This is a genomic window from Lentzea sp. NPDC092896 (genome assembly GCF_044754905.1).
Taxonomy (GTDB): Bacteria; Actinomycetota; Actinomycetes; order Mycobacteriales; family Pseudonocardiaceae; genus Lentzea.
On the sequence record NZ_JBIVPX010000007.1, the window covers coordinates 222,591 to 277,865 of the forward strand.

Here is a 55,275-nt window from a genome sequence, read left to right on the forward strand (position 1 = left end):
ACACCGAGGGCAAGCAGTTCGTGGTGGCGAACCTGTAAGGACGGAAACAACTCGAAGGGCCCGGATTCAGTCGAATCCGGGCCCTTCGAGTTGCATTGGTGTAATTAGACGGCCTGCAATGTCAGCCACGCGCCGACGACGATGACCATCGCGGCTGTGCCGACAGGTGCGTAATGCGACAGCATGCGGGTGGCACGGCCGTCCAGGATTCTCTCGACGCGGTCGCGCGCCTTCACGAGCAGCAGGCCGACCGCGGTGAGCGTGCCGGCCATGCCGATTCCGTAGCCGACGACCAGCAGGACGCCGAACCACGTGCGGCCCAGGGCCATCGCGCCCAGCAGGACCACCAGTGCGGACGGCGAGGGGACCAGGCCGTTGGCCGCGCCCATGCCGATGAGGCTCGCGCGGCTGTACCCGTGGCCGTGCCCATGACCGTGTCCGTGGCCATGACCGTGCCCATGTCCGTGGCCGTGCCCGTGTCCCGTCAGGGCTCCGGCGAGCGCGGGTTCGCGGGTCGTCGACAGGGCCGAGCGCAGCAGCATCACGCCGATCACCGCGATCAGCAGGCCGCTGACCAGCCCGAGCCAGCGCAGCACCTGTTCACCGGCGAGCGCGCTCGACGCGCTGATGATCAAACCGAGGATCAGCACGCCACCGGTGTGCGTGGCCGTGACCGACGCACCGACGATGAACGCGTCCTTCGGCGTGCCCTGGCGACCGGCCAGATAGGCCGCGATGAGCGTCTTGCCGTGACCGGGCAACGCCGCGTGCGACGCGCCGAGCACCAACGACAGCAACAACGCCAAAAACCCGAGCCACGGCGTGAGGTCGTCGCTGCCCAGGATGTCGTTGAGCTTGGCCGCCGTGACGCTGAACGACTGGATGGGGGAGCCGGTGGCCTTCTTCGGCTCGGACCCGCTGCCCGGTTCGGCGCTGAACGCGACGGAGCGGACGTCCATCGGACTGCTGAGCAGGTCCTCCGGGTACGTCCGCAGTTCGTCGCTGATGCTCTCGGTCGGCACCGGCGAGTCCGCGATTCTGATGCCGGTGCCGGCGGCGGTGATCTCACGCCAGCCGACCCGGTCGACGTTCGACTCGTCGCGGAACTCGAGCCTGGCCGGCCGGTCCAGGTCCACCCTGGCGGTGAACTCGCAGACCAGCCGGGTCGTGCTGAGATCGGCCTGGCCGACCGGGTGCTCCTTCGTGGAGCTGGAGAGCGTCCAGGAGATCTGCCGGCCGTCCACAGTGGAGCGATCGGTCCTGGAGACCTCGTCGCACCACTGCTTCGCGTCGCGCGTCTTCAGGTTCTCCTGCAGCGTCGGGATCTCCGCCACGTCGACCACGGATCTGAGGTCGATCCGGTCGGGGTGCAGGTGCAGCCCGTGGTAGTGGTTGACGCTGAAGTTGCCCAACGGGTGGGCGGACGCCTCGCCGTTGATGAAGAAGATGCCGGCGAGCAGCAACGCCGCCACCAGGACGGGCCGCACCACCCAGTTGGACAGGCTCACCGGCCGCCTCGAAGCTCCGCGAGCTTGCGGCCGGCCTTGAGCGCCTGCAACGGGGAGAAGTTCGCGTTCAGCCGCAGCGCCTGCACCAGCGACTCCTGGGCCTCGGCGACGCGGCCGAGCGCGGCCAGGATCATGCCGCGGTGATAGGAGAACGTGGCGTTCTGCCAGCCCAGCGCCACCGCGCGGTCGGAGTAGCCCAACGCCTCGGCGTCCCTTCCGTTCACGTGCAACGCCCAGGCCATCGCGTCGGCCACGAAAACGCTCTGCCGGCGACTCCACTCGGCTTCCGCACGGCGCAGTGCCTGCATGCCATCACCTCGGTCCGCGGCGACGAGGGCCGCGGCCAGATCGTCGGAAGCACCCTGGGACTCCATCAGCCGTTGCTGCTCGGACAGGACGTCGTACTGCCGCGCGGCCTCGTCGGTGCGGCCGTTGGCCTCCAGCAGTTCCGCGTACTCCTGCAGGTACTGGGGCAGGGGAGCGCGTGCGACGAGCCTGCGGTACGCGTCGAGCGCCACCGGGACGTCACCTCGCGCCGCGTCGATCTTGGCCATGCCCTGAGTGAGAGTCATGTCGTCTCCTCTCGCCGCCAGTCCCTGCTCGTAGTGCTGAGCGGCTTCGTCGAGCCGGTTGTGGTCGAACGCGAGTTCGCCCAGCCGGTAACGGCAGAACGCGATCTCCTCTGGCGTCGTGGAGGACTTCAGCGCGCGCTGCATCGCGTCGCGGGCACCGTCGACGTCACCGTGGAGTTCGAAGTGGAAGGAAGCGCGGGCGAACGACGCCGTGTTGGGCTTGAGATCCAGCATCTTCTGCACCGCGTCCTGCGCGCCCGCGTCGTCGCCCAGTTGCGTCAACGCGTCCGCCAGCACGCCGTACGCCTCCGAGGAGGACGGCAGTGCGGTGATGGCCTTCTGAGCCCAGTCGCTGGCCGTGTGGAAGTCGTGGCGGGAGTTGGCCAGCGTGCCCATGCCGATCGCGGCCAGGCCCGTGTCACCCGCGTTCTTCAAAGCGCCTTCGGCCTTCGCGTAGTACGCCGGATCGGCCGTGACCCGAGCCAGTTCCACATAGGACGACCCGAGCCTGGCCCAGGAGTCCTTGTCCTGCGGAAGCTCGTGCAGCCGCTGCTGAAGCTGGTGCACCACGCGGTGCATCTGGTTCTGCTGCGCCACCGCCGGAACCGGGGGCGCAGGGGGCGCGCCCCCGGCCCTGCTGTCGGCAGGACCGGAGGCGGCGAGGTAGGCAAGCGCCGCGGTGACCAGGAGAACCACCGCGACGGCCTGCCGTTGTTGGTACTTCACTTCGAGTGCGACCCGTACTTGCGGATCGATGCCTGGCGCTTGCGCCACAGGAAGAAACCGGCGCCGAACACGAACGCCGAGCCCACCGCGGTGGTCATGGCCATCGGGTCGATGTTGCCGATCTTGCCGACCGGGTTGACCGCGACCTCGGCCGTGGTGCCGGAGGCGTTGACGGCGGTGCCGTTGCGCGGCAGGCCGACGTACGGGAAGTTCGCCTCGAACGGCTGGTCGTTGGCGTCGACCTTGTCACCGGTGGCGAGCGCGTCGACGAGCTTGCCGGACGCCGCGGCACCCTCCATCGCCTGCACGGCGATGTCCACCACGTCGTCGGTGAGGCGCCGGCCGTTCGGGAAGCCCTGCGTGTCACCCGCGAGCAGGCCCAGGCGGTTCGGGTTGGCGTTCGGGTCGATCATCATGTTCAGCCGCAGCATCTCGGACGGGCGGAACTTCCGCGCGTCCACGTCCGCGTTGTTGACCTGCGAGTTCAGGTCGGCGTTGATCTGCGCGCCGAGCTTCTTCGTGATGCCGGTCAGGAAGATCTCGGCCAGGTCGTCGCGCTGACCCTGCGGTGCCGGGATCTTGTAGATCGCCTCGACGAGCTTCGGCAGCTCCGGGTTCACCACCCGGTCGACGAGCTCCTTCACACCGGCGTCCTGGTCGGGGCGCAGGCCGTTGAACGCGTCCTTGAGACCCGCGGGGGCCACGACCTCGTTCACCAGCGGGTTGCCCAGGCGGGAGACCTGCACGAAGTCACCGGTCGCCTCCGCCTTGCCCGGCGAGAGCTTCAGGCTGCGCTTCTGGGTGGTGCTCCAGATGCCGATGTTCGGGTTGCGGTGCACGTCGTTGCGCAGCGCCAGCGCGTGCTTGGGCAGCTGGATCGCGATGGTGTTGACGTTGTAGCCGCGCAGCGTGTCCTGGCCGACCTCGCTCAGGTTGCCGCCGTAGAGCAGGTCGAACACCCGCAGGTCGGCGAAGAACGCGTCCTCGGACGGGCCCACGTAGACCTTGCCGCCACCGGCGATCTGCGTGATCGCCTGGTCGCGCAGCTTCTTGAAGTCCGGCATCGACGCCGGGCCGTTCGGGGACGGCGCCACCGGGGCGTTGTCGGCGAGCTTGACCTTCTGGCCGTTCTGGTAGATCGCCTCGAGGTCGTAGCGCTGCCGGAACAGCAGGTTCTCGTCGTCGAGCGAGTCCACGACACCGTTGGAGTACAGGAACGTGTCGTTCTTGCGCCGGTCGTCGTTCTCGAACGTGAACCGCAGCGTGACGTCGGGCTTGGCGTCGCCGTCGCTGTCGACGTTGAAGTCGTACTGCGCGTCCTCGGCCCACGGGAAGAAGTTGGGGCCACCGTTGGGTTCCTGGAACCCGGACCAGTTGCCGACCAGCGTCACGGTGTCCTTGTGGTCCGGACTCACGAACGCGTACAGGTCGGTGTTGTCCACTGCCGGGTCGCCCGCGATGAGCGGAGCCTCACGGTGAGACGACGCCGTGGCATTCGTACCGCCGAACATGGCCGCGTTCAGCAGTGTGGCGGCCACCAGCGCGGCCGCAGCCACCTGGCCGCGCCGACCGCTGAGGGCGTGCGGTGATGACATCTGTGGGCAACCTTTCGGAGAATGAGAATGCAGGGTGCTGTTGTGTTCAGGCGCTGTGCATGAGCAGCGACGGTTCGCTGGAGTGGTTGGAATGAACGGCGTGGCTGGTCCACCTCGCCTGGGTGAAGTCGCGGATGCCCTCGACGAGCCGTTCCACGTCCTGTTCGGGACGGACGACCAGCCGGGCGAACTTGCTGGTCATACCGAGCTTGTTGCCGCATTCGCGGATGAAGACCTGGTGCTTGGCCAGCAGGTGGTCGCGCAGTTCGCGGCCGTCCATGCCCCCGCCGAGCTTCACGAACAGGAAGTTCGCCTGCGACGAGTAGACGGTCAGGTCGGGAATGCGCGAGAGCTCCATGCCCATGCGGTACCGGTCGCGGCTGAGCAGCCGCAGGCTCTCGGCGTACTCCGCCTCGTGCTCGGCCAGCATGAACACGACGGTCTCCGCGAGGGAATTGAGGTTCCACTTCGGCAGCGTCTTGCGCATCTTCCCGGCCAGTCCCGGGTTCGCGATCAGGTAGCCGAACCGGATGCCGTGCAGGCCGAAGTTCTTGCCGAGGCTCTTCAGCACGACCACGTTGGGCCGGATGGACGCCTCGGCGGCGACCGACGGATTGCGCTCGACCTCGACGAAGTCGATGAACGACTCGTCGATCACGATCAGGTCGAGGTCGGACAGCTCGTCCATGAACCGGATGATCTCCCGGCGCGGCAGGTAGCCGCCGTCGGGATTGTTCGGGTTGCAGATGACCGCGACCCTGCTGCCCCGCGTGCGGATGAACTTGATGTACTCGTCGATGTCGAGCTCGAAGTTGTTGCTCTCCTGGAGCAGGAACATGTCGACGCGCTTGTTGCTCTCCATCGGCTGGTCCGTCCAGCGCCCGAAGGTGGGGATCGGGATGGCGATGCTCTCGTGGATCCACAGGTGGTCCATCCACGTGATGAGCTCGGTCGAGCCGTTCGACATCGCGAGCGTCGCCGGGTTCAGCCCCAGCACCTTGGAGAGCTGGTCCGCGATCTTGCTGGAATCGCTCGGGTAGAACTTGAGCACCGACTCCAGGTTCTTGGACAGCTCCTCGAACATCTCCGGGGTCGGGAAGTACGGATTGCACGGGATGCAGAAGTCGACGAGCTCACCCGCACCCGTCCGCGACAGCTCGAAATAGGACGGGCTGTGCGCGGTCTGCTGGAAGAGACCCGAGTCCACACCATGCCGCACGCGACCACTCCGTCCTTCGATCCGTTTCCGACACCGGGGCATACGTGCCGATGTTCATCCCGGTTCACGGGTCGGTTCCGGGAAGGTCTCGGAACGGTCTCGTGCGCAACCTCGGCCCGTGCCGTCGCCGACCTGCCCCGGCGGAGCGGTTTGGTCCACTTAGGACAGAGGGATCGTCCTGATCCGGACTCTGGATTGACCGCGCACGCGCCTGGGTACCCGGCCTCGAGCCCCGCTCGCGCGCGCGAAACAAGCCAACCGTTCGGTCTGCCGATCTCGTTTGGGCCTGGCTCCCCGGATTTCGCAGGTCAGCAGGGCTGTGCAGGGGTCGGTGGCAGAGGTGTGACGCACCATTCAGGGCGCTTTCCACTTCCGTGACGGGCGTCCTGCGAAAAATTGTCGGTCGGGCCGGATACCCTGCTGGCAGTCCGCACACAATCAGGGAGCAGTACCCGTGACCGCAGAGACCCTGTACGGGGCCGACGACCTCACCCATCTGGAAGGTCTGGAGGCCGTCCGCAAACGGCCAGGCATGTACATCGGGTCGACCGACAGCCGGGGCATCAACCACCTCTTCAGCGAGATCGTCGACAACTCCACCGACGAGGGCGTCGCGGGTCACGCGACGAAGATCGTGGTCACCCTGCACGCGGACGGCAGCGTCCAGGTCGACGACGACGGCCGGGGCATCCCCACCGACGTGCACGCGAAGTCCGGTCTGTCCGGTGTGGAACTCGTGCTGACGAAGCTGCACGCCGGCGGCAAGTTCGGCGGCTCCGGCTACAAGACCTCCGGCGGCCTGCACGGCGTCGGCGCCTCCGCGGTCAACGCCCTCTCCCACCGCTACGACGTCACGGTGCGGCGCGGCGGCAAGGTCCACGAGATGTCGTTCGCCCACGGCGTTCCCGGCGTCTTCGACGGCCCCGGCCCCAAGGCCAAGTTCACCCGCCAGAACGGGTTGAGCGTCGTCGGCAAGATGAAGCGCAACGAGTCGACCGGCACCTCGACCCGTTACTGGTACGACACCCGGTACTTCGAAAACGGCGCCTCCCTGGACGTGGACACCGTCCGCACCAAGCTGCGCAACACCGCGTTCCTCGTCCCCGGCGTGACCTACGTCCTCCGTTCGGCACTGGAAGAGACCATCTCCGAAGAGGTCTTCCACTACCCGCACGGCCTCACGGACATGGTCGACTTCCTGGCCCCCAACGGCGACCGCGCGGTCTCCGGCACCCTGGTGATCACCGGCTCCGGCACCTACTTCGAGAACGCCGCCGACGAGAACGGCGTGATGCGGTCCAAAGTGGAGCGTCAGGCCGAGATCGAAGTGGCCTTGCGGTGGGGCACCGGCTACGAGCGCACCGTCGAGTGCTTCACCAACACCATCCGCAACGTGCACGGCGGCACCCACCGGCGAGGCTTCGACCGGGCCGTCGTGAAGTCCGTCCAGGACGCCATCTCCAAGACCCGCGGGCTCCTGAAGCCCAAGGAGGAGATGCCGACCCTCGACGACGTGCTCGAGGGCATGACGGCCGTCATCCACGTCCGCATCCCCGAACCGCAGTTCACCTCGCAGACCAAGGACGAACTCTCCACCGCCGGCATCACCAAGGTGCTGCAGGGCATCGTCGACCAGCAGGTCCGCGCGTGGACCGAAGACCGCAAGACCAAGATGGAGGCCAAGACCGTCCTGCAGAAGGTCGTCGACGCCTCCCGCGTCCGGCTCACGCAGAAGCAGCAGAAGGACGCGGCCCGCCGCAAGACGGCGCTCGAGGGCGCGGCGATGCCCGCGAAGCTCGTCGACTGCCGCACCACCGGGGTGGCTCGTTCCGAGCTGTTCCTCGTCGAGGGCGACAGCGCGTTGGGTTCGGCTCGCATGGCGCGCGTCTCGGAGTACCAGGCGCTGCTCCCCTTGCGCGGCAAGATCCTCAACGTCCAGAAGGCCTCGCTCGCCGACACGTTGCGCAACGCCGAGATCGCCTCCATCGTCCAGGTCCTGGGCGCCGGCACCGGCCGCACGTTCGACCTCCCGCAGATGCGGTACGGCCGTGTGATCCTGATGGCCGACGCGGACGTCGACGGCAGCCACATCCGGACGTTGCTGATCACGTTGTTCGCCAAGTACATGCGCCCGGTGATCGAGGACGGCCGCCTGTACGCGGCGATGCCCCCGTTGCACAAGGTCATGACGCGCGGCCGCAACGCCGAAACGCACTTCACCTTCACCCAGCGTCAGATGGAGCAGAAGGTCGCCTCGCTGGAGAAGGCCGGCAAGCAGGTCGTCACGCCGGTGCCGCGGTTCAAGGGCCTGGGCGAGATGGACGCGGACGAGTTGTGGGAGACCACGATGAACCCGTCCACCCGCTCCGTCCGGCGCATCACGATGGACGACGTCGAAGCCGCCGAGGAAGCCCTCGAACTGCTGATGGGCGAGAAGGTCGAGCCGCGCCGCAACTGGCTCGTCGAGTCCGCCGCACGGGTCGACCAGTCGGCCATCGACCTCTAAGCCTCAAGAGACAGACGGAGTCACGAAGTCATGGCACGCCGCAAGGGACCCACGACCAAGGTCGACCCAGCCGCGTTCGACCGGGCGGGCGCCAAGGTGCTCGACAACTCGCTGAAGACGGAGATCGAGGACTCGTACCTGGAGTACGCGTACTCGGTCATCCACTCGCGGGCACTGCCGGACGCGCGGGACGGCCTCAAGCCGGTGCACCGCCGCATCCTCTACTCGATGCACGAGCAGGGGTACCGGCCGAACCACGCGTACGTGAAGTCGTCGCGCGTCGTCGGCGACACAATGGGCAAGTTCCACCCGCACGGCGACACGGCGATCTACGACGCGTTGGTCCGCCTCGCCCAGGACTTCAGCCTGAACGAGCCCTTGATCGACGGGCACGGAAATTTTGGGTCTCCAGACGATGGACCGGCGGCATCGCGATACACCGAGTGCCGCATGTCCCCGGTCGCCATGCAGCTCGTCGGCGAGCTGAACGAGGACACGGTCGACTTCCGGCCCAACTACGACGGCTCGCTGCAGGAGCCGGTCGTGCTGCCGGCGGCGTTCCCGAACCTGCTGGTCAACGGCACGTCGGGCATCGCGGTCGGCATGGCCACGAACATGATCCCGCACAACCTCCGCGAGGTCGTGGGGGCGGCGCGGTGGCTGATCACGCATCCGGACGCGAGTCTCGACAAGCTCATGGAGTTCATCCCGGGGCCCGACCTGCCGACCGGCGGCATCCTGCTCGGGCTCGACGAGGTCCGGAAGGCCTACGAGACCGGGCGCGGCGTGGTCAGGATGCGTGCCAAGGTCGAGATCGGGCCGCTGGAGGGTTCCAGGGGCCGGCAGGCCATCACGGTCACCGAGCTGCCGTACGGCGTGGGTTCCGAGCGGATCGTCGAGAAGATCACCGACGAGGTCAACAAGTCCAAGCGGCTCACCGGCATCGCGGACGTCAAGGACCTCACGGACCGCGAGAACGGCATCCGGCTCGTCATCGAGTGCAAGGTCGGTGTGAACCCGCAGGCTCTGCTCGCGGACCTGTACCGGCTGACGCCGATGGAGCAGTCGTTCGGCATCAACAACCTGGTGCTGGTCGACGGGCAGCCGCAGACGCTCGGGCTCAAGCAGTTGCTGGAGGTCTTCCTCAAGCACCGCTACGAGGTCGTCACGCGGCGCACGAAGTTCCGTCGCCGCAAGCGCGAGGAACGGCTGCACCTGGTCGAGGGTCTTCTCCTCGCCCTGCTCGACATCGACAAGGTCATCAAGCTGATCCGGGGCAGCGAGAACGCGGCTGCCGCCAAGGACGGCCTGATGAAGCAGTTCAAGCTGTCGGAGATCCAGGCCACCTACATCCTCGACACGCCGCTGCGCCGCCTCACCCGGTACGACAAGCTCGAGCTCGAGAACGAGCAGGACAAGCTCCGTCAGGAGATCGCCGAGCTGTCGGCGATCCTGGACGACGAGAGCGTGCTCCGCAAGCTCGTGTCGACCGAGCTCGCGGCCGTGGCGAAGGAACTGGGCGGCGAGCGCAGGACGAGCCTCATCGACGGCGACCTCAAGGAGGTGCTGGCGGCGTCCAAGCCCGCCGGGCCGCTGGAGGTGGCGGACGACCCGTGTCAGGTGATCCTGAGCGCGGCCGGTCTCGTCGCGCGCACCGCGGCGGAGTCGGAGGAGGCGTCCGAGGGCAAGCGGCGGGCGGGGCGGGTGAAGCACGACGCCGTGCTGGCCGTTGTGCACTCCACGGCGCGTGGTCAGGTCATCCTGATCACGAACCTGGGGCGTGCGTTCAAGACGGACGTGCTGCCACTGCCCGTGCTGCCGGAACAAAGCGGCACAGTCAGTCTGCGGGGTGGCATGGCGGCGAGTGAGCTGGTGCCGCTGGAGAAGGGCGAGAAGGTCGTCGGCATCGCGCCGCTCGACCCGAAGGACTCACCCGGCATGGCGCTGGGCACGAAGCTCGGCACGGTCAAGGTGTGCGTGCCGGAGTGGCCGGTCCGTTCGGACGAGTTCGAGGTCATCTCGCTCAAGGACGGCGACGAGATCGTCGGCTGCACCTGGCTCACCGACGGCAGCGAGACGATCGCGTTCGTCAGCTCCGACTCGTCACTGCTGCGCTACGACGCGAAGCTCGTGCGGCCGCAGGGCCTCAAGGGCGGCGGCATGGCGGGCATCAACCTGAGCGGTGACGCGTACGTGGTGTTCTTCGGTGCGATCCGCACGGACGACGACGAGCACGGTGAGCCGATGGTCGTCACCTCGTCCGGGCAGAGCGTCAAGGTCACACCGTTCAGCGAGTACCCGGCCAAGGGGCGCGCGACGGGTGGCGTGCGGTCGCAGCGCTTCCTCAAGGGCGAGGACCACCTGGTGCTCGCGTGGATCGGCGCGCGTCCGGCGGGTGCGGACGACAAGGGCACGCCGGTGGAGTTGCCGGAGGTGGATCCGCGCCGGGACGGCTCCGGCCACGCGCATCCCGGTCCGGACGTCATCGGGCACCTGATCGAACGGGACTAGGGCCTGTATCGAAGTCTGGTTCGATGAGAGCTGCGCTTGAGGTGGTTCCTGGTGGTGCGGCCGAATGGCCCGCGTACCGGTGTTGTACGTGGGTCGTCCGGCCGTGCCGCCAGGGGCCGCCTCGGGCCCGGCTGTCGCGGATCAGACTTCGATACAGGCCCTGGTTCCGCGCTGGTGAGGACGAGGCGGGAGCCACGTCCTCACCAGAGTCACTTCGAGATGCTGCCGGACAGCTGGGCGGTGCTGTCGCTGCCCGGCGAACTGCTGCCGGCGGTCTGCGTCAACAGCTCTCCGTTCGCCTTGCAGGTCGCCAGCACGCTGCCGCCGCTGTGCCGCAGGACGAGCTTCCACTCGTGGCTGCCGCTCTCCGCGGGGAACTCGAGGGTCCTGGTCCAGGGGAGCGCGACCGACGTCTCCTCGCTGGACGTCCCGTCGACGACGAGCGTCAGCGACGAGATGGTGGCCGTTCCCGTCGCCTCCAGCACGATCACGTTCGGCGCGGCCTTCTCGGCGGTGGTGGAGGACGACGGTGGCACGGTCGTGGGCGAATCCGGCGTTCTGGCGCCGGTGCACCCGCCGAGCAGTCCCAGGACCAGCACCGCGGAGGCGAACCGTCTGCTCATCCGCAGAGCCTGGCAGAACGGGACCGGTACCGGTCCCGGCTAGCGGGCGTGCTTCTCGAACAGCGCCTCGAACGCGTCGAGCACGGCAGGGACGCTGAACTTCGCCGCGGCCGTGCCGTCCGAGACGGGCGGTTCGTCGCGCAGGGATCGCAGTCCCGTGGTGATGGCCGCCGCGTCGCCGGGCGGCACGATGATCCCGAAACCCGTCTCCCGCACCGGGATGCGCACGCCGGGCAGGTCGCTCGCCAGCACCGGTACGCCCGCGAGCATCGCGACGACCTGGACGATGCCGAAGGCCTCGAACGCGTTCACCGACGGCAGGGCGAACACGTCCAGGGAGGCGTAGAAGTCGCCGAGGTCCTCGTCGGGCACGAACCCGAGCAGCTTGATCCGCGGGTCGCCCGCGATGCGTTCGCGCACGCGGGAGATGACGCTGCCGCCGGCGACGTTGCCGAAGTCGCCGCCGATCAGCAGCCGTGCCGACGGGTCTTCCAGTGCGCGGAATCCGTCGACCAGGTGCTCGACGCCCTTCTCCTCGACGATGCGGCCGAGGAACCCGACGTGCGGGCCGTCGCCGTCGCGGAACCGCGGCGTGCCAGGGGGAACCGGGCGGCAGGGCGGGGGTACGGCGGCCATGTGCGGCTGGATGGACGGCCACAGCCTGCTTTCCCGCGCGTAGTCCTCGCTCGTCACCGCGACGGCGGCCGCGCGGCGCATCGCGAGGCGGCTGGAGGCGTCGATCACCTTGCCCTGCACCGCGTTCACCAGGCCGGGCGGCAGGCTGACGTCGCAGTGGTAGGTCACGACGACCGGGCACTTCGCCAGCGCGGCCACCGGGCCTGCCTCGAGCATCGGCAGGTGGAGGTTGAGCACTCGGGCGTTCGCCGACGCCTCGCGCACCATCGTGGCGAACGCCGGGCTGATCACTCCCTTGCCGAACCGGGCGAGCACGGGTGCGCGGCTCACGCGCACGCCGTTGATCGTCTCCTCGTGCGGCAGCGAGGGGTCGTGGCGGGTGGTGACCACGCGGACGCGTTTGCCGCGCTCGGCGAGCCCTTCCGCGACGTCCCGCGCGAAGTTGGTCAGGCCTGACACGTACGGCGAGTAGTAGGTCAGGGCGATGACGAGGTCGTCGAGCACAGTTCGCTCTCCTGTCGTGGGGAAGTGAGCAGCCGGAGCCCGACGAGCAGTCCGGCGAGTGATCCGGTGAGGAACGCGATCTCGGCGCGCAGCAACAGGTCCGGGATGAGGGCGAAGGTCGCGGCGGCGGTCAGGACGCCCGCGATCCAGCTCCAGGCGACGCGGCTGTGCAGGGCGTCCGCGACCAGGGCCTGGGTGGTGACGATCAACCCGAGGTGGGCGACGACGCCGAGCGCGACGAGCGCCAGATCCGTGGCGGACACGACGTAGAGGGGACCGAACACCAGCCGCACCAGCCACGGTCCGATCGTGAACGCCACGGCGGCGCCGGCGACCGCCGCTACCGCGAGCACGGCCGCGAGACGGGTCACGACGGTGCGCTTCTGCTTGCCCGCGAGCACGGGCAACAGCGCTGTCTGCAACGGAACCGCGACGAAGAGCGGGACCCTGGCGAGCAGGAAGGCCGCGAGGAACACCCCGGCCTGAGCCCGTTCGGCCGGCGTCGCGATCGCGGTCACCAGCACGGGGATGCCGTTGAGCAGCAGTTGCGCGCACAGGGAGCCGACGAGCAACGGGGAGACCGCGCGGGCGAACTCGCGCACGGGCACTTCGCCGTCTCCCTGCCACCAGATGGCGGCCAGCACGGGCAGGTGCGCCACCGCGACCGCCGCCACGAGCGTCCATTCGAACTGCGCGCTCGTCGTGGCCCCGAGCCACCCGGCGAGCAGCGCGAACACCACGCGCAGGGTGGTGTCGGCGACCAGCAGGCCGCCGTGCCACGCCAGCTTCCCGTTGCCGATCAACGCGCCCCGCACCAGGAACTGCGCCGCGGACAGGAAGCACAGCACGACGACGGCGGGGGAGACGAACACGGCCAGTGCGCACTCGACGACCGCCATGCCCGCTGCGACGACGGCGGCCGAACGCAGCGCGCGGGGGCCGAGGCGGGCCAGTTCCTGTTCCACGGGAAGGAAAGCGCCGAACCCGACCAGCAGCGCGATCGACCAGAACGCGCCGAAGTCGCTGTACTCGGCGGGTGAGACGTTGCGCGCGACGATCGCGAGGTAAGCGTTCACCAGCAGTCCGGACAGGACGATGCACACCCCGACGAAACCGAGCGCACGAACCATGGGCGGACCATATCCGTCGCGGTGTGGCGATTTTCCCCTCCGTAACACGATTCCGGGGTATGGCAACGCAGACGTAGCAATGTGAGGGTTGGTCGGGCTTCTCGCGTAACGGGCGGTCGCTAGCTTCTGACGCCTCGCCCTTCCGAACCCCCTTAGGACATCGGCGCGTGACGACAGAAACGATTTCGCTCGCTCCCGAAACGCCTGCCACGACCACTCGCCCCGGACAGGGCAGGAGACGACGGCTGCTGGCCGTCGCCGTGGTGTCGGGCGCGCTCACGGTGCTGTTGTCGGCGTTGATGCCGCTCGCACCCGTGACCATCAACGATCCCACCGTCACGTGGCCGGAGAACGCGTCGGCGCCCAGATCCACGATGCTCGCGCTGAGCGCCTACCGTCCATTTGAGATGGACGCGCGCTTCGGCTGCGCAACCGTCCGTGCCGCGCAGGCCGGCGGTGGTGTGGTGGTCTCGACCATCACCCCGTCGGCCCCGGCGCGCGGTCTCGTCGTGAAGGCGGAGAACGACCGCCTGCTGGTGAGCGGTGTGGCCACGCTGGACGAGCCGGTTCCCTCTGGCGACTGTTCGTATCAGATCGTCGGCGACCGCGACGGGCTGAGCATTCTGCGCGACGGCAAGGAGATCGGCCGGTCCGCGACCATGCCGGACGTGCACGTGCTGGCGACCTCGATCACCACGACCGCCGACCTGTCCGTGCGGATCAGGGTGGACGACCAGTTCAGCACCAGCCCGTCGCCGTTCAAGATCGTGCTGATGGTGCTTCTCGCGCTGTGCGCGGCGACCGCGTTCGCCTGTCTGGTGCTGCTGGATCGGCGCGTGTCCCGCGAGCCGGCCCGGTTCCGGTGGCGGCTGAGCCTCGTGGACCTGGTCGTCCCCGCGATCATGATCGTCTGGTTGTTCCTCGCGCCGATGTCCGACGACGACGGCTACTACAGCGCGATGGCCAGGAACGTGCCGTTCGAGGGTTATGTCGGGAACTACTACCAGATCCTCAACCAGGGCTTCACGCCGTTCTCCTGGTTCTACTACTTCCTCGCCAAATGGCAGGTCTTCGGCTTCGCCCCGGTGGTTCTGCGCATTCCCGCGCTGTTGTTCGGTCTGGTGACGTGGTTCGCCGCACGTCGTTACGTGTCGGGCAAGTTCAGCGGGGTCGTGCTCGGCGCGGCGTTCCTGGCGTGGTGGCTGCCGCTCGACATGGGGGTGCGGCCGGAGGGTGTCGTGACCATGTGCGGCATGCTCACGCTGCTGGCGGTGACGGCCGCGGTCGAACGCGGGCGGCTGGCGTTGCTGGGCGCGGCCGTGGGAGTCGCGGGCATCGGTTTCTTCGCGCACCCCACGGGTTTCACGACTCTCGCGCCACTGCTGGCCGGCCTGCCGTTCGCGTGGAAGCTGCTCACGAAGGACGCGGGCTGGCGCACGGTCGTGGCGAGGACGCTCGCCGTGCTCTCGCCCGGCGCGATCGCGATGATCATGGCGTTCAGCGACGGGACCCTGCGTGATTTCCTGTACGCACAGGAGATCTTCAAGAAGATGGCCGGGTCGGAGTCCTGGTACACGGAGTTCGCGCGGTGGATGTTCCTGCTGAACCAGGGCGACGCCATGGCGAACTACGCCAAACGCGCGCCGGTGCTGGTGTGCGTCGTCGCGCTGGTCTGGTTCGTCGTGCTCGTCACGGCCGCGCGGGCGCGCCGGATCGACGTGCCACCACGGCTCGTGTTGGCGGGCTGGTCGACGTTGTTCGCGTTCTTCCTGCTGTGGCTGACACCCAGCAAGTGGACGCACCACTTCGGCAGCCTGGCGGGGATCGGCTCGGTGTTCCTCGCGTTGATGCTGCTGGGTTCCGTGCCGTTGATCCGTGAGCTGACCAACGATCGGCGCATGCCGGTTCCGGTGCTGCTGGGTGGCATCGTCAGCGTCGTCGCGATGCTCGGCCTCGCGGGGCACGGCGCCAACCTGTGGCCGTACTCGTGGCACCTCGGGCTGCCGGCCACGGGCGTTCCGCCGCACGTGTCGGTCCTCAAGTTCGACAAGCCGTACTGGTGGCTCGTGCTGATCGCGATCGTGGCGGTCGTGTTGTACCGGCGGGGCAAGGGTTCTCTCGCGCCGGTCATCGCGATACCGGTCGTGGTGGTGATGTTCTTCGTCGCCAACATCGCTTATCTGGTGGGCGGTTTCGCCGTCGCGACCGTGAACACGCTCGACACCTGGTCACCGTGGGCCGCGAACGTCCAGGACCCGCTCGCGCAACGGTGCGTCGCGGCGGACGCGGTCGAGGTCGCGACACCGCAGCCGCTGGTCCCGTTGCCGGACAGCTGGTTCGCGATCCAGGCCGACCCGATCGCGACCGTCGTCACCGGCAGACCGGTGCCCGTCACCTACGAGTACGCGACCTCGGACGCGAAGGTGCTCGGTACCGGCAAGATCACCGACAACGTTGACAGCACGTGGCGGCGCACCCTCCTGCTGCCACCGGCGCCCGCGGGCGCCACGCAGGTGCGGCTCACCGGCGAGGGCGAGTTCAGCCAGCCGGCCGCGCAGAAGTACGTGCGGCTGCGGGAGTTCCTGCCCCGCGAACCGGCGGTCGCGGTGGCGTGGCAGATCGCGTTCCTGTTCCCCTGCCAGCGTCAGCCGCGCGTCCAGGACGGCGTGATCGAACCGGTCTCGTACGCCGTGCAGTGGGGCGACACGCAGGCGCTCGGACTGTCCGACGCGACCTGGCAACCCGTGCGCGGCGCGCTGTTCGGGGACGTCCTCACCACGCACGAGGTCACCGCACTTCCGGCACGGCTGCGGGACTCCTCCCGCCCGTACCCGATCCAGGTCTACCGGGCCACCCCGCTCTACGAGGCAGGTCGGTACACCACCACCCGCGACACCCAGACCCGCATGGGTTGGGAAGGCGTTCGATGAGCGATCGTGAAGCGGAGGCGCTGGTGGCCGTGCAGACGGCGCTGGCGAGACCACCCGTGGTGCACGCGGCCCGGCTGCTGTCGTGGTTCGGCGAGCACAGCGCGGGATGGCTGTTGTTAGGTGTGGCCGGCGCCGCGGTGGACCGCCGGCGCCGTCCTGAGTGGACGGTCGCGGCCGGCTCGGTCGTCGCCGCGCACGCCGTGTCGATCGTGGTGAAACGCGTGGTGCGGCGGCGGCGTCCGCATCACGCGGAGGTGCAGGTGCTGGCGGGAACCCCGAGCAAGCTGAGTTTCCCGTCGTCGCACGCGTCCTCCACCACGGCCGCCGCGGTCGCCTACGGCGCGCTGACGAACCAGCCGCTGGTGCCGCTGCTGGTGCCACCGATGATGGTCAGCAGACTGGTGCTGGGCGTGCACTACCCGACGGACGTGCTGGCCGGCGCCGTGCTGGGTGCCGTGGTGGCACGCGGCGTGCGGCGCGTGGTGTGGGGTCGTCGATGACCGTGGCGACCGAGACACGGCCATCGATCGTTCGTGGGCTGATCAGGACCGCCCGGCCACACCAGTGGGTGAAGAACGTCCTGGTGCTGGCGGCGCCCTTCGCGTCGAGCAGGATCGCGGAACCCGTCGTGCTGCGGTCGGCGGCGCTGGCGTTCGCGGCGTTCTGCTGCGCGGCCTCGGCGGTGTACCTGGTCAACGACGCGAAGGACGCGGAAGCCGACCGGGCCCACCCGAAGAAGCGCCTCCGCCCGATCGCGGCGGGCATCGTGCCGGTGCCTCTCGCGTTCGGCACCGCCGGTGTGCTGATGGCCGCGTCGTTGTCGATCGGCGCGGTGGCGGGCTGGAAGCTGCTCGTGCTCATGGCCGTCTACCTGGCGGTCCAGCTCGGCTACTGCTTCGGCCTGAAGCACCAGCCCGTCCTCGAACTGTGCGTGGTCGCCTCCGGGTTCCTGCTGCGCGCCATCGCGGGCGGCATGGGCGCGGACATCGAGCCCAGCCAGTGGTTCCTGCTCGTCACGGCGTTCGGGTCGCTGTTCATCGTGGCGGGCAAGCGGTACGCCGAGATCAAGCTCTTCCACGAGACCGGCGCCGCGATCCGCCACTCGCTGACCAGGTACTCGGAGACCTACCTCCGGTTCGTCTGGGCCACGTCGGCCGCGGTCATGAACATGACCTACGGCCTGTGGGCGTTCGAACTCGGTCAGCGCACCGGCAGCCCGTGGGCCGCGCTCTCCATGGTCCCGTTCGTCATCGCCGTACTCCGCTACGCCGTCGACGTGGACAGCGGCAAGGCGGGCGCCCCGGACGACCTGGCCCGCTCCGACCGGGTCCTGCAGTCGCTGGGACTCGCCTGGGTGGTGACCGTCGCCCTGGCGATCTACCTCTGAGCCGCCACTACGATCCCGCCATGGTCCGCACCACTCCGCCGCGCCCGGCCGACCTCGTGGCGCACCTGCCCGCCATGGCCCCGCTGGCCCGCACCGCGGTCCGGCTGCACCCGCGGCCCGGCGAGCCGACCGCGGCGGACAGTTCGATCGGCGGCCCGTTGCTGTGGCCGGCGCGGGAACCGTGGCCGACGTGCGCCGAGCACGCCGGCCCGTTTCTCGAAGGCGCCGGCGTGCCCGACGTGATGGCACGGCGGCGGATCCTGACACAGGCGTGGGCCAGACCGCGGGAGCCTGGTGTGAACCTGCTGACCGAGGACGAGAAGGCCGTCGTCGACCGCGTGGACGACGGCGCGGAGATCGCGCAGGACGGGCCGGCGCCGATGGTGCCGGTGGCCCAGCTGTACGCACGGGACGTCCCTGGCCTTCCCGGCCCGGACGGCGCGGATCTGGTGCAGGTGCTGTGGTGCCCGTTCGACCACGAGGACGACGGCTACGTGCCGAGCGTGGTGCTGCGCTGGCGGGTCGCCGCCGAGGTGACCGACCCGCTGACGGACCCGCCGCTGCCGGCCGCCGTCGAGGACAACTACCTGCCGCGGCCGTGCGTGCTGCACCCGGAGGAGGTCACGGAGTACCCGGCTCCGCACTGCCTGCCCGAGGAGCTGGCCGGGCAGGTGCGCGAGTGGGAGGACCGCGAGGGGCAGAAGTACCAGTACGAGCTGTCCGTCGCCTCGGGTTGCAAGGCCGGCGGGCACGCGCCGTGGAGCTTCTCCGCCCCGTTCCCGATGTCCTGCCCCGACTGCGGCGCGGACGTCGAGCCGTTGCTCACCATCGCCAGCTCGGAGTGGGACGGCAACACGAGCTGGCGGCCGGTCGAGGACGCCGACGCGGACCACCCGCCGTTCCCGGCTCCGCACGAGCCGACGATGCTGATGATCGGGCGCGGCTACCACCTGCAGCTCTACACGTGCGTCGCGTTCCCCGAGCACCAGCACGTCACGAACATGCAGTGACACACCCCTAGAGCCCGAATCCGCCGGACACCTCGACGTTCTGCGCGGTGATCCACCGGCCGTCCTCGCCGGCGAGCGCCGCGATCGCCACCGCCACGTCGTCCGGCTCGCCGACGCGGCCCAGTGCGGTCTTCGCGGCCAGGGCCGGGATGAACTCCGGGAACTTCTCGAACGCGTCGTCGCCCAGCCTGGTCCGGGTGGCGCCGGGGGAGACGGAGTTGACGCGGATGCGGCGCGGGCTCAGTTCCTTGGCCAGGTAGCGCGTCAGCACGACCAGGGCGCCCTTCATGGTGGCGTAACCGGAGTAGCCGGGCTCGGCCTGCTCGGTGGAACTGCTCGTCGTGTTGACCACGGCGCCGCCGTCCGCGAGGAGCGGGAGCAGGGTCTGGGTGAGGAAGAACGGGCCCTTGAGCAGGACGCGGTAGAACCTGTCGAAGAGTTCTTCCGTCGTGTCCGGGAACAGGGCGGTCTGGGCGAAGCCCGCGTTGTTGACGAGGACGTCGACCGTGTCGCGGCCCCAGCCGCCGAGCACTTGCGCGACCTGGTCGCGGAACGTCTCGAAGGTGTCGCTGCGGCCCAGGTCCAGGTGGAGGGCGACGGCTTTGCCGCCGTTCTGCTCGATGGCGGAGACGGCCTGCTTGGCGCCGGTCTCGTTGGAGCCGTAGGTGAGGATCACGGCGGAGCCTCGCCGGGCGAGTTCGACGGCCGTGCTCCAGCCGATGCCCGAGCTGCCACCGGTCACGATCGCTACTGACATGTTCCTACCGCCCGTTCTGGTCTGCTTGGTTTTGTATGAACCAATAAGACCAGTGGAGACCGGGTTAGCAGGAGACCGAAGCTCTCGTCCTCTTGCCTGATTCTCCCGACGTACGCGGCGTTGGGACAGGTCCCGGATCGGCCGGCGCAAGGTTGCGGACGGCGGAAGGCCCGGCCTGGGACTCTCGGGGTGTCCCAGGCCGGGCCTTCCGCGAGATCTCGCGACCTACGTGATGTGCAGGTTCTGCACCTTCGCCTCCGCCACGATGCGCTCGGCCTCGTCGCGGGCCACGTTGCGCAGTTCGGCCAGGGCGCGCATCGCCTCGGCGCGGCGGGCCGACATCGCGAGCCGGAAGTCCTCGCGGATCCCGTCGCGTTTCGCGGCCGCCTCCTCGTCCAGGCGGCGGGCTCGTTGCTCGGCCTCGCCCACGATCATCAACGCCTTGAGCTGCGCGTCCCTGACGACGTCACGGCGTTCTTCCTCGGCCAGGGCGACCATGCGGGCGAGCCGTTCTGGCAGGCCCTTCGGGTCGATCGGGGTCAGGCAGATGCGGTGCAGGCCGTCCTGCAGGGCGGCGTTCTCCTCCTGGACCGAGACCAGTCTGCTCGCCAGGGCCTCCGCGCGGGCCTCCGAGGCGTCGCGGTCGGCTGTGACCAGGCGAAGCTCGGCTTCCAGCTCGGCGACGTAGTCGTCCACCTCGTCGCGGTCGTAGCCGCGCCATCGGAGCCCGAACCACGTTCGCAGCGGTACGAGCTCAGTCCTGCTGTCGACACTCACTGCCGTCTCCTCTGCCTCCCGCGAGTCAGTCTTGACAAGGGGTACGTACGGGGTGCGGCATCGGTTCTAATGGGTTTACCAGGCACAATGTGGACGTGAACAACAAACTGTGCCCCTGTGGTACCGGTCAGTCCTATGTGGACTGTTGCGGTGCGCTGCACTCCGGAGCCCGCAAAGCGGCCACGGCCGAGCAGCTGATGCGTTCGCGTTACAGCGCTTTCGCGGTGTCCGATGAGGACTACCTGCTGCGCACGTGGGCCGCGCGGAACCGCCCCAAGAGCGCCGGGATCGACTCGACGGACCGGTGGCTGAAGCTCGAAATTCTGGCGACCGAGAACGGCGGTCTGCTGCAGAGCGAGGGTGTGGTGGAGTTCCGGGCGCACTACGTCGGGGGCGTGGTGCACGAGCGGAGCAAGTTCATCAGGGAGAACGGCCAGTGGGTGTACGCGGAGGGCCTCGAATGAGCACTGTGACGGTCGCGAGCAGGTTCAACGGGCCTCCCGGCATGGGCAACGGCGGGTACTCGGCCGGTCTGCTCGCCGCGCAGGTCGACGCGGAAACGGTGAGCGTCCGGCTGCGCAGGCCGGTGCCGCTGGACCGCGCGATGGAGGTCCGCGACGGGCAGCTGTTCGACGGCGAGACGGTGATCGCCTCGGCCGAGCCCGCCGCGCTCGACCTGGAGATTCCTGAAACGCCGACGCTGGACGAGGCGCTGAAGGCGTCCGCGAAGGTGCCGTGGCGTGACCGGCACCCGTTCCCGACGTGCTTCGGATGCGGTCCCAACAGGGAAGACGGCATCGCGGCGCTGCTCGGCCCGCTCGACGGCCGCGCGGAGTGGGCCGGGGTCTGGACGCCGACCGAGACGCTGCCCAACGACGGTGTCAGCGTGCTGCCGGAGATCGTCTGGGCCGCGCTCGACTGTCCGTCCGCGCAGCCCGTCGCACCGGACGGGGGACCGGCGTTCGTGCTCGGCACCTTCGTCGCACGGACGGAGCTGCCGGTGAAACTGGGCGTGGACCACGTGCTCCTGGCGTGGGAACTCGGCCGGGACGGACGCAAGGCCTACTCCGCGTCCGCGATCATCGGCCCTGACGGAGTGTGCGGGCGAGCACGCGCCGTGTGGGTCTCGATCGGATGACGCCAAATAACCCGACTGGGTGACAAGTGTGCGGTGCGTCTTGATAGCGTGCACGCTCGTTGCCCGATTAAGCCGAAAGGGCGAGTGACCGGGATGGCACGGAGGTGATCAGGCGCTTGATGGGCCGACGTGCCGCCGCCCATGGCGACCAGCAACCACAGACCCAGAGTTCTGCTCAGAGCGTTTTCGGGGTTCAGACGATCACGAGCACCGAGCAGGACATGGATCTGTATCCCGTCGAGCAGCCCCCGGCAGCAGCGCCGCCGCCGGAGCCAGTATCCCAGAGGACGCCCTTCGCGGCGAACCTCGTCGGGTCGACGCTCGTAGTTTCCGCACCTGAGGGCCCGAGTCAGGGCGCCACGGGTCTCGCACGCGCCCTTCCCGCCGACACCGGCCGGACCGTGGTCGTGGTCGACTTCCCAGGCGGGGACCAAAGCACTTTCTGGCCGCACGTCGTCACGGCGCTGCACGGCCGTGGGCCCGTCCGGCTCGCGGTGTCGCACGCCGGGACGATGCGCCCGACCGCACCCGCGCAATGGCTCTCCGAGCAGCTCCAGACCGAGGTCGTGGCGCCGGACGGCGTGCTGACCACGGTGCCCGGTGCCGCGTTCGTCGTCGGCACGCAGGGCTACGGCAGCTGGGTGAAGTTCCAGCCGAACGCGTCCCCGATGCCGTTCGGCCGCCGCTTCCCGGTGCCGCAGTGGGAGGCGATGGACCCGAACTCGCCGTGGCCGACGGGCGAGATCGGCATCTCCGAGCCGATTCCGAGCGGACTGTGGCTGCGCGCGCAGCAGCCGCCGTTCGAACCGGCCGCCCAGGACTCGCGGCCGATCGTGGCGCTGCCGTGCCGCGACAACGTGCTGACGGTCGTCGTCGGCGGTCCCGGCCAGTCGTCGATCCCGATCGACGAGGTCTGCCGCCTGCTCACCGCACTGCCCCAGGCGGCCCGGTCGCGCGTGCGGCTCGTCCCGTACGGCATCGACGCGAGCATCGGCAGCCTGGTCGCGGACCAGATCGGCGAGCCGATCGCCATGTTCACCGGCCTGCCGGTGGGCAAGCTGCACACCGGCGGTCCCGCGGTCATCGCGGTCGACCCGCGCGGGCAGCAGACGTGGCGGCCGTTCGTCACCGAGGTGCTGTGCGTGCCGAACGAGTCCGTGCCCGTCGTGTCGGGCTACCGGACGCCGGTGCAGGGCCTGACCGAGGTCACCCCAGGGGTGTTCTCCCTCGGCGACGGCGTCGTGCTCGAAGTCGTGCCCTCCGGTCTGTGGGTGCGTGAGCAGGAAGAGCCCTACAACGCCGCCGAGGTGCGCACTCAGCCCCTCGACCCGGAGTGGGCACGTCTGACCGTGGGCACGCCTGGGCGCACGACGCCTGGCGCCGTCGCGGTGCACGGCGCCGCTCTCGTCGAACGCCTGGAGCCCGAGGTGCGCAAGCTCCTGCGGCTGGTGTTCTGCGACTCCAAGGTGACCGCACCACCGCCTCCTCCGCCCTCTCAGCCACCCGCGACGGTGGCGGCACACGCGTTGTCGACGCGGGACTCGTCGGACAACGGCGTCGGCTTCTTCACCGCCGTCACGCCGGCCGAGCCCGAAACGGAACGGTCCGCGTACGCGAGCATCGGCGCCGGACCGGCGATGGCGACCGTGACGTCGCACGCGCTGGCCGACCCGGACGAGGCCGCGTTCCCGTCGGACGACCCGGACTCCGCTCCGGTGAGGTTCCGCGTGGACGGCCCGCTGCCGTTGCAGCCGCTGGCCATGTGGGAGATCCCACCGGAGAACAACGGCGAGCGCGAGACGGTCTCCGTGGACCACAACAGTTCGGACGCCGAACGCGACACGGTCCGCCGTGCGCTCGGCGAACGCTACGGCGTGCACGCGGCGACAGTCGTCCGCCTGCTCTCCCAGCGTCCGGACGCGGAGGAGGACCCGGCCGCGTTCGAGGCCATGGTCACCGACCTGACGGCGTTGCTGGCGTGCGTGTCGCAGGACGAGGAGATGGTCGTCGAAACGCTCCGCATGGGACGGCTGGGCCGCTTGCGCCCGTATGTCGCGTGCATCGTCTCCGGTCTGAACCGCCTGCCCGTGCACAACGGCATCGCGGCGGTGTGGGGCATGAGCGGTCCCACGGGGCCGCGGCGCTACCGCCACGGCGAGGTTCTGGTGGAGCACGGCCTGCTGGACGCCGTCGCGAACCCGTCCCAGCGCATCGAGGGCGTCACCGAGTACCTGATCTGGTCGGTCACCGGCCGCGTGGTCGAGGTGACCGACCGCGTCGCCGTGTCCACCGAGGAACGCGTGCTCTTCGCTCCCGGCACGCCGTTCCGCGTGCTCGCGGTCGCCGAGGCCGAGGGTGATCACCCGCAGCAGGTGCTGTTGCAGGAGATCTCCGGGCCGGCGGCGGAGCAGGAGATCGCGGGGATGCGGCCGAGCGTGCTCTCCCAGCTGGAACGGGCGGCGGCGAACCTGCGCGTGCTGCCGGTCTCGCACCAGGTGACGGCCTGAACCTCGGAATCCGTTACGCCGAACCGCCCGTCGGCCCGCTGCGCTTCCACCCACCGGTGGACTGCGACGGTGAGCCGGCGGGCGCTTTCGGTGACCGGCACACGTTGAACGTCTGGTCCACAACGGACGGTCCGGCCCCGGTGCTCCTCTGGATCCACGGCGGCGCGAACACCGTGGGCACCTCGGCACAACCGGAGTACGCGGGCGACTTCCACGCGTCGAACGGGATCGTGTTCGTCAGCTGCGACTACCGGCTCGCGGTCGACGGATACGGTGCGCTGGAAGGCTTTCCGCACAACCGCGGGCTGCTCGACGTCGTCTCGGCGTTGCGCTGGATCCAGCGCAACATCGCCCGCTACGGCGGAGATCCGGCCAACGTGACCGTCGCCGGGCAGTCGTCCGGCGCGCAGACGGTCGCGAGCCTGATGGTCATGCCATCCGCGAGAGGCCTGTTCCACCGGGCGATCGCGCACAGCCTCGCCGGACGGTTCTTCACGCCGGAGGAAGCGGTCAGGACCCAACGGCAAGCCGATCCGGAAGTCGTGCTGTACCAACCGATCGTCGACGGCGACACGCTGCCGCGCAGCCCGTTGGAAGGCCCGTACGACGTCGACCTGCTGGTCTGCCACACCGCCGACGAGGACGCCGAACTGTTCCAGCGTCCGACCATGCGGCTGGCGGACGAGCACGGCGGCGCGTTCCGTTCGATCTACGCCCGCACCCCGGCACATCACGGCGCCGACGTCCCGGACATGTTCCGCGGCGACATCGCGCTGGCGTGGGCGAGGTTCGCCCGCACGGGCGATCCCGGTTGGCCCGCCGACGAACTCAAGCGCTGGGTCTAGTGGTGCGGCTCGGAACGTTGCCGGGGGAATTCGCGGTCAGGCGCGCCGCGAGGTGCCCTGCTGAGCGTGGATCACCTCGCCAACGTTCCGAGGCGCGCCACTAGCTCTCCGTCGTGAGGCCGAGCGTGCCGTTCAGCCGCGGCACGCACGCCCCGTCACGCTTGTCCGAGGCCAGGAACTCGGTCAGGCACCGGCCGATCTGCTCGTGCCCGCGGGCGTTGGGGTGGAACGACTCCTGCAACGCGTGCGATGCGCGCTTCTGGTCTTTCAAGCCCTCGAAGTCGACCGTCAACCGCGTGAACCACTCGGTCTCGGGCTTGCTGCCGCCCACGCACGCCTCGTGCCCCTCACCGGCCCGCGCCAGGTCGAGGAAACGGGCGTTGACCTTCGCCGCAGCGGTGCGCAGGCCGTTCGACAGCTCCGGCACGGCCTCCTCGACGACCCACTCCAGGTCGGCGGTGCGCAGCGGGCAGCCGGACAGGTTCTGCAGCGACTGCGGCATCTTCGGCGACACCGGCGCCGCGTACGACTGCACGACCAGCTGGTAGGAGGAGTCGAGGTAACCGGAGTCGCGCATGGTCTGGCGGATGGCGTTGAGCGTGTTCTCGACCTTGGGGATCATCCGCCGCACGCGCTTGGTCCACTCCGGCGCGACCGACGACGTGCAGTCGCTGCGCTTGCCCCACGCCTCGAAGCACTTGTTGAGGATCTCGGAGAACCTCGGGTCGTCGTTCGCGCCGATGGCCACGACGATCGCGACGACCTGGTTCTGCCCGGCGATCTGGCGCAACCGGGGCAACTGCTCGTTGCGCAGCTTGTCCGAGTTCGCGCCGGAGCACGCCAGGTTGATCTTCTGGTCGGCCTGGAACTCGGTCTTCACGATCTCCGACTGGCGTGAGCGGTGGCACCAGTTGCCGCCGTCCTCGCCGTCGGTTCCCGGCTCGTAGTCGCCGGCGCCCTCGCCGGACATCGTGCTGTCGCCGAGCGCCACGACCGCGGTCCTGGTCTCGCGATCGGGCTCCGAGGGAGGCGGGAACACGTGGTCGCTCACGACCAGCAGGATCGTGAGCAGGCCGATCGCCGCGAAGAAGAGCACTTTGCGCATCGCGCACCAGTTTACGGGGGTGGCCGAATGCGAGGGGGATATGGCGTTGCCGCCTCAGGCCGGGGTGAGGAAAGTGGAGGTGTGGGGAATCTGAGGGAGATAGTCGTGGTCGGCTACGACCGCACGGCGCTGCTGGACCTGGCGGGACCGATAGAGGTGTTCCAGGCAGCGAACTACGGCGAGCCGCGCTACGAGGTCACGCTCGCCACGCTCGGGGGAGGACCGTTCACCGCGACCGCGGGCGTGCGCATCGAGGCGGGCGCCGATCTGCGCGAGCTGGACCGTCCGATCGACACGTTGATCGTGGTCGGCGGCTGGGGTTACGACGAGGCCGCGTCCGACGCGGCGCTCATGACCAACCTGCGGCGGCTCGCGCTGAAGTCGCGCCGGGTCGCCGGTGTCTGCACCGGATCGGTGGTGCTGGCGAGCGCGGGGCTGCTGAAGGGCAAGAAGGCGACGACGCACTGGGCGTTCACCGGCGAGCTGGAGAACCGCGGCGTCGAGGTGGAGCCGGACGCGATCTTCGTGTGCGACGGCGAGGTGTCCACGTCCGCGGGCGTCACGGCGGGCATCGACCTGGCCCTGGCCATGGTCGAACAGGACCACGGACCTGAGCTCGCCCGCAGGATCGCGCAGTACCTGGTCGTCTTCCTGCAACGCTCCGGCGGCCAGTCGCAGTTCAGCGTGCACACCCGCGCGAAGCCGGTGCGCGACGGCTCGCTGCGCGCGTTGCTGGACGACATCCACGCCGATCCGACTCGCGAGTGGACGGTGCCGGTCATGGCGCGCAAGGCGATGATGAGCGTGCGGCACTTCGCCCGCGTCTTCTCCCGCAGCGTCGGCGTTTCCCCGGCGCAGTACGTCGAGCGGGCCCGCGTCGAGGCCGCCGCCGACCGGCTGGCCAGCACCGGGGACTCGCTCGACCTCGTCGCCCGCCAGTCGGGGTTCGGCTCCGCCGAGACCCTGCGAAGGGCCTTCCTGCGCGTGCTCGGCGTGTCGCCGGGCAGCTACCGCGCCCGTTTCCGGACCACTGGGGTTGCCTGATGGAAGCCACGTTCGTGCTCTACCCGAACATGACCGCGCTCGACTTCGTCGGCCCGTTCGAGGTGCTCGGCAGCGTGCCGATCGTCACGACGCGGTTCGTCGCGGCGACGCTCGACCCGGTGACGTCCGACAACGGGCTGACCGTCGTTCCGACCGACACGTTCGACTCGCTGAAGTCGACGGACATCGTGGTGGTGCCGGGTTCCGGGCACTGGAAGGAACTGTTGAAGGACTCCGGCGGCGTCGTCGAGTGGCTGCGGGCCGTGCACCCGACGACGAAGTGGACGACGTCGGTGTGCACCGGCTCGACGCTGCTCGCCGAGGCCGGGCTGGTCTCGAAGGCCACGACGCACTGGGCCGCGCGCGAGGACCTGGAGGTGCGCGGCGTCGAGGTCTCGACGGACCGGGTCGTGTTCGACGGCAAGGTCGTCAGCGGCGCGGGCGTCTCCGCGGGCATCGACATGGCGTTGCGGCTGGTCGAGGCCGAGTTCGGCGAGATGGTCGCGCAGGCGGTGCAGGTCGGTATCGAGTACGACCCGCAGCCGCCGCGCGCCTACGACTCGATCCCGCCGGAGATCGCGCAGGGCCTGAAGCAGGCTTTCGACGCTTCCCAGGCCTGACCTCTACGCCCTATGGTCGAACGGACGGTTCAGGGGGAGCCGTCCGTTCTAGGGGGAACGATGTTCAGAACTGTGGCCGCGCTGGCGGCCGTCTTCAGCCTGCTCGTCTCAGGCACGCCGGCCTCGGCGAGTCCGACCGGGATCGACGGAACGGTCACGTCCGCCGCGACCGGGCTGCCGATGAAGGGGATCCAGGTCATCGCGAAAACGCCCGACGGGGGATGGGTGCGCGACGGCTTCACCAACGACGCCGGCAAGTTCGACATCCCGCTCACGGCAGGCAGGCAATACCGGATCTTCGCCCACGCCAGTGAGCACGAGGAGCACCTGAGCGAGCCGGTGACCGCGCCGGGTTCCGTGTCGATCGCTCTCAAGCCCTTCACGTACGGGTCGGTGCGCGGCACGTACCTGCGCAAGCCCGGCCAGCCGATCGCGAACGTCGGTGTCGTGCTGACCGACCTCAACGGCAACGACGTCAAGGACAGGACGATCACCGCGGCGGACGGCACGTTCCGCTTCGACCACGTGCGCACCGGCGAGCGCAAACTCCGCTTCTACTTCCCGGAGTGGTCCGACCACTGGTCGGAGCAGCTGACCGTGCGGGACGGCGAGGAGAGCGTCGTCGAGCAGGTCGCCCGGCCGATGGGCAGCGCCGAGGTCACCATCCGCGACCGGGTCACCGGCGAGCCGATGCCGAACGTGCGGGTCGGTTCCGAAGGGCCGAACGGAGGGGGCGGCGCCACCACCGACGCGCAGGGCAAGGCGCGGTTCGAGAACCTGCTGACCGGCAAGTGGCGTTTCCTGATCCAGCAGCCGACCGGCTATCTCTACGAGACGATCGAGGACGTGGAGGTCAGGACGGACGAGACCGCGGTCGCCACCGGCACGTTGCAGCGCGAGGCCGTCCTCGAGCTGACCTTCACCGACGCTGCCACGGGTGCCCCGGTCGACGGCTGCTACATCTCCGTGTACCCCGACCGGCGCAACGTCGTCGACTGGAACCAGAGCCACTGCGGCTACGACGGCACCGGCAAGCTTCGGGTGAACGGCTACTGGCCCGGCCGGGAGCGGTTCTTCGTCTACCCGCGCGCCTCTGCCTCGCACGGCAGCCAGTGGGTGGGGGAGAACGGCGGCACGGGCGACGTGGATCAGGCCAAGTGGTTCGAGTTCGTCAGCGGTCAGACCACGGCCGTGCCGGTGAGGTTCGACGGCGCGGGCACCATCAGCGGCTCCGTCGTCGACGACGAGTCCGGTGCCGCGGTGTCAGGGCTGTGCCCGTCGGTGACGCCGTCTCACTACTACGTCTCCCAGGGCCGCAACGTGAAGTGCACCTACACCGAGGGCCGGTACGAGATCAGCGGTCTCGGCCCGTACGCGTGGAAGGTGCAGTTCCCGTCGGCGTACGGCGACCACGCCTGGCAGTGGTCGGGCGGCGCGACGGACCGCTTCAGCGCGACGCCCGTCCAGGTCACGCCCGGCGGCACCGCCACGGCCGACGCACGGCTGAAGAAGCCCGGCAGGATCAGCGGGAAGCTGGTGAACGCCACCAGGCCGTTCGAGTACACGACGGTGCTCGCGGTGAACCCCGTGACCGGCGACTACGCCGGGCCGTCGGCATCGCGCAACAGCAAGTACGAGTACTGGATGAAGGGCTACGCCACGCAGGACGTGCGGATGCTGTTCCACGGCAACCTCGAGGACGAGATCCAGACCCACCCGGACCTCGTCCACGTCCAGGAGGGTCAGGAGACCTCGGGAGTCGATCTGCAGGTCAGGTGAGACCTGACTGAACGGCGAACACGACGAGCTGGGCGCGATCGCGTGCGCCCAGCTTCACCATCGCCCGCGACACGTGCGTGCGCACCGTCGCGGGCGAGATCACCAGCACGGCGGCGATCTCGTCGTTGGACGCGCCGGACGCCACGTGCCGCATGATCTCCCGCTCGCGTTCGGTCAGCTTGTCCAGGTGCGGCACGGGCCGCGCCGACGCACCGGACGCGAACCGGTCGATCACCCGGCGCGTGACGGACGGCGAGAGCAGCGAACCGCCGTCGGCGACGACGTGCACCGCGCGCAGCAGGTCGGTCGGGTCGGAGTCCTTCACCAGGAACCCGGACGCGCCGGTCCGCAGCGCCTCGAACACGTACTCGTCGAGGTCGAACGTCGTGAGCATGACGATCCGCACGTCAGCCAGTTCGGGGTTGGCCGAGACGCGACGCAGCACCTCCAGGCCGTCCATCACCGGCATGCGGATGTCGAGGAACACCACGTCCGGTTTGGTGGACTGGATCAGCGACAACGCCTCGCGGCCGTCGGCGGCCTCTCCGGCGAACTGGACGCCGTCCTCGGTCTCGATCAACGTCCGCAGTCCCATCCGGACCAGCGGCTGGTCGTCGGCCACCACCACGCGAATCATGCGGGCAACGGTATCCGGGCGATCACCGCGAAGCCCTGCGATCCGCTGACCTCGAGCGTGCCGCCCAGTGCTTCGGCCCGTGAACGCATGCCGGTGATGCCGTGGCCCTCGGTGAACGCGCTGGGCGTCCCGGTGTCGGTCACGTGCACCACGAGCTCACCACGCACGACATAAACGCGAACGGACGCGGTGACGCCGGGGGAGGAGTGGCGCAGGACGTTGGTCAGCGACTCCTGCACGATCCGGTACACGGCCAGTTGGTAGGTGTCCGGCAGTTCGACGTCGGCCACCTCCACCGACACTTCCAGCCCCGCCTCGCGCATCCGTGCGGCCAGTGCCGGGATGTCGGCGAGGGTGATCGTCGGCGTCAGCGGGGCCGAGCCGCGCAGAGTGTCCAGTTCGGACCGCAGACCGTCGAGCGCCTCCTTCGACGTGTCGCGGATGGCCTCCAGCGAGGCGCGTGCCTTCGCCGGGTCCTTGTCCAGCACGTAGAGCGCGACGCCCGCCTGCATCGCGATCACGCTCAGGCCGTGGCCGACGACGTCGTGGACCTCCTGGGCGAGCCGCAGCCGTTCGGAGATGACGGCACGCTCGCGAACGTCCACAGCGGACTTCCTGCGCAGCCTCATCAGCACGCCGGCCGCGACCGGCAGCAGGATCCAGCCTGCCGACCAGGTGATCCACGAGGTGATGGAGTCGTTCCACCACGGCAGGATCGTCAGCGCGTAGACCAATGCGCTTGCGGCGGCCAGTTCGATGCGCGCGTACACGGCCACCGCGTACATCGCCGCGACGCCGCTCATCAGGATCGGGCCGAACGGATAGGCCTGCGCCAGGTAGACGGCGATGGCGACGGTCGTGACCACCACCGTCCACAGCGGACGGACCGAGCGGAACAGCAGGCCGGCGGCGGCCAGCGTGATGAGCACGTAGGCGAGGACGTCGAGTGACTCCGCGCCTTGAAGACGTGCGGCGAACCGCGTCCCGCCGAGTCCGAAGAACAGCAGCGCCACGGTCAGCGCGATGTCCTGCCATTTGATGCGCATGATCCGACCATACGACCGGCGACGTACGCAGATGTGCGTATCTTCATGACGCTCCGGAGCGGACGCCCTGAGCCACTCGCGGGAACACGATTGTCGGCATGATCGTGACGACGGAGAAGCTGACGAAGCGCTACGGCGACCGCGCCGTGGTGGACGAGGTCAGTCTGTCCGTGCGGCGGGGCGAGGTCTACGGGTTCCTCGGTCCCAACGGCGCGGGCAAGACGACCACGATCCGCATGCTGCTGGGGCTGGTGAAGCCCACCAGCGGCACCGCGACGGTGCTCGGTGAGGCACCCGGCACCCCCAAGGCGTTGCTCAAGGTCGGGTCGCTGATCGAGGGGCCCGGCTTCTACCCCTACCTGTCCGGCCGCGACAACCTGCGCGTGCACGCGGCTCGCCGGGGCGTCGGCAGGACCCACGTGGAAGCGGCGCTGGAACAGGTCGACCTCGTCGGTGCCGCCGACGAGAAGTTCCGCCGGTACTCGCTCGGCATGAAGCAACGGCTCGGCGTCGCCGCGGCCCTGCTCGGTCAGCCGGAACTGCTGATCCTCGACGAGCCGACCAACGGCCTCGACCCCGCGGGCATGGCCGACATGCGCGACCTGGTGCGGGCGTTGGCGGCACAGGGCCAGACCGTGCTGCTGTCGAGCCACCTGCTCGGCGAGGTCGAGGAGATCTGCGACCGGGTCGGCGTGATCTCTCAGGGACGGCTGGTCGCGGAGAGCACGGTCGACCAGTTGCGCGGCGACACCGTGCTGCTGATCCGCGCCGACCCGATCGAGAAGGCGCACGTGCTGATCGAGGGCAGCACGTTGCACGGCGACGTGTTGCACGTGCGCGAGACGGACGCGGGTTCCCTGGTGCGCACGCTGGTGCACGCCGACGTGGACGTGCAGGAGGTCCGGCCACTGCGCCGGACCCTGGAAGAGGTCTTCTTCGAGATGACGGGAGCGGCGTGATGGGCAGCGTGAAGGCGGAACTGCTGCGACTGTGGAAGTGGCCGGCGACCTGGGTGCTGATCGGTGTCTGGCTGGTGATGACGCTGACGTTCGGCTACGTGTTCAACTACCTCGCTCTGAACGGCGGCACCAACACGCGTGACCTCTCGCAGCAGCAGCTGATCAACGCGATGCAACCGGAGAACGTGGGCGCGGCCGTGGTGCGCGGCCTGCCCATGTTCGGCGGGGCGATCGTCCTGGTGCTGGCGGCGCTCGCGGTCGGCAGCGGATATGGCTGGGGCACCTGGAAGACGACGCTGACGGCCGGCCCGCGCCGGGTCTCGGCGATGGCCGGCACGCTGGGGGCGCTGGGGATCATCGTGGTGCTGCTGGTGGCGCTGACGTTCACCGTGAACCTCGGCGCGTCCATCACGGTCGCGTCACTGGAAGGCTGGGACTGGAGCCTGCCGGGGTGGGGCGTCTTCAAGGCTCTGGGCGCGTCACTGCTGATCGCCGCCATGTGGACGGGGTTCGGGGTGTTCCTCGGCGTCGTCACCAAGGGGCCCGCACTGGCCGTCGGGCTCGGGCTGATGTGGGCGATCGTGACGGAGAACCTGTTGCGGGGCGTGGGTTCCCTGCTCGGGCCCGTCGAGTCGCTGACCGAGGTGCTGCCCGGTGGTTCGGCCGGAAACCTCGCCGGTGCCGTCGGCGGATCGGGTGCTCCCGGTGTGCTGACCGATCTCAGCGGCACCACCGCGGCGTTGTTCCTCGTCGGGTACGTCGTGTTCTTCGTCGGCGCGGCGACGCTTCTGAAGGTGCGCCGCGACCTCGTATAGGGCCACGGCGGCCCAGGTCACGATCAGCGCGACCGCGACTCCGGTGGGGTAGTCGCGGTCGTGCAGGCCTGGGTTGACCGGACCGCTGTACTCCCGCCACAGCAACGGGATCGCGATCAGCGTGATGACTCCGGAGACGGTCAGGCCGATGCCGATGGACGGGCGTTTGATCACGAGCCCGGAGGCACCGACGAGCGGGGCGATCAGGAAGTCGTGCAGGACCACGCCGCCGCCCAGCCAGAACAGCAGCTCGACGGTGATCTGGGGGAGCAGCAGCCAGGCGCCCCACGCTCCCAGCCCGACGCCTGCCGCGCCCAGCGCGAACCTCATGCCGGTCGTGGCGCTCACTTCTCGACCTCCAGCGACGTGACCCACTTCGTCTGCAGCACTCCCGGCCGGTTCGGGGCGATGAGCCGGCACGGATAGCCGTGGTCCGGGCTGAGTTCCTCGCCGTTGAGCTGAAGCGCCAGCAACGTCAGCGGGTCCTGGGCGAACGCCTCGGGCAGCGTGGTCGCCCGGTACAGCCCGTCCTTCTCCAGCGACTCGACCCGCACGTCGCCTCCGCTGACGAGCTCGGAGACGCGGACGCCGGTCCAGGTCGCGTTCTGGCTCCAGCCCTCGACGCACGCGATCGGCAGGTCGACGGTGGTCTGCGGCAGCGCTTGCAGTTCCTGGAGCGAGTAGCTCTTCGATCCGGCTTTGAGCCGCCAGTCCTGCGGCACCACGACTTTCGCGGCTTGCGCGGTCCGGTTGACCGGCAGGTCGCCGTCCGACCGCCAGGCCAGCACCGAGATCTTGCGCAGCCACGGCACCGTGACGCCCGCGGTCGCGACGACCGCGACACCTGTGGTCAGCGCGGTCGTGCGCAGGAAAGCCCTGCGGGACAAGATGGTTCGCTCTTCGGACTTGGGTTCGAGGGTGCGCCGGATGACCGGGATCTTCACCGCGATGTGCACGAGCAGCGCGCCGATCACGATCCACGCCACCGCGTAGTGGGCGGTCGGGAAGTAGAACGACCACGGGTAGTTCTGCGCCGCGTTGAACAGCCCGGTGGCCAGCTCGAAGAACGAGGCCGCGATCAGCACGAAGATCGAGCCGCGTTCCAGGGCGTGCGGCACGTTCTTGACCAGCGGCCGTTCGAACAGCTTCGGGTAGACGCTCCACAACTTGGCCAGCAGCAACGGAACCGACGCCACCCCGGAGATCACGTGCACCCCCTGGGTGACGCGGTAGAGGTCGACCGGCCGGGTCGGCCACACCCAGTCGTGCTGCACGCCGTGGCTGAGCAGCCCGGTGACGAAGCACAGCCCGAACGTGATGCCGAGCCACGTGCCGACCCTGCTGGTCACACCGGTGTGGTGGGCGGGGGACTGGAAAGCCGGGGTCTTCACAGCCGCTCCCAGCACGCGAACCAGCGCCCGGCACGTTCGACCTGCCACAGCAGGAAGAACCCGTCGGCGGTCAGGGACTGCGCGTCACTCCAGGCCCACGGGAACCAGTCGCCCCTGGTGCCTTCGGTCCGCACCCGCGCCTGGCCGATGGTCAGCCCGGACCCCGGCTGCTCGACCTCCACGACCACGGTTCCGCTGGGCTTGAGCAGCTGGTGCACGCGCCGGAGCAACGCGGCCGGGTCGCCGCCGATGCCGATGTTGCCGTCGGCGAGCAACACGTGCTGCCAGCGGCCCTCACCGGGCATCAGGTCGAACACGTCGCGGCGGATCGCGATGCCGCCGCGTTCGGTGGTGCGCCGGATCGCCTCCGGTGACACGTCGACGCCGAGCGCCTGGACCTGGCGGGCCAGCAGGGCCGCCACGAGACGGCCGGGGCCGCAGCCGACGTCGAGGGTGGGGCCGGTGCAGGCGTCGAGGAGGACGGAGTCGCCACCGTCCGCGTCGGCCTGCCAGCGGGCGACGCTCAGTTCGCGCGGGGCGGTGCCGGTGAGGTCGAGCCAGCTCGGGCGGCCCTGGAGGGCCTGGTCGAACATCATCGCGCCACCGCCGCCAGTCCGGTCAGCGTCGCGGCGAACCGGGTGTGCGGTGCCAGCGCCGCCACGGCACGCGCGTCGGCCATCGTGTCCACATCGGACAGGATCGGCAGGGTGCGCACCTTCAGGCCGTGCAACGCTTCCAGCGTCCGCGCCCCGGTATCGGCGCGGGACATCGGCACGTCCCGCAGAACCTCGGCCCGCAACGGGTCCCGCAACCCGAGCGCCCACCACCCGCCGTCCAGCGCGAACCCGAGCGCGGCCTCGTCGAACTCCGCGCACGACTCCAGCAGCGACGGCGTCACCTGCGGCGTGTCCATCCCGATCTGCAGCACCGGCATCCCGAACCGCGCCACGTCGGCGTGCGCGTGCACCAGGCGGTCGGCGAAGGTCAGGCCGCGCTGCGGGATCACCACGCACTCCGCCAGCGCGTCCCGCACGTCCTCGCGCCGCACCACTCCGGCCAGCGCGACCACCGGCACGGCGCCGGGCGTGTTCAGCGCGGCCTCCACCGTGTCGAGCAGCGCGGCGGCCGCGATGTCGGCGGCCTCCTCGGGAGTCAGCGGCGGGCACAGGCGGGTCTTCACCTGGCCGGGGATCGGCGACTTGGCCATGATCAGCAGGCAGAACCTCATCGCAGCACCCCCGCCATGTCCCGCGCCGCGCGCATCGTGCCGCGCACCGAACCCGACACCTTCGAGCGCGTGCCGGCCGCCCGCGGGCCGTAGGAGACGTCGACCTCGCGCACCCGCCAGCCCGCCTCGGCCGCGCGCACCAGGAGTTCCAGCGGGTAGCCGAAGGCGCGGTCCTGGACGTCCAGTGCCAGCAGCGCCTCGCGCCGGCACACCCGCAGGGGAGCGATGTCGTGGACGTCCAAACCCCTGCGCCGCAACAGGGACGAGATCACGGCGTTGCCGGCTCGCGCGTGCCACGGCCAGACGCCCGGCTGCACGGGCCTTCGCCGGCCGACGACGAGGTCGGCGTCGGCCAGCAGAGCGGCCATCGCCGGTAGTTCGGCCAGGTCCAGGGAACCGTCCGCGTCGGCGAACGCCACCAGGCCGGAGGTGGCCGCGAGCAGACCGGTGTGCACGGCGGCGCCGTAGCCGCGCTTGGGTTCGTGCACGACCAGTGCGCCATGAGCGGCGGCCACTGAAGGAGAGCCGTCCACAGAACCGTTGTCCACGACGATCGCGCGGTATCCGGTAGGAAGGGAGGCGAGGACCGCGGGCAGTGCGGCGGCCTCGTCCAGGCAGGGCAACACGACATCCATGTGTCCACCCTGGACCATCGGAAAGTGTTGTGGTGCTTACGGAATTGTGACGCACGAAAGAGTTCTTACGATTGTCTTGCAAGGCCCGCGAGAACCGCGGGCACCCCCTAGGTTGGGCGCGGTGCGTCTAGTCATCGCAGGACTGCTCGTCGTTGCCGCCATCGTCGCCGGGGTCGTCGTCAACGCCCTCGACCCGAACCTCCTCTACGCCTCGGCGGCACCGATCTTCGGGAACTGGGAGCCGCACATCGGCCTCGGCACGCCGATCGCGGTCCTGATCGCGTTCCTCGTCGTGGCCAAGGGGCCTGAGCTCGCTGAGCACAGGTTCGCGCTGCCGATCGCCTACGCGGCTTCGGTGGCGTTCACGTTCGCGCTGGCGATGATCGACGGCTGGGGCCGGTTCGTCACCAGGCTGACGACCGAGGACGAGTACCTGCACGAGGTCCCCGGCATCACCGACGTCCCGGCCATGCTGCGCGGGTTCGCCGCGCGCATCCCCGACTTCCAGCCCGACTCGTGGACCACGCACGTCTCCGGACACCCGCCGGGCGCGTTGCTCACGTTCGTCGGGCTCGACCGCGTGGGGCTCGGGGGAGGGGCGGCGGCCTCGATCTTCTGCGTGCTGGTCGGGTCGCTCGCCGTCGTCGCGATTCCCAAGGCCGTCAACAACAACGCCGTGCTGCCGTTCCTCGTGCTGTTCCCGGGCGCGGTGTGGGTCGGCGCGTCGGCGGACGGCATGTTCATGGGCGTCGCGGCCGTCGGCCTCTACCTGCTCACCCGGTGGCCGGTGCTGGGCGGCGTCGTGCTGGGCTGGTGCCTGTTCCTGTCCTACGGCCTGGTGTTGCTGGCACCGCTCGCGCTCGCCGCCGTGTGGCGTCGCGGCGAAGGACTTCCCCTCCGCCGGATCGGCTGGGCCGTCGCGGGCGCGCTCGCGGTCGTGGGGGCGTTCGCGCTCAGCGGGTTCTGGTGGCTCGACGGCTACGAGCTCGTGAAACTCCGCTACTACCAGGGCATCGGCGACGTCAGGCCGTACTGGTACTGGGTGTGGGCGAACCTCGCGGCACTCGCGCTGGTCATCGGCCCGGCGGGCATCAAGGGACTGCGCAAGGACAAGTGGGTCGTCGCGGCCGGCGTGGCGATCCTGGCCGCCGATCTGTCCGGGCTGAGCAAGGCCGAGACCGAACGGATCTGGTTGCCGTTCGCGGTGTGGCTGATGGCCGGCACCGCGAAGCTGGACAACCAGAAGAGGTGGCTCACCGCCCAGGCCGTCACGGCCCTGGCGGTGAACCACCTCGTCCTCACGAACTGGTGACGGACTCCCGCTGCGAGGCGAACGCGAACTCCCGCACGCCCTCCTCGAACCCGACCTGAGCCTCGAAACCCAGCACGTCCAACGCCTTCGCGGGTGACGCGACCACGTGCCGGACGTCGCCAGGCCGCGCCCCGCCCACGATCTCGGGCGTCGGACCGTCGCACGCGTCGGCCAGCGCGAACGCCAGGTCGCCGATGGTGTGCGGGGTGCCGGAGCAGACGTTCACGGCCTCGAAGCCCGGACGCGGCGACGACAGGGCCAGGACGTTGGCCCGCGCGACGTCCGTGACGTGCACGAAGTCGCGCCGCTGCCGCCCGTCCTCCATCACCCGGGGCGCGACGCCGTTCTGCAAAGCCGACCGGAAGATCGACGCGACCCCGGCGTACGGGGTGTCGCGCGGCATCCGCGGGCCGTAGACGTTGTGGTACCGCAACGCCCACACGCTTCCGCCGGTCTGCCGGGCCCACGCCACCGCCAGGTGCTCCTGCGCCAGCTTCGTGGCCGCGTAGGTGCTGCGGGGCTCCAGCGGAGCGTCCTCGGGCACCAGTTCGGAGACCACGAAGTCGCCGCAGAAGCACCGCGGCTCGTACACACCGCGTTCGACGTCGGCGGCAGTCCGTTCGGCCCGCACGATCCCGTGCGAGAGGCACCGGTAGCGCCCCTCTCCGTAGACGACCATCGACGACGCCAGCACCAGCCGCGACACCCCGGCCCGGTACATCTCGGCCAGCAGGACCGCCGTGCCCAGGTCGTTGTGGCGCGCGTAGGAGGGCGCGTCGAACGGATCCACGCCGTGCCCGACCATCGCCGCCTGGTGGCACACCGCGTCCACAGTGGACAGCAATGGCCGCAGCACGTCGGGGGAGGTCACGTCGCCAATGACAAGTTCGTGGTCCAGCAGGGGAACAGCGCTGTGCGCCTCGGGCAGCAACGCGTCGAGCACCACGCATTCGTGGCCCTGGGAGGTCAGCTCGTCCGCGACGTGCGACCCGATGAACCCGGCCCCGCCGGTGATCAGTACTCGCATGCACCGACCGTAGGACTCACGCGACGGCCCGGCGTGCTCGAGCGGCTAGCCGTCAGAACTCCGTAAGACCATCTCGACGACGAACCGGGAGCCGCACGGCGCACGGTCCTCCACCCAGACCCGGCCGCCCAGCCGGTGCACGTGGTCGCGGACCAGCGCGAGCCCCAGCCCGCTGCCCGTGTCGTCGCCCCGGCTGCCCGCCATCACCCCGCGCGCGAACCGTTCGAAGATCTCCTCCCGCAACCCCTCCGGCACGCCGGGCCCGGCGTCCTCCACCACCAGCCGCGCGGAGGAACCACCGGTCCGCACGGACACCAGCACCGCGCCCCCGGCGTGCCGCTCGGCGTTGTCCAGCAGGTTGGTCAGCACCCGGTCCAGCCTGCGCCGGTCACCCAGCACGATGGCGGGTTCCAGGTCCAGGGGCACGGGCACACGGGTCGCGATCACGTTGCGCACCAACGCGTCCAGCGCGATCTCCTCCGGCGCGGGGTCGTCGGTCTGGTCCGCCCGGGAGATCTCCAGCAGGTCCACGACCATCCGCGCGAACCTGTCGACCTCCGAGGTCAGCAGTTCCAGCGCTGTTCCCGCCGTGCCGGGCAGGTGCTCACGACGCCGGCGCAGCACCGCGCCCGCGTTCACCATCGTCGTCAACGGCGACCGCAGCTCGTGCGAGACGTCCGAGGCGAACCGGGCGTCCCGCAGGGCTCTCTGCTCCAGTGCCTGGGCCGTCGAGTTGAACTTCGCCGCCAGCGCCGCGAGATCCGGGTCGTCCTGGTCGGGCAGCCGGGCGTGCAGATCACCGCCGGCGATCCGGCCCGCGGCGGAGTTCAGCTCCGTCAACGGTTTCAGCGCCCGCTTCGACGCCCACGAGCCCAGCGCGGCCCCGAGCAGCGCCGAGCCGATCGTGCCGGCGATCAGCACCGCGCTCAGGAACGCGAACGTCCGGTTGAGCTGCTGCAACCCGAACAGTTCGACGTAGACGGCGTCGCCCGCCACCGGCCGCGCGACGGCGAGCATCGGCAGCCCGTCCACGGTGATCCGCTCCTTGCCCGGCGGGTGCTCCACCAGTCCGGCGGGCAGCTGCGACGGCTCGACCTTGCGGCCCGCCGTCACCAGGCCCTCCGGGCTCATCACCAGGATCGACGAGTCGGGCCCGGTGGTGAGGCCGGTCAGCAACTCGTCGAGGCCCGGCGAGGCCAGCGACCGTTCGACCAGCCGCACGTTGACCTCGGCCTGCCTGGTCGCGCTCGCCTCCCGTTGCCGCAGCATGTAGCCGGAGGCGAGGTTCCAGGTGCCGAACGCCAGCACGCTCGTGACGACCAGCAGGCCGAAACCGAACGAGAGCGTGACCCGGCAGCGCAGCGTGAGCCTCACGAGCGGATCCGATAGCCGGTGCCGCGCACGGTGAGCACCAGTTCCGGATCGTCCGGGTTGGCCTCGATCTTGCGGCGAAGTCTCCTTATGTGCACGTCGAGCAGCCGGGTGTCACCGAAGTAGTCATATCCCCAAACCTTTTGCAGCAGCTGTTCCCTGGTGACGATTCGGCCGCTCGCACCAGCGAGTTCCAGCAACAGCCGGAATTCCGTCCTGGTGAGATGAACGCGTTCCCCCGCTCGGTGCACGAGCCCTTCCTGCGGACGGATTTCCAGTTCTCCGATCCGAACGGCTTCGCGGCCCGGCCCGCGCCTGCGCAACAACGCGCGGATGCGCGCGGCGAGAACTCCCGCCATCAACGGTTTCGTGACGTAGTCGTCCGCCCCCGCCTCCAGTCCGGCGATCACGTCGCGGGCGTCCGTTCGCGCGGTCACCACGATTATCGGCAGGTCACCGCGCGAGCGCAGCGCCCGCACGACCTCCAGGCCGTCCATGCCGGGCAACGTGAGATCGACCAGCGTCACATCGAACGATTCCGTCTCCAAACGCGGTAACGCCTCTTCGCCCGAACCTGCCTCGTCAACGGTGAATCCTTCGTCGGACAAGGCAAGGCTCAAAGCCTGCCGGATTCGCTCGTCGTCTTCGACCAGCAGGACCCGTACGCACACAACGACTCCACTGTGTGAGAGCCGCGGCGACGGCGTCTCACACAGTGGAGTGAAAGTCGATCAAAAGCAAGATTGCTTCGGTCTAGAATCCGGTCAGCGTGATTTTCGCTGAACGCGGGTTCGGTTCGTGAACAAGTGACTCGAACGCGCCGACGTCATCGAACGCGAACCCGTAGGCCTTCCCGTCCACCATGTTCTGGTGCACGATCTTCGAGAAGTGGTTCGTGGTCGCGCGGGTGTAGAAGTCGGCCGCGTTGTAGGTCGGCTGGGTGTGGATGAAGCCGAACGTCGAGCGGTTGAGCCCGGCGCACAGCGAGCGCGAGATCGCGCCGATGTCGTTGTTCGGTGCCGCGAGCCGGCCGTCGCAGTTGAAGACGTCCCGGGTGGACGGCTGCTGGAACGACGCGACCTGCTGGCCCGCCGTGTTGGTGAAGTTGAGGTTCCCGCCGCTGACGCGGCCGGTGAACTTGCGGTTCGGCTCGTTCTGGTACGGCACGACGGTCAGCGGCGTGTTCTGGTACGTCGACCAGGCGCTGCTGACGTAGTTCGCGAAGTACGAGCCGGAGAACACGCCCGCGTCGAGGCCCTTGCTCGGGTTCAGCACGCGCAGCCGTGTGCCGTCCGAGCGCGTGTAGACGAGCCGGGCCCAGTCGCCGCCGAGCTGCTGGTGCTGGTCGAAGATGCGGTTGCGCCCGTTGGAGACCAGCTGGCCGGTCTTCTTGGTGACGCCGCTCTGCGAGGTCGCCTCGACCGCGTGGGGGACCGAGAACATGTCCACCTGCGAGCTGTTCAACCACAACCCGCCGCCGTTGTAGGTGAACTCGCTCCAGTCGAACAGGATGTCGCGGTTCGGGTCACCCGCGGCCCACGGCGCTGGCTGCACCAGGCCGTTGGGGACCAGGGAGAACTTCAGCTTGTCCCGGAAGGACATGTAGAGCCGGCCGCCGGCGAGGTTGAGCGGGATCTGCAGGGTCCGGCTGGCGCCGTTCCCGGGGCCGGGGATCGAGACGTCCGGTGCCGGGGTCGGCGGGATTCCGCCTCCGGACCAGGCCGTGAACTGGCCGTTCGCGTTGACGTACCCGAGCCGGCCGCCCATCTCGCCGAACACGTACAGGTGGGTCGCGTCACCGCGGCCCGAGTTGTTCGTGACGGTCAGGGGGAGCAGGTTCGGTGGAGCGGCTTGGACAGCAGGTGCGGACATCGTTGTCAGCCCTAGTAGGGCCGATGTCGCGAGCAGCAGGAGCTTGCGCATCGACTATCTCCTCACTGAGACAGGCAGTGACCTTTTCAGCGGCGGTGAGAGCGCTCTCATACCAGCGCGTCGCTGTTGATATGTCAAGAATGGTCTTCATGCGCGCACTGACGGTTGATCTTGCACGGGCCGGGTCCCTGTCCCTGACCGAACTGCCCGACCCCGAGCCGGGACCGGAGGACCTGCTGGTCGAGGGCGTGGCCATCGGCATCTGCGGGACGGACCGCGAGATCGTGCGCGGCGAGTTCGGCGTCGGCGGAACTCTCGTGATCGGGCACGAGTCGCTGGGCCGCGTGGTCAGCGGGCCCGGGTTCGCGCCGGGCTCGCTGGTCGCCGGGGTGGTCCGCAGACCCGATCCGGTGCCGTGCGTCGCTTGTGCGCGCGGGGAGTTCGACATGTGCCGTAACGGGCAGTACACCGAGCGCGGCATCACGGGCCTCGACGGCTACGGCTCGACTTTGTGGACAGTGCCTGCCGCTTATGCCGTCGGTGTCAGTTCCTCGACAGGTGTTCTGGTCGAACCCGCGTCGGTGGTCGTGAAGGCGTGGGAGCGGCTGGACCGGCTGGCGCCGTTCCCGTTCGAGAGCGTCCTGGTGACGGGGGCGGGCCCGATCGGGCTGCTGGCGGCGTTGATCGGGGTGCAGCGCGGCCTCGACGTGCACGTGTTCGACCTGGCCGTCGACGGCCCGAAGCCCGACCTGGTCGAGTCGCTCGGCGCCACCTACCACCGCACCCTGCCGGACTGCCCGGTCGTGATCGAGGCGACCGGGGCACCGTCGCTGGTCGCGCGGCTGCTGGGGCGGGACCTGGTGTGCCTGACCGGCGTGCCGTCCACCGAGGTGATCCCGGCCGACATCGGGCAGATCAACCGGGATCTGGTGCTGCGCAACGGGATCGTGTTCGGGACGGTCAACTCGAACGTGCGGCACTACCGGGAGGCCTCGGCCGTGCTGGACCGCGCGGACGACGCGTGGCTGTCGGCGATGATCACTCGGCGGGTGCCGCTGGAGTCTTTCGTCGAGGCGTTCGAGTCGCGTCCCGGTGACGTGAAGGTGGTGCTAGAGCTGTGATCGCGGCCAGCGCGACGACCGCGGCCGCCAGCAGCAACGCCTGGTGGTAGCCGTTGTGCAGCAACGGGGTGGCGATCAGCGGGCCGATGATCTGGCCCGCCGAGTAGCCGGCCGTGAGCGTGGCCGCGGCTCTCGGGAAGCCGAGGTCGCTGCCGAGCTTGAGGGCGGTGGCGGCGATGCCGATGAACGTGCCGCCGAACAGGACGACCGCGATCAGGGCTGCGGCGGTGGTGCTGGTCATTGCCGGGAGTGCGATGCCCACGGCCTGGACTGCGAGCGCGGCGACCAGCACCGGGCGGCCGTTGCCGAGCCGGGCCATCAGCACGGGGGAGAGGGCGGCGGAGACTCCGACCAGGATCCACGAGGTGCTGCCGAGCGGGCCGCTGATGGCGGCGACCAGGAACGTGCCGGCGATGATGTAGCCGACGCCTTCGAGGGTGTAGGCGGCGAAGAGGGTGGCGAAGGCGCGGCGGGAGGACCGGGTGAGCCTCGTGGCGGCGGAGCTCGAGGTTCCCGGCTCCTGCCCGGTCACATCGCCGGCCTGCCCACCCGGCCGTCGCCCGGCCACGTCGCCCGGCTTGTCGGCCCCAGCCTGGCCACCCACTCGTTGCTGAGCGATATCGCTGCCCGGCCAATCGACTTCAGTCCGGCCACCCGCCCGACGCACAGCTGCATCGCTGCCCGGCCCGTCAGCCCCGCTCCGGCCGCCCGGCTGCCGCGCAGCCATATCGTTGCCCAGGCAGTCGACTGCAGCCCGAGCGCCTGCCTGTTGCCCGGCCGCATCGCAGCCCGGCCTGCCGGTCTCACCCCGGCCACCAGCCCGCCGCACAACCACATCCCCGGCAGGCTCCAGCCCCCACGCCACGACGGCCAGCAGACCCGCCGCCACCGCCGCCGCCCACCACGCCGCCTGCCACTGCCCCCAGACCAGCACCAGCAGCCCGGACAGCGCGATCCCCGCCCCGACCCCGCTCATGCCCCACCCAGGCCGGGCGTTCACCGCCGCCACGAACACCACCGCGCTCGCTACCCCGGCCAGCAGCCGCAGCACGAACCACGCGGCCATGCCGTGCGTCAGTGGCATCCCGGCGAGGGTGGCCACGAGCAGCGTGAGCGCGACACGGTTCGTGGTCCGTGACGGCGCGCGGACGATCGTGGCTAGCGCCCCGACGAAGTAGCCCAGGTAGTTGGCGGTCGCGAGCGACGCGGCCGAAGCAGCCGACAGGCCTGCCTGCGCGGTCATCAGCGGCAGGATCGGCGTGTAGACGAACCGTCCGATGCCCATGGCCGCCGCCAGCGCCGCGGCGGCCTGCCGGGCGCTCACAGACGGCCGGGGTCGTTCGGGTGAGGTTGCACGGCCGTGACGTTGAACGCCATCCACGGGCTCAACGGCAGCGTGCCGAGCACATGGGCGTGGAGGTCCGCCTCGTCGTCGGCCCGCCACAGGCCGATGCTGCGCATCTCGCCAACAGGCCGCCACAACCGGATGAGGTTGCCGCTCGTGGTGAGCTCCTTGGCCCGCACCGCTTCGGCCGCGCGGCGTGAGTCCACTTCGGACTGGGGTGTGCCGTCCGGGATCGTGGTGGTGATCTCGACGATGAACTCTCTCATGACCTCATCGTGCGACCGCGCGGCTGCGGGCGCCACGACCGGCTTTCTCCTGCGTGAGAGCCTGAGCCTCCTAGGATGGCGAGGTGGAACTGCGTCAACTCCGGTACTTCCTCGCGGTCGCCGACGAACTGCACTTCGGCCGGGCGGCCGCGCGCCTGCTGATCGCCGGGCCGTCGTTGTCGCAGCAGATCAAGGCGCTCGAACGGGACCTCGGCGTGCCGCTGTTCGCCCGCGACCGCCGGACCGTCGCGCTGACTTCCGCCGGTGCCGCGCTGGTTCCCGAGGTGCGGGCGCTGCTCGAACGGGCCGATGAGCTGCAACGGCACGCACGGCAGTTGTCCGGGTCGCGGCCGGTGCGGATCGGGTACGTGAACTGGCTGCCGCCGGACCTCACGGCCCGCACGGCCGGGGTCGCGCAGCTCTACGTGGACGCCTGGGTCGTGCCGTCGCACCAGCAGGCGGCACGGGTGGCGGACGGCAGCCTCGACCTCGCCGTGTGCTGGATCCGCAGGTCCGAGGCGGCCCAACTGGGCCTCCGAGCACAACTGCTCGGCGCTGACCGGCTCTACGCGGTGGCCGTGGGCACGGACACGAGTCCGGTGCGGGCCAAGGACATCGCGGTGCTGGTGGACGACGACGTGACGTCGTGGCAGTCCTGGAACGACTACGCCGAGGAGTTCGCGCGGGACACCGGCTGCGTCGTCCGGCGCATCCACAACGGCGCCATCACCGGGCCGGCGTTCTTCGACCACGTGCGGGTGTGCACGACGCCGGTGCTCAACTCGCCGAAGGGGCAGACCACGCCGTTGCCGCCGGATCTCGTGCAACGGCCCGTCGTCGATCCCGAGGTCGTGTGGACCTGGTCGCTGGTGCGCCGCGAGGACGAGGAACGCGCGGACGTCATCGCCGCCGCCGACGCGATCGTACGGGACGTCGGTGACCTCGGTCTGGACCGCGTCTGGCTGCCCTCGGACGACCCCTACCGTGCGGTGAGAGGCTGAGCCTCGCACGAGGGAGGAAACGGGTCGCGATTCCGCGAAATTCGGCGCGGGAGCGGGTGGTTGTGGCTGTCAGAACCGCTACTCCTCCTTCGAAAGCGAGCAGGAAAATGACCAGCAGGGTGGCAATCGTCACGGGAGCGTCGCAGGGAATTGGCGCGGCACTCGTTCCGGCCTATCGCAAGCTCGGCTATTCGGTTGTCGCGGTCTCGCGTTCCATCGAGGACTCGAACGACCCCGAGGTGCTCGCGATCCGCGCCGACCTCAGCAAGCCCGGTGAGGGCGCGCGGGTCGTCAAGGAGACGCTCGCGCGGTTCGGCCGGGTCGACTCGCTCGTGAACAACGCCGGCATCTTCGTCGCCAAGCCCTTCACCGAGTACACCGACGAGGACTTCGCGGCCGTCACCGGCACCAACCTCGTCGGGTTCTTCGACATCACGCGCAGCGCGGTCGCGGCCATGGACGACAACGGCGGCCACGTCGTGAACGTGTCCACGACCCTGGTCGACCACGCGCTGTCGGCGGTGCCGTCCGCCCTCGCGTCGCTGACCAAGGGCGGTCTGAACGCCGTCACCAAGTCCCTCGCCGTCGAGTACGCGACCAGGAACATCCGCTTCAACACCGTCGCGCTCGGCATCATCAAGACGCCGATGCACGCTCCGGAGACCCACGAGGCCCTGGCCGGACTGCACCCCGTCGGCCGGATCGGCGAGATCTCCGACGTCGTCGACGCGATCACGTTCCTCGAACAGGCCGGCTTCGTGACGGGCGAGATCCTGCACGTCGACGGCGGCCAGAGCGCGGGGCACTGACATGGTCCTCGAAGACGTCATGGACCGGTGGAAGGACGCCGTGGACGCGCACGATCCCGAGCGCGTGGCGTCGAACTTCACCGAGGACGCCATTTTCCAGGGGCTGCACCCCTACGGAGTCGGACGCCGGGCAGTGGCCGCCTACTACGATTCCCAGCCCATCGGCATGAAGGCCGAGTACAAGATTCTGGAAACGCGCAGGCTGGCCGATGACCTGGTGCTCGGCTATTTGTCGGTCGATTTCTCGTTCGCCGACCGGCCGACCATCACCGTCAATCTGAGCGTGATCGTGAGGGGAGACCTGATCGCGCATTACCAGGTCTCCCGGCTCAGCTAGTGCCTGCGAGGCTCCCGGCCGAACGGCGACGGAGGTCGCTCGAGGTCGGGAGCCTTCGGGATCGGCATGGTCACCGGAGCGTCCGCCGTGATCGTGATCGGCTCACCGTGGTGCTTCGTGGTCAGCGACGTGCCGTCCACGATCCGGTAGGTGGCCTCACCCGCGCACACGTCCACGGAGATTCTCGTGCCCTGGAAGGACATCCGGAACGAGAAGCGGGTCAGCTGGTCCGGCATCCTCGGCGCGAACGTGAGCTCACCGCCGTGGTCGCGCATGCCGCCGAACCCGGCCACCAGCGCCGTCCACGCACCCGCCAGCGACGCCATGTGCAGGCCGTTGGTGACGTTGCTGTGCAGGTCGTGCAGATCGGTGAACGCGGCCTCGACCAGGTAGTCGAACGCCAGCCCGAGGTGTCCGACCTCGGCCGCCAGCACCGCCTGCGTGCCCGCCGACAACGACGAGTCGCGCACCGTGCGGGCCTCGTAGTAGGCGAAGTTGCGGGCCTTTTCCTCGTCGGTGAACACGTCACCACGGACGTGCATCGCGAGCACCAGGTCCGCCTGCTTCACCACCTGGCGGCGGTACAGGTCGAAGTACGGGAAGTGCAGCAGCAGCGGGTACTTCTCCTCCGGGGTGTTCTCGAAGTCCCACTCGGCGTGCTTGGTGAAGTTGTCCGCCTGCGGATGCACCTCGAGCATGTCGTCGTACGGGATCGCCATCGCGTCCGCGGCCCTGCGCCAGGCCGCGATCTCTTCTTCCGTCGCGTCACAGGGATTCCGTTCGGCGGCGTCGGCGGCCGCGCGCAGGTTCTGCTGGGCGATCAGGTTCGTGTAGACGTTGTTGTCGACGATCGCCGAGTACTCGTCCGGGCCCGTCACGCCGTCGATGCGGAACCCGTCGTGCCGGTCGTGATGGCCCAGCGAGGACCACAGCCGTGCGGTCTCCACGAGGATCTCGGTGGCTTGGTCGCGGTCGAAGTCCTCGTCACCGGTGGCGTTCAGGTACTGCTGGGTGGCGTAGGCGACGTCGCCGGAGACGTGGAACGCGGCCGTGCCCGCCGGCCAGTACGCGGAACACTCGGCGCCGTTGATCGAACGCCACGGGAACGCGGCTCCCTTGAGCCCCAACACCTTCGCGCGGTCGCGGGCTTTGTCCAAAGTGGCATGACGCCATCGCAGCGCGTCGCGGGCGGCGTCGGGCAGCGTGTAGGTGAGCACCGGGAGCACGAACATCTCGGTGTCCCAGAACGCGTGGCCGTCGTAGCCCGGTCCGGTGAGGCCTTTTCCTGGGATGGCACGGGACTCGCCGCGCGCCCCGGCCTGCAGGATGTGGAACAACGCGAACCTGATCGCCTGCTGCAACTGGTCGTCGCCGTCGATCTCGATGTCGGCGACCTCCCAGAAGTCGTCCAGGAACGCCTTTTGCTCCTGGACGAGCCCGTCCCAGCCGGTCTGGCACGCGCCCGCCAGCGCCGCCTCGACCTGCGCTCGCAACGCCGGTGTCGACCGCTGCCCCGACCAGCCGTAGGCCAGGTACTTGGTCAGCTTCAGGACCCCGCCCGCCGGCACGTCGACGGCCGCGGTGAACCGGGCCAGGTCGTCCTCCGCGCGGATCTCGGTGTGCACGTCCACGCCGTCGACCTCGACCTCGTGGTCCATGGCGGCGGCCATCCGCAGACCGGACACCTTGGTGCGATGGCACAGCACGGCCCGCGTCTTCTCCGCCATCTTGAAGTCGTTGACCAGCGGAGCGTCCAGCGCGGCGGCGACGCGGGGATCGTTGCTGCGGCTCGCGACCGGTTCGTTCGCGAGCAGGTCGGACTGGACGACGAGTTGTAGAGCGTCCTCCGGCTCGACCTCGTAGCGGATGGCGACGACCGCGCGCTGTGTGAACGACACGAGCCGCTCGCTGCGCACGGTCACACGCCTGCCCGTGGGCGATTCCCAGACCGTGCGGCGGCGCAACGTGCCGGAGCGGAAGTCGAGCGTGCGTTCGTGCTCGATGGCGTTGCCGTAGCGCATGTCCAGCGGCTCGTCCTCGACCAGCAGCCGGATGATCTTGCCGTCGGTGACGTTGACGACGGTCTGGCCTGCCTCCGGGTAGCCGTAGCCACCCTCGCCGTACGGCAGCTGGTGCTCTTCGTAGAAGCCGTTGAGGTACGTGCCGGGCAGACCGCGCGGCTCACCCTCGTCGAGCGTGCCGCGCAGTCCGATGTGGCCGTTGGCCAGCGCGAACGTCGACTCGGTCTGGTGCAGGTCGTCCACCGACAGGCCCTGCCAGCGCAGCTGCCACGGTTCGACCGCGTAGCTCATGAGAGCAGCTCGTCGAGCTCGTCGACGACCACGTCGGCGCCGTGCGACTTCAGCGCGTCGCGCTGGTGGCCGCGGTCGACGCCCACGACGTACCCGAAGCCGCCGTCGTGCCCCGCCTGCACGCCCGCGAGCGCGTCCTCGAAGACCGCGGCGTTCTCCGGTGCCGTCTTCAGTCTTCTGGCGCCCTCGACGAACGAGTCGGGCGCCGGTTTGCCCCGCAGGTTCGACGCGGTGATCACGTTGCCGTCCACCAGCGCGTCGACGTAGTCGAGCAGGTTGCCGGACTTCAGCACGCGCATGGCGTTGGCCGAGGACGTGACGACGCCGATGGGCAGGCCCGCCTCGCGCGCGGCTTTCAGATACGTGACCGACGCGGGGTACGGCGTGATGCCCTCCTTGTCGATGATCTCGTTGACGAGGTCGTTCTTCTGGTCGCCGATGCGGCGGATCTCGTCCTCCGACGGCGTGAGGCCGCGTGAGGTCAGGAAGCTGCGGACACCGTCGTAGCGCGGCTTTCCGTCCACGTAGGCGAGGTAGTCCTGCTCGCTGAACGGCTGGCCCATGGCTTCGAACGTCTGCCGCCACGCCTGCCGGTGCAGCACGGCGGTGCTCGTGAGCACGCCGTCGAGGTCGAACAGCAGCGCTGTGATCTTGTCCGGGAGGCCGAGGCTCATGGTTCGATCATGCACCCGTCTCGCCGACATCGCTGCGTTCTTCTTTGAGGCGTTCATCGAGCGGTCGCGGGTGCGCCTGCTCGTATTCGGTCGTCCCGTACCGGTTGGACTCGGCCCAGCCTTCCTCCGGCTCGGTCTCCAACGGGTCGTGGCCGAGGTTGTCCTCGTCGAGGCCCTCGGCGCCGCTCTCCTGGACGTACGCGCCACGTTCTTCGCTCATGCCCACCGCAGTACCCAGTTCGGCGTCATCCAATGCCTTGGCCCACCAGCGAACCGATCGCATAGGTGACGCCCATGGCGATCAGGCCGCCCACGACGTTGCGGACGACGGCACGCCGCTTGTCCGCGCCGCTGGGCCGGGCGCTGACGAAGCCGGTGAGGGCCAGGGCGAGGATCGCGGCGACGACGGTGACCGGCACGCGCAGGGTGGTGCTCGTGAACGCGATCGCGGCGAGGGGGAGCAACGCACCGATGGTGAACGCGATGAAGCTCGCGATGGCGGCGCCCCACGGGTTCGTCAGCTCGTCCGGGTCGATGTGCAGCTCGGCCTCGGCGTGGGCGGCCAGCGCGTCGTGCTTGGTGAGCTGCTTGGCGACTTCTTCAGCGGTCTGCGCGTCGAGGCCTTTGCCCTTGTAGATCTCCGTGAGCTCTTGGAGCTCCTGTTCCGGCATGTCCCGCAGCTCCGCGCGTTCCTGGGCGAGGAGGGCGCGTTCGGCGTCGCGCTGGCTGCTGACGGACACGTACTCGCCGCTGGCCATGGACATCGCGCCCGCGAACAGGCCGGCGAGGCCCGCGACGAGGATCTGGGCGCGGTCCGTGGTGGCTCCGGCGACGCCCACCACGAGGCTGGCGGTCGAGACGATGCCGTCGTTGGCGCCGAGGACTCCCGCGCGCAGCCAGTTCATCCGGTCGCCGGTGACCTCGTCATGGGGCTCGTGGTGGGTCATTCGCGCAGGTTAGCGCTGGGATCGCGGGGTGCCCGGCGACCACGCCGCCAACCCGGTCGGGCTCTGCTGAACGGGTGAGTTTTGCCTGGTCAGACGGTAGAGGTTCATTTTTTGTCAGACCCCCGTGGCATCCTGTCGAACAGGTGTTCGCAAGGCTTGCTGGAGGAGGTCAGTTTCCGATGCAGATCGAAGCCCGTCGCTGGCCAGGCCGCGTGGTTCCGTCCACCGACGCGGACGTGGACGTCGCCGTCGAGTCCCTGTGCGTGCGTGCCTCGTGGCCGGACGCCGACCGCCGCTGGGTCCGGCGCCTGCTCGAACCGTGGTTCACGGCGGGCTGGTGCGTCGACGCCCTGCTCGTGGCCATCGACAAGAAGCCGGACGGCACCCGCCAGGGCCGCCCTCGTTCGCGGGCCCAGGTGGCCCACGAGTTCCTGCGCGCCCGCCTGCGCACCTGGACGGCGGACGGCGCGGGCCTCGCCAAGCCGCCGCTGTCCGGCGTCTCGCTCGGCGAGTGGTACCGCGTGAACCGCCGCAACGCCGCACTGCACGCCCCGCGCCGCGCCACCGGCCTCACGTCGGACGGCGAGCGCGCACGGGCGGAGTCGCGCGCCCTGGCCCATCGGCGCGACCCGGTGGAGCGCAGCCGCGAGAAGGGGCGCCGCCGCCAGGAGGTGCTCGACAGCCTGCTCACGCCGGGCCAGGAGGTGCCGTCGTTCGCCGACTCGTGGAAGCTGGTCGCCGAGCTCGTGCCGGTGCCGCGGGTGTGCTCGGCCTGCGGGCACGTGCGCAACGAGGTGTCACGGCAGGCGCACCGCGTCGCGTGACGGGGTTGGTGGGCTGGGCGAGAGCCCTCGCGCAAGCCTGAGCACGTTGGTCCCGTGGCAGGTCCGCTGCGGGCCGCGAACGAGGTGGGTGTCGGTCCGGCACGTCCCGCCAGCCAGGCGGCAACGCCTGCTGCGGCCCGCTGACCTGGGATTTCGTCGATCGGTGATTGAGAACGGACCAGGCCGGGAACACGGAACGAGTTTCTTGTTTCCGATGTTAGGGGCCGACATGCTCGAAGTGACGCCGATGGCTGCCGAGGTCATCAACGAGCTGACCTCGCAGTCCGAAGGCACCACCGACGACACCGGCCTGCGCTTTGCCCTGGCCGCCGAGCAGAACAGCCAGGCCGCTCTGGAGCTGTCGCTGAGCCAGCCCGTCGACGGGGACGAGGTGGTGGCCGCGCCCGCCGGGGCCAAGGTCATCCTGGAGCCGGCCGCCGCCCAGTACCTGGAGGACAAGGTCCTCGACGTGCGCCAGGACGACGAGGGCAACCCGGCCTTCGCCATCGCGCGCCAGGAGCAGGCTGGCTGAGCAGAATTCTTGTTCAGGTGGAATCAGCGTGGATGACGCCTGACGTGCGAAACGGGCCGGACCTCCTCGGGGATGAGGGGATCCGGCCCGTTTCGTGAACAGCCCCGGAATCAGGGAATGGTCAGCACCTGACCGGGGTGGATGAGGTCCGGGTTCGAGATCCCGTTGGCGGACGCGATCTCGCCGTAGCGGTTGCCGTCACCGTAGAAGCGCTCGGCGATCGCCCACAGCGAGTCGCCACCCTCGACGGTGTAGGTCTGCACGGCCGGAGCGGCGGGCGCGGCCGGGGCCTCCTCGACCGGGGCCGGAGCCGGAGCGGCCGCCTCGGGGGTGGGCTGCGGCGAGTCGGTGTTGGTGTTGCTGGCCCACTTCGCGCTGCCGTCGGCGGCGAACACGACCAGGTTCCTGTCGTCCTGCAGGACCAGGCGCGAGCCCTCGTTGCCCTGGGTGCCGGTGGACCACACGGCGTTCTCGTCGCTCGTGTAGAGCACGAAGTTGCCGTCGTCCTGAAGGGCGGCCCGCACCGCGCCCTTGCCGTCGGTGCCGCTGGCCCACACCGTGCCGGAGTCCTGCGAGAGCACCAGGTTCCCGTCGGACTGCAGGGTCAGCACGTACCCGTTGACGCTCGTCAGCTGCTGGCCACGGGTGATTTCCTGCCCGGCTTGCAAGGTGTCCACTACAACGCTCCACTTCGGACGACGACGGCCGCCCGAAACGGCGGCGCCCGAAGCGGAACCTAGTCAAGGCGGGCCCGTCCCGCAGGGCCACGAAAGCACGTGCACCCGAGGGAGTGAAAAACGCCCCCTGCCCGGAGGGGCAAGGGGCGTTCGACAGGAACTGAAGGTCAGCCCTCGATGCGGCGGATGACCGAGATCGGGCCGATCGAGTCGATGTCGGCGATCTTCACCGGCACACCCTCGGTCGACGCGTGCACGGCGCGAATGCCGTCCACCGCCATCGCCACGTGGGACTGGCTCGAGTAGTAGACGATGATGTCGCCGGCCTTGACCTCGCTACGGCTGACCGAGCGACCGGCGGCCGCCTGGGCGTAGCTGGTGCGGCCGATGGACACACCCGCGGAGGCGTACGCCTTCTGGATCAGCGACGAGCAGTCCCACGAGTCCGGGCCGTTGGAGCCGTAGACGTAGGGCTCGCCGCGCTGGTCGAGTGCGAACTGCAGCGCCCGGCCCGCCGTGCCCGCCGGCACGTTGATGTTCGACATGTCGCCGGACGCGGCCAGCTGGTTCTTCACCGAGGAGCTGAGCGACCGGTACTGGGTCTGCGCCTCGGCGAGCTGCTTGTCGAGATCGGTCTTCTTCTGGTCCATCTCGGCGAGGAGCTTCTTCGACGTCTCGGTCGCCTCGTTGGCCGACTTCGTCGCCGCGTCGGCCTTGTTGACCGCGTCGGTCAGCTTCTGCAGGGCGTCCGCGTTGTCGGCCGCGAGGATGTTGATGGCCGACATGCGGTTGAGGAAGTCCTGCTGCGAGTCGCTCACCAGCAGCGCGGAGATCTGGCTGAAGTTCGCGCCCGAGTTGGTGGCCTCGGTGAGGAGGTCGACCTGACCGCGGAGGGCCTCCTCGGCCTTCTGGGCCTCGGCCAGGTCACCCTTGGCCTTGTCCAGTTCACCCTGCTTGGCCTTCAGGTCGTCCTGGGCCTTGAGGTGGTCCTGGTTGAGCTTGGACGCCTGCTCGGACAGCTCGTTGTACTTCTTGAGCGCGTCCGCGGCGTTGGGCTGTGCGGTGGCCGGCGCCGTGGGGAGTGTTGCCGCGACGACGGCAGCCGTCGCCACGAGTGCTCCACGCACGATGCGGCGTGAGGGTTGCGACACCACGTCGCGGGTCCTCCTTTTTCCTGGCAGTCGCCCGCGAGAACTACTCCGCGTAAGGCGACAACCTTGGCGTGTGCCCCGAGTGGGTTAACTGCTGGGCCGAAGGTCTCGGACAGGTTACGGAATGACCTTGCCTTCGTCCAGCACCAGGTTCCTCAGCAGTTCACCTGGAGGCACGCTCTCACAGTGGTCCACGTGGGTTTATCGCGGGGTGGGAGAGAAGCGTCACCCGACAACCCGGCGAATCACCGAAATGGGGCCGATCGAGTCGATGTTCGCGATCTTCACCGGAACGCCCTCGGTGGACGCGTGCACCGCGCGGGTGCCGTCCACGGCCATGGCCACATGCGACTGACCTGCGTAGTAGATGATGAGGTCGCCGGGCGCGACCTCGCCGCGACCCACGCCTCGGCCGACCTTCGCCTGGTCGTAGGTGACGCGCGGAATGGACACCCCCGCGGCGCGGTAGGCGGCCTGCATCAGCGACGAGCAGTCCCACGAGTTGGGTCCGTTCGAACCGAACACGTACGGCTTGCCCTGCTCGCCCAGCGCGAAGGTGAGCGCGACGCCGGCCGCACCCGCGGGCGCGTTCACGGTGACCTTGGGGCCGGTGCTGGCCAGTGTCTGCTTCTGCGGCGCGGACAACGACTGGTACTTCGTCCGCGCGGTCGACACCTGCTGCTCCATGGCGACCTTGCGGGTGGACACGTCGGCGGCGAACTTCTCCGCGGCCGACGCGGCGGTGGCGGCGTCAGTACGCGCCTTCGTGGCCGCGGCCAGCGTGGCGTTCATGCGCGACACCGCCTCGTTCTGGTCGGCGGCGATGATGTTCATGGCCTGCATGCGTTCCAGGAAGTCCTGCTGGGACGACGAGGTCAGGAACGCCGACAGGTCGTTGAGCCGGGCGCCCTCGAACGTCGCCTCGGTCAGCGTGTCGACCTGGCCGCGGAACTGCTCCGACTCGGCCAGCGCCTTCTTCTCCGCCTCGGTGGCGGCGACCACGATCCCGTTCGCCCTCGACAAGTCGCCCTGCGCCTTGAGGTGGTCCTGGCTGAGCTTCTCGGCCTCTCGCGTCAGGTCGTTGTAGACCTTCAACGCGTCGTCGGCGGGTTGCGCGTGCGCCGAAGGCATCGACACCACCGTCGCGGCGATCACGGCGGCCAAAGCGGTAGTCCTTGCAGCACGGCCGGGCACGCGGCCTCCTCAGGAGTCGGAATGCGGCTTCTGAGGAGGCGTACGGCCGAACGGGCGCAGGGGTTCAGTCGAGGTCGACGAGCGGTCCGCCGACGACGAGCACGGGACCGTCGAACTCGACGTCCACGAGCTCGTCGGCGAGTGCGGGCGACGCGGTCACCAGCGCGACTCCCGCGGTGGCGGCCAGAACAGTGGCGATGCGTGAGGAAATAGACACGAAGAGCAACATATTGGACCAAAAGGGCAATTCGGTCGGTGTCACCCGATCAGGCGGCCCGGTGTGCCTCGATCGAGGCACGGCACGCGGCGAGCAGACGGGCGGTGGCGGCGCTGCCCCCGTGTCCGCAACGGGGGCAGCGCATC

Annotated in this window: 55 protein-coding genes (2 of these 55 running past the window's edge); 24 read left to right on the top strand and 31 right to left on the bottom strand. The window is 69.5% G+C overall.

Going from position 1 to position 55,275, the window contains the following annotated elements; all coding sequences use genetic code 11:
* Nucleotides 1-38, top strand: the end of a protein-coding gene (locus ACIQF0_RS31405) for an anti-sigma factor family protein (protein ID WP_401035359.1). It extends 724 nt beyond the left edge of the window; the window shows 38 of its 762 coding nt (coding positions 725-762); its start codon lies beyond the left edge, outside the window; its stop codon occupies nt 36-38.
* 66 nt (nt 39-104) lie between these two features.
* Here ACIQF0_RS31405 and ACIQF0_RS31410 read toward each other — a convergent pair whose 3' ends face one another.
* The 4 genes from ACIQF0_RS31410 to ACIQF0_RS31425 are packed head-to-tail and all read right to left on the bottom strand — an operon-like array spanning nt 105 to nt 5,620.
* The gene (locus tag ACIQF0_RS31410; RefSeq protein ID WP_401035362.1) at nt 105-1,508 is read right to left on the bottom strand and encodes a nickel/cobalt transporter; all 1,404 of its coding nucleotides are present in this window, start codon (nt 1,506-1,508) and stop codon (nt 105-107) included.
* Nucleotides 1,505-2,806 (bottom strand): tetratricopeptide repeat protein, encoded by a 1,302-nt coding sequence (locus tag ACIQF0_RS31415; RefSeq protein ID WP_401035364.1) that lies wholly within the window; start codon nt 2,804-2,806, stop codon nt 1,505-1,507. The genes ACIQF0_RS31410 and ACIQF0_RS31415 overlap by 4 nt, the downstream gene beginning before the upstream one ends.
* The gene (locus tag ACIQF0_RS31420) at nt 2,803-4,401 is read right to left on the bottom strand and encodes a DUF4331 domain-containing protein (RefSeq protein ID WP_401035367.1); all 1,599 of its coding nucleotides are present in this window, start codon (nt 4,399-4,401) and stop codon (nt 2,803-2,805) included. The genes ACIQF0_RS31415 and ACIQF0_RS31420 overlap by 4 nt, the downstream gene beginning before the upstream one ends.
* 46 nt (nt 4,402-4,447) lie before the next feature.
* Nucleotides 4,448-5,620: a pyridoxal phosphate-dependent aminotransferase gene (locus ACIQF0_RS31425; protein WP_401035370.1), complete on the bottom strand. Its 1,173-nt coding sequence runs from the start codon at nt 5,618-5,620 to the stop codon at nt 4,448-4,450.
* 454 nt (nt 5,621-6,074) lie between these two features.
* On the opposite strand from ACIQF0_RS31425, the gene ACIQF0_RS31430 reads away from it, so the two are divergent.
* Complete coding sequence (locus ACIQF0_RS31430) at nt 6,075-8,126, top strand: type IIA DNA topoisomerase subunit B (protein ID WP_401035373.1); 2,052 nt, start codon at nt 6,075-6,077, stop codon at nt 8,124-8,126.
* 30 nt (nt 8,127-8,156) lie between these two features.
* Nucleotides 8,157-10,637, top strand: a complete 2,481-nt coding sequence (locus ACIQF0_RS31435; RefSeq protein ID WP_360034518.1) for a DNA topoisomerase (ATP-hydrolyzing) — start codon at nt 8,157-8,159, stop codon at nt 10,635-10,637.
* 209 nt (nt 10,638-10,846) lie between these two features.
* On the opposite strand, the gene ACIQF0_RS31440 is transcribed toward ACIQF0_RS31435, so the two are convergent.
* The 3 genes from ACIQF0_RS31440 to ACIQF0_RS31450 are packed head-to-tail and all read right to left on the bottom strand — an operon-like array spanning nt 10,847 to nt 13,530.
* Nucleotides 10,847-11,260: a hypothetical protein gene (locus ACIQF0_RS31440; protein ID WP_360034516.1), complete on the bottom strand. Its 414-nt coding sequence runs from the start codon at nt 11,258-11,260 to the stop codon at nt 10,847-10,849.
* Between the two features lie 39 nt (nt 11,261-11,299).
* Nucleotides 11,300-12,400, bottom strand: a complete 1,101-nt coding sequence (locus ACIQF0_RS31445) for a glycosyltransferase family 4 protein (protein WP_401035377.1) — start codon at nt 12,398-12,400, stop codon at nt 11,300-11,302.
* On the bottom strand, nt 12,373-13,530 hold the full coding sequence (locus tag ACIQF0_RS31450) for a lipopolysaccharide biosynthesis protein (protein WP_401035380.1): 1,158 nt from the start codon (nt 13,528-13,530) through the stop codon (nt 12,373-12,375). Before ACIQF0_RS31450 ends, ACIQF0_RS31445 begins: the two co-directional genes overlap by 28 nt.
* 167 nt (nt 13,531-13,697) lie before the next feature.
* On the opposite strand from ACIQF0_RS31450, the gene ACIQF0_RS31455 reads away from it, so the two are divergent.
* Genes ACIQF0_RS31455 through ACIQF0_RS31470 form a run of 4 tightly spaced genes read left to right on the top strand, consistent with a single transcriptional unit; the run spans nt 13,698 to nt 18,857 of the window.
* A complete protein-coding gene (locus ACIQF0_RS31455; protein ID WP_401035383.1) occupies nt 13,698-16,460 on the top strand; it encodes an arabinosyltransferase domain-containing protein in 2,763 nt (920 codons plus the stop codon).
* Nucleotides 16,457-16,960 carry a phosphatase PAP2 family protein gene (locus tag ACIQF0_RS31460; RefSeq protein WP_360034504.1) on the top strand — a complete coding sequence of 168 codons (504 nt, stop codon included), beginning with the start codon at nt 16,457-16,459 and terminating at the stop codon, nt 16,958-16,960. Before ACIQF0_RS31455 ends, ACIQF0_RS31460 begins: the two co-directional genes overlap by 4 nt.
* Nucleotides 16,957-17,847 carry a decaprenyl-phosphate phosphoribosyltransferase gene (locus ACIQF0_RS31465; RefSeq protein WP_360034501.1) on the top strand — a complete coding sequence of 297 codons (891 nt, stop codon included), beginning with the start codon at nt 16,957-16,959 and terminating at the stop codon, nt 17,845-17,847. Before ACIQF0_RS31460 ends, ACIQF0_RS31465 begins: the two co-directional genes overlap by 4 nt.
* A gap of 20 nt (nt 17,848-17,867) precedes the next feature.
* On the top strand, nt 17,868-18,857 hold the full coding sequence (locus ACIQF0_RS31470) for a hypothetical protein (protein WP_401035386.1): 990 nt from the start codon (nt 17,868-17,870) through the stop codon (nt 18,855-18,857).
* A 7-nt stretch (nt 18,858-18,864) separates the two neighbouring features.
* Here the strand turns inward: ACIQF0_RS31470 and ACIQF0_RS31475 are convergent, their stop codons facing one another.
* Both ACIQF0_RS31475 and ACIQF0_RS31480 read right to left on the bottom strand, forming a co-directional pair.
* Nucleotides 18,865-19,614 carry an SDR family NAD(P)-dependent oxidoreductase gene (locus ACIQF0_RS31475; RefSeq protein WP_401035388.1) on the bottom strand — a complete coding sequence of 250 codons (750 nt, stop codon included), beginning with the start codon at nt 19,612-19,614 and terminating at the stop codon, nt 18,865-18,867.
* A 225-nt stretch (nt 19,615-19,839) separates the two neighbouring features.
* Nucleotides 19,840-20,391: a DivIVA domain-containing protein gene (locus ACIQF0_RS31480; protein ID WP_319981151.1), complete on the bottom strand. Its 552-nt coding sequence runs from the start codon at nt 20,389-20,391 to the stop codon at nt 19,840-19,842.
* 95 nt (nt 20,392-20,486) lie between these two features.
* Here ACIQF0_RS31480 and ACIQF0_RS31485 point away from each other — a divergent pair, with 95 nt between their 5' ends.
* The 4 genes from ACIQF0_RS31485 to ACIQF0_RS31500 all read left to right on the top strand — a co-directional run bounded on the left by ACIQF0_RS31485 (nt 20,487) and on the right by ACIQF0_RS31500 (nt 24,881).
* Nucleotides 20,487-20,855, top strand: a complete 369-nt coding sequence (locus ACIQF0_RS31485; RefSeq protein ID WP_319981150.1) for a YchJ family metal-binding protein — start codon at nt 20,487-20,489, stop codon at nt 20,853-20,855.
* Nucleotides 20,852-21,529 (top strand): hypothetical protein, encoded by a 678-nt coding sequence (locus tag ACIQF0_RS31490; protein ID WP_401035390.1) that lies wholly within the window; start codon nt 20,852-20,854, stop codon nt 21,527-21,529. The genes ACIQF0_RS31485 and ACIQF0_RS31490 overlap by 4 nt, the downstream gene beginning before the upstream one ends.
* A 221-nt stretch (nt 21,530-21,750) precedes the next feature.
* Nucleotides 21,751-24,036, top strand: a complete 2,286-nt coding sequence (locus tag ACIQF0_RS31495) for a hypothetical protein (protein WP_401035394.1) — start codon at nt 21,751-21,753, stop codon at nt 24,034-24,036.
* Nucleotides 24,037-24,092: 56 nt separating this feature from the next.
* Nucleotides 24,093-24,881 carry a carboxylesterase family protein gene (locus ACIQF0_RS31500; protein ID WP_401035397.1) on the top strand — a complete coding sequence of 263 codons (789 nt, stop codon included), beginning with the start codon at nt 24,093-24,095 and terminating at the stop codon, nt 24,879-24,881.
* 100 nt (nt 24,882-24,981) lie between these two features.
* Here the strand turns inward: ACIQF0_RS31500 and ACIQF0_RS31505 are convergent, their stop codons facing one another.
* Nucleotides 24,982-25,986, bottom strand: coding sequence for a GDSL-type esterase/lipase family protein (locus tag ACIQF0_RS31505; protein WP_360034483.1), 1,005 nt, complete (start codon nt 25,984-25,986; stop codon nt 24,982-24,984).
* Between the two features lie 81 nt (nt 25,987-26,067).
* On the opposite strand from ACIQF0_RS31505, the gene ACIQF0_RS31510 reads away from it, so the two are divergent.
* Genes ACIQF0_RS31510 through ACIQF0_RS31520 form a run of 3 tightly spaced genes read left to right on the top strand, consistent with a single transcriptional unit; the run spans nt 26,068 to nt 29,429 of the window.
* Nucleotides 26,068-27,030 (top strand): GlxA family transcriptional regulator, encoded by a 963-nt coding sequence (locus ACIQF0_RS31510; RefSeq protein ID WP_401035400.1) that lies wholly within the window; start codon nt 26,068-26,070, stop codon nt 27,028-27,030.
* Nucleotides 27,030-27,650 (top strand): DJ-1/PfpI family protein, encoded by a 621-nt coding sequence (locus ACIQF0_RS31515; RefSeq protein WP_401035402.1) that lies wholly within the window; start codon nt 27,030-27,032, stop codon nt 27,648-27,650. Before ACIQF0_RS31510 ends, ACIQF0_RS31515 begins: the two co-directional genes overlap by 1 nt.
* 60 nt (nt 27,651-27,710) lie before the next feature.
* Nucleotides 27,711-29,429 (top strand): collagen binding domain-containing protein, encoded by a 1,719-nt coding sequence (locus ACIQF0_RS31520; RefSeq protein ID WP_401035404.1) that lies wholly within the window; start codon nt 27,711-27,713, stop codon nt 29,427-29,429.
* Here the strand turns inward: ACIQF0_RS31520 and ACIQF0_RS31525 are convergent.
* Nucleotides 29,422-30,066: a response regulator transcription factor gene (locus tag ACIQF0_RS31525; protein WP_360034472.1), complete on the bottom strand. Its 645-nt coding sequence runs from the start codon at nt 30,064-30,066 to the stop codon at nt 29,422-29,424. The genes ACIQF0_RS31520 and ACIQF0_RS31525 overlap by 8 nt on opposite strands.
* Nucleotides 30,063-31,112 (bottom strand): sensor histidine kinase, encoded by a 1,050-nt coding sequence (locus ACIQF0_RS31530; RefSeq protein ID WP_401035406.1) that lies wholly within the window; start codon nt 31,110-31,112, stop codon nt 30,063-30,065. Before ACIQF0_RS31530 ends, ACIQF0_RS31525 begins: the two co-directional genes overlap by 4 nt.
* Before the next feature lie 98 nt (nt 31,113-31,210).
* Here ACIQF0_RS31530 and ACIQF0_RS31535 point away from each other — a divergent pair, with 98 nt between their 5' ends.
* From ACIQF0_RS31535 to ACIQF0_RS31545, 3 genes are all read left to right on the top strand, one after another.
* A complete protein-coding gene (locus ACIQF0_RS31535) occupies nt 31,211-32,071 on the top strand; it encodes an ABC transporter ATP-binding protein (protein ID WP_401035408.1) in 861 nt (286 codons plus the stop codon).
* Entirely contained in the window at nt 32,071-32,886 is an 816-nt protein-coding gene (locus tag ACIQF0_RS31540; RefSeq protein ID WP_401035410.1) for a hypothetical protein, read from the top strand. Before ACIQF0_RS31535 ends, ACIQF0_RS31540 begins: the two co-directional genes overlap by 1 nt.
* A 73-nt stretch (nt 32,887-32,959) precedes the next feature.
* Nucleotides 32,960-33,256: a hypothetical protein gene (locus ACIQF0_RS31545; protein WP_401035413.1), complete on the top strand. Its 297-nt coding sequence runs from the start codon at nt 32,960-32,962 to the stop codon at nt 33,254-33,256.
* Here the strand turns inward: ACIQF0_RS31545 and ACIQF0_RS31550 are convergent.
* From ACIQF0_RS31550 to ACIQF0_RS31565, 4 genes are read right to left on the bottom strand one after another with little or no spacing between them, the layout of a single operon-like run.
* Nucleotides 33,231-34,277, bottom strand: a complete 1,047-nt coding sequence (locus tag ACIQF0_RS31550) for a molybdopterin-dependent oxidoreductase (protein WP_401035416.1) — start codon at nt 34,275-34,277, stop codon at nt 33,231-33,233. The two genes, ACIQF0_RS31545 and ACIQF0_RS31550, sit on opposite strands and share 26 nt — an antisense overlap.
* Nucleotides 34,274-34,873 (bottom strand): class I SAM-dependent methyltransferase, encoded by a 600-nt coding sequence (locus tag ACIQF0_RS31555; RefSeq protein ID WP_401035418.1) that lies wholly within the window; start codon nt 34,871-34,873, stop codon nt 34,274-34,276. The genes ACIQF0_RS31550 and ACIQF0_RS31555 overlap by 4 nt, the downstream gene beginning before the upstream one ends.
* Complete coding sequence (locus tag ACIQF0_RS31560) at nt 34,870-35,505, bottom strand: DUF2064 domain-containing protein (RefSeq protein ID WP_401035421.1); 636 nt, start codon at nt 35,503-35,505, stop codon at nt 34,870-34,872. The genes ACIQF0_RS31555 and ACIQF0_RS31560 overlap by 4 nt, the downstream gene beginning before the upstream one ends.
* Nucleotides 35,502-36,140 carry a glycosyltransferase family 2 protein gene (locus tag ACIQF0_RS31565; RefSeq protein ID WP_401035424.1) on the bottom strand — a complete coding sequence of 213 codons (639 nt, stop codon included), beginning with the start codon at nt 36,138-36,140 and terminating at the stop codon, nt 35,502-35,504. The genes ACIQF0_RS31560 and ACIQF0_RS31565 overlap by 4 nt, the downstream gene beginning before the upstream one ends.
* Nucleotides 36,141-36,261: 121 nt before the next feature.
* Here ACIQF0_RS31565 and ACIQF0_RS31570 point away from each other — a divergent pair, with 121 nt between their 5' ends.
* Nucleotides 36,262-37,452, top strand: coding sequence for a hypothetical protein (locus ACIQF0_RS31570; RefSeq protein ID WP_401035426.1), 1,191 nt, complete (start codon nt 36,262-36,264; stop codon nt 37,450-37,452).
* Here the strand turns inward: ACIQF0_RS31570 and ACIQF0_RS31575 are convergent.
* The 4 genes from ACIQF0_RS31575 to ACIQF0_RS31590 all read right to left on the bottom strand — a co-directional run bounded on the left by ACIQF0_RS31575 (nt 37,439) and on the right by ACIQF0_RS31590 (nt 41,773).
* A complete protein-coding gene (locus ACIQF0_RS31575; RefSeq protein ID WP_360034446.1) occupies nt 37,439-38,479 on the bottom strand; it encodes an NAD-dependent epimerase/dehydratase family protein in 1,041 nt (346 codons plus the stop codon). The genes ACIQF0_RS31570 and ACIQF0_RS31575 overlap by 14 nt on opposite strands.
* Before the next feature lie 45 nt (nt 38,480-38,524).
* On the bottom strand, nt 38,525-39,853 hold the full coding sequence (locus ACIQF0_RS31580) for an ATP-binding protein (RefSeq protein WP_401035429.1): 1,329 nt from the start codon (nt 39,851-39,853) through the stop codon (nt 38,525-38,527).
* Complete coding sequence (locus ACIQF0_RS31585) at nt 39,850-40,521, bottom strand: response regulator transcription factor (RefSeq protein WP_360034440.1); 672 nt, start codon at nt 40,519-40,521, stop codon at nt 39,850-39,852. The genes ACIQF0_RS31580 and ACIQF0_RS31585 overlap by 4 nt, the downstream gene beginning before the upstream one ends.
* Before the next feature lie 82 nt (nt 40,522-40,603).
* Nucleotides 40,604-41,773 carry a beta-1,3-glucanase family protein gene (locus tag ACIQF0_RS31590; RefSeq protein ID WP_401035433.1) on the bottom strand — a complete coding sequence of 390 codons (1,170 nt, stop codon included), beginning with the start codon at nt 41,771-41,773 and terminating at the stop codon, nt 40,604-40,606.
* A gap of 98 nt (nt 41,774-41,871) precedes the next feature.
* Between ACIQF0_RS31590 and ACIQF0_RS31595 the strand changes: the two genes are divergently transcribed.
* The gene (locus ACIQF0_RS31595) at nt 41,872-42,843 is read left to right on the top strand and encodes an alcohol dehydrogenase catalytic domain-containing protein (protein ID WP_401035436.1); all 972 of its coding nucleotides are present in this window, start codon (nt 41,872-41,874) and stop codon (nt 42,841-42,843) included.
* On the opposite strand, the gene ACIQF0_RS31600 is transcribed toward ACIQF0_RS31595, so the two are convergent.
* Entirely contained in the window at nt 42,761-44,167 is a 1,407-nt protein-coding gene (locus ACIQF0_RS31600) for a YbfB/YjiJ family MFS transporter (RefSeq protein WP_401035439.1), read from the bottom strand. The genes ACIQF0_RS31595 and ACIQF0_RS31600 overlap by 83 nt on opposite strands.
* Nucleotides 44,164-44,454, bottom strand: coding sequence for a muconolactone Delta-isomerase family protein (locus ACIQF0_RS31605; protein WP_401035442.1), 291 nt, complete (start codon nt 44,452-44,454; stop codon nt 44,164-44,166). The genes ACIQF0_RS31600 and ACIQF0_RS31605 overlap by 4 nt, the downstream gene beginning before the upstream one ends.
* 83 nt (nt 44,455-44,537) lie before the next feature.
* On the opposite strand from ACIQF0_RS31605, the gene ACIQF0_RS31610 reads away from it, so the two are divergent.
* From ACIQF0_RS31610 to ACIQF0_RS31620, 3 genes are all read left to right on the top strand, one after another.
* Entirely contained in the window at nt 44,538-45,455 is a 918-nt protein-coding gene (locus ACIQF0_RS31610; protein WP_401035445.1) for a LysR family transcriptional regulator, read from the top strand.
* A 107-nt stretch (nt 45,456-45,562) separates the two neighbouring features.
* Nucleotides 45,563-46,264: an SDR family oxidoreductase gene (locus ACIQF0_RS31615; protein ID WP_360034423.1), complete on the top strand. Its 702-nt coding sequence runs from the start codon at nt 45,563-45,565 to the stop codon at nt 46,262-46,264.
* A 1-nt stretch (nt 46,265) separates the two neighbouring features.
* A complete protein-coding gene (locus ACIQF0_RS31620) occupies nt 46,266-46,601 on the top strand; it encodes an SgcJ/EcaC family oxidoreductase (RefSeq protein ID WP_401035448.1) in 336 nt (111 codons plus the stop codon).
* On the opposite strand, the gene ACIQF0_RS31625 is transcribed toward ACIQF0_RS31620, so the two are convergent.
* The 4 genes from ACIQF0_RS31625 to ACIQF0_RS31640 are packed head-to-tail and all read right to left on the bottom strand — an operon-like array spanning nt 46,598 to nt 50,534.
* Nucleotides 46,598-48,913, bottom strand: a complete 2,316-nt coding sequence (locus ACIQF0_RS31625; RefSeq protein ID WP_401035451.1) for a glycoside hydrolase family 65 protein — start codon at nt 48,911-48,913, stop codon at nt 46,598-46,600. The genes ACIQF0_RS31620 and ACIQF0_RS31625 overlap by 4 nt on opposite strands.
* Complete coding sequence (locus tag ACIQF0_RS31630) at nt 48,910-49,587, bottom strand: HAD family hydrolase (RefSeq protein ID WP_401035454.1); 678 nt, start codon at nt 49,585-49,587, stop codon at nt 48,910-48,912. Before ACIQF0_RS31630 ends, ACIQF0_RS31625 begins: the two co-directional genes overlap by 4 nt.
* A 7-nt stretch (nt 49,588-49,594) precedes the next feature.
* On the bottom strand, nt 49,595-49,807 hold the full coding sequence (locus tag ACIQF0_RS31635) for a hypothetical protein (RefSeq protein WP_401035457.1): 213 nt from the start codon (nt 49,805-49,807) through the stop codon (nt 49,595-49,597).
* 25 nt (nt 49,808-49,832) lie between these two features.
* On the bottom strand, nt 49,833-50,534 hold the full coding sequence (locus ACIQF0_RS31640; RefSeq protein ID WP_401035460.1) for a VIT family protein: 702 nt from the start codon (nt 50,532-50,534) through the stop codon (nt 49,833-49,835).
* A gap of 179 nt (nt 50,535-50,713) precedes the next feature.
* On the opposite strand from ACIQF0_RS31640, the gene ACIQF0_RS31645 reads away from it, so the two are divergent.
* Together ACIQF0_RS31645 and ACIQF0_RS31650 are read left to right on the top strand one after the other, a co-directional pair.
* Complete coding sequence (locus tag ACIQF0_RS31645; RefSeq protein ID WP_360034402.1) at nt 50,714-51,358, top strand: hypothetical protein; 645 nt, start codon at nt 50,714-50,716, stop codon at nt 51,356-51,358.
* A gap of 214 nt (nt 51,359-51,572) precedes the next feature.
* Complete coding sequence (locus ACIQF0_RS31650) at nt 51,573-51,890, top strand: iron-sulfur cluster biosynthesis protein (protein WP_401035464.1); 318 nt, start codon at nt 51,573-51,575, stop codon at nt 51,888-51,890.
* Nucleotides 51,891-52,000: 110 nt separating this feature from the next.
* Here ACIQF0_RS31650 and ACIQF0_RS31655 read toward each other — a convergent pair whose 3' ends face one another.
* The 5 genes from ACIQF0_RS31655 to ACIQF0_RS31675 form a co-directional block, all read right to left on the bottom strand.
* On the bottom strand, nt 52,001-52,567 hold the full coding sequence (locus tag ACIQF0_RS31655; protein ID WP_401035466.1) for a LysM peptidoglycan-binding domain-containing protein: 567 nt from the start codon (nt 52,565-52,567) through the stop codon (nt 52,001-52,003).
* Nucleotides 52,568-52,734: 167 nt separating this feature from the next.
* On the bottom strand, nt 52,735-53,679 hold the full coding sequence (locus ACIQF0_RS31660) for an NlpC/P60 family protein (RefSeq protein WP_401035468.1): 945 nt from the start codon (nt 53,677-53,679) through the stop codon (nt 52,735-52,737).
* Between the two features lie 264 nt (nt 53,680-53,943).
* Nucleotides 53,944-54,912: a C40 family peptidase gene (locus ACIQF0_RS31665; RefSeq protein WP_401035471.1), complete on the bottom strand. Its 969-nt coding sequence runs from the start codon at nt 54,910-54,912 to the stop codon at nt 53,944-53,946.
* 64 nt (nt 54,913-54,976) lie between these two features.
* Nucleotides 54,977-55,129, bottom strand: a complete 153-nt coding sequence (locus tag ACIQF0_RS31670) for a hypothetical protein (protein ID WP_401035474.1) — start codon at nt 55,127-55,129, stop codon at nt 54,977-54,979.
* Between the two features lie 49 nt (nt 55,130-55,178).
* Nucleotides 55,179-55,275: the final stretch of a hypothetical protein gene (locus ACIQF0_RS31675; RefSeq protein ID WP_319981111.1), read on the bottom strand. The gene runs 221 nt beyond the window's last position; only the last 97 of its 318 coding nucleotides appear in the window; its start codon lies beyond the right edge, outside the window; it ends in the stop codon at nt 55,179-55,181.

Bases quoted from the DNA above. Each gene is read 5' to 3' on its own strand.
- ACIQF0_RS31535 (WP_401035408.1), top strand. From the start codon at position 31,211: ATGATCGTGACGACGGAGAAGCTGACGAAGCGCTACGGCGACCGCGCC.
- ACIQF0_RS31475 (WP_401035388.1), bottom strand. From the start codon at position 19,614: ATGTCAGTAGCGATCGTGACCGGTGGCAGCTCGGGCATCGGCTGGAGC.
- ACIQF0_RS31640 (WP_401035460.1), bottom strand. From the start codon at position 50,534: ATGACCCACCACGAGCCCCATGACGAGGTCACCGGCGACCGGATGAAC.
- ACIQF0_RS31620 (WP_401035448.1), top strand. From the start codon at position 46,266: ATGGTCCTCGAAGACGTCATGGACCGGTGGAAGGACGCCGTGGACGCG.
- ACIQF0_RS31420 (WP_401035367.1), bottom strand. From the start codon at position 4,401: ATGTCATCACCGCACGCCCTCAGCGGTCGGCGCGGCCAGGTGGCTGCG.
- ACIQF0_RS31505 (WP_360034483.1), bottom strand. From the start codon at position 25,986: ATGCGCAAAGTGCTCTTCTTCGCGGCGATCGGCCTGCTCACGATCCTG.
- ACIQF0_RS31575 (WP_360034446.1), bottom strand. From the start codon at position 38,479: ATGCGAGTACTGATCACCGGCGGGGCCGGGTTCATCGGGTCGCACGTC.
- ACIQF0_RS31555 (WP_401035418.1), bottom strand. From the start codon at position 34,873: ATGATGTTCGACCAGGCCCTCCAGGGCCGCCCGAGCTGGCTCGACCTC.
- ACIQF0_RS31645 (WP_360034402.1), top strand. From the start codon at position 50,714: ATGCAGATCGAAGCCCGTCGCTGGCCAGGCCGCGTGGTTCCGTCCACC.
- ACIQF0_RS31515 (WP_401035402.1), top strand. From the start codon at position 27,030: ATGGAAGCCACGTTCGTGCTCTACCCGAACATGACCGCGCTCGACTTC.
- ACIQF0_RS31490 (WP_401035390.1), top strand. From the start codon at position 20,852: ATGAGCACTGTGACGGTCGCGAGCAGGTTCAACGGGCCTCCCGGCATG.
- ACIQF0_RS31630 (WP_401035454.1), bottom strand. From the start codon at position 49,587: ATGAGCCTCGGCCTCCCGGACAAGATCACAGCGCTGCTGTTCGACCTC.
- ACIQF0_RS31560 (WP_401035421.1), bottom strand. From the start codon at position 35,505: ATGAGGTTCTGCCTGCTGATCATGGCCAAGTCGCCGATCCCCGGCCAG.
- ACIQF0_RS31595 (WP_401035436.1), top strand. From the start codon at position 41,872: ATGCGCGCACTGACGGTTGATCTTGCACGGGCCGGGTCCCTGTCCCTG.
- ACIQF0_RS31440 (WP_360034516.1), bottom strand. From the start codon at position 11,260: ATGAGCAGACGGTTCGCCTCCGCGGTGCTGGTCCTGGGACTGCTCGGC.
- ACIQF0_RS31495 (WP_401035394.1), top strand. From the start codon at position 21,751: ATGGATCTGTATCCCGTCGAGCAGCCCCCGGCAGCAGCGCCGCCGCCG.
- ACIQF0_RS31625 (WP_401035451.1), bottom strand. From the start codon at position 48,913: ATGAGCTACGCGGTCGAACCGTGGCAGCTGCGCTGGCAGGGCCTGTCG.
- ACIQF0_RS31525 (WP_360034472.1), bottom strand. From the start codon at position 30,066: ATGATTCGCGTGGTGGTGGCCGACGACCAGCCGCTGGTCCGGATGGGA.
- ACIQF0_RS31565 (WP_401035424.1), bottom strand. From the start codon at position 36,140: ATGGATGTCGTGTTGCCCTGCCTGGACGAGGCCGCCGCACTGCCCGCG.
- ACIQF0_RS31540 (WP_401035410.1), top strand. From the start codon at position 32,071: ATGGGCAGCGTGAAGGCGGAACTGCTGCGACTGTGGAAGTGGCCGGCG.
- ACIQF0_RS31465 (WP_360034501.1), top strand. From the start codon at position 16,957: ATGACCGTGGCGACCGAGACACGGCCATCGATCGTTCGTGGGCTGATC.
- ACIQF0_RS31470 (WP_401035386.1), top strand. From the start codon at position 17,868: ATGGTCCGCACCACTCCGCCGCGCCCGGCCGACCTCGTGGCGCACCTG.
- ACIQF0_RS31615 (WP_360034423.1), top strand. From the start codon at position 45,563: ATGACCAGCAGGGTGGCAATCGTCACGGGAGCGTCGCAGGGAATTGGC.
- ACIQF0_RS31450 (WP_401035380.1), bottom strand. From the start codon at position 13,530: ATGGTTCGTGCGCTCGGTTTCGTCGGGGTGTGCATCGTCCTGTCCGGA.
- ACIQF0_RS31590 (WP_401035433.1), bottom strand. From the start codon at position 41,773: ATGCGCAAGCTCCTGCTGCTCGCGACATCGGCCCTACTAGGGCTGACA.
- ACIQF0_RS31650 (WP_401035464.1), top strand. From the start codon at position 51,573: ATGTTAGGGGCCGACATGCTCGAAGTGACGCCGATGGCTGCCGAGGTC.
- ACIQF0_RS31530 (WP_401035406.1), bottom strand. From the start codon at position 31,112: ATGCGCATCAAATGGCAGGACATCGCGCTGACCGTGGCGCTGCTGTTC.
- ACIQF0_RS31635 (WP_401035457.1), bottom strand. From the start codon at position 49,807: ATGAGCGAAGAACGTGGCGCGTACGTCCAGGAGAGCGGCGCCGAGGGC.
- ACIQF0_RS31435 (WP_360034518.1), top strand. From the start codon at position 8,157: ATGGCACGCCGCAAGGGACCCACGACCAAGGTCGACCCAGCCGCGTTC.
- ACIQF0_RS31460 (WP_360034504.1), top strand. From the start codon at position 16,457: ATGAGCGATCGTGAAGCGGAGGCGCTGGTGGCCGTGCAGACGGCGCTG.
- ACIQF0_RS31605 (WP_401035442.1), bottom strand. From the start codon at position 44,454: ATGAGAGAGTTCATCGTCGAGATCACCACCACGATCCCGGACGGCACA.
- ACIQF0_RS31520 (WP_401035404.1), top strand. From the start codon at position 27,711: ATGTTCAGAACTGTGGCCGCGCTGGCGGCCGTCTTCAGCCTGCTCGTC.